The organism is Collinsella sp. i06-0019-1H4, assembly GCF_042849575.1.
Taxonomy (GTDB): Bacteria; Actinomycetota; Coriobacteriia; order Coriobacteriales; family Coriobacteriaceae; genus Collinsella.
Map to the genome: position 1 here is coordinate 461,372 of NZ_BAABYB010000001.1, position 57,671 is coordinate 519,042.

Consider the following 57,671-nt stretch of genomic DNA (forward strand, 5'->3'; position numbering starts at 1 on the left):
TTGCGGGCATCCATGGCTATGCGTCCGCGTGAACGAGCAGGCAGCGGAGCGTACCGGAGCAACCTTCGTAGGGGCGTTTGCCGGCGCCGTAGCCGACAGCTTCGATGCGGTAGCGTGAGGGCAGTTGGTCGGACGTACGCAGCGCGGTGACGATGGCGGCGCCCGTCGGCGTCACGAGCTCGCCGGCGACCGGTGCGGGCGTGAGGGCGATATTGCCTGCCTGGCATAGGTTGACGACGGCGGGCACCGGGATGGGCATAAGGCCGTGGGCACAGTGGATGGTGCCGTGACCCTCGGAGAGCGACTCGACGACAATATCCTCGATGCCCAGGTCATCGAGGCAGATGGCGACAGAGCAGATGTCAACGATGGAATCGATGGCGCCTACTTCGTGGAACATGACGGTCTCGGGCGTTTTGCCGTGGGCCTTGGCCTCGGCGGCGGCGAGCGCGGTAAAGATGGCGAGCGCGCGACGCTTGGTGCCATCACTCATCTGCGAGCCATCGATGATGGCGGTGACGTCCGCCAAAGAACGGTGATGGTGGTGGTGGGCGTGATGGTGACCCTCGTGGTCGTGGTCGTGGTCGTGGTCGTGGTCGTGGTCACGCGCGTGCCCATGGCGGTGCTCGTGCTCACCATGGGCATGATGGTGGTGCTCATGCTCGTGTGTGTGCTCGGCAGCTGCTTCGTTGCCGTAGAGCCAGGCCATGTCGTGGTCGTGGTTCTCGAGCTCCTCTGCCAGCTGAACGTCAAAGTCGCAGGCGTCGATGCCATGCTTGTTTACGCGGGTGACGGCAATCTCAAAGCCGCCGACCGGCAGCGTGGCGAGCTGTTCGCGCAGGTGCTCCTCGCTGGCGCCCAGGTCGAGCAGGGCTGCGACGGTCATGTCGCCGCTGATGCCCGAGGTGCCGTCGATGATAAGCGTGTGCTGATGGTTGGACATAGAATGCTCCTTAACGGGCGCAGGGCGTGCCGGCGCTCAAATGATTGATAAGACTTGCCTGGTAGGCGGCGCCGAAGCCATTGTCGATGTTGACGACTGAAACGCCGCTGGCGCAGGAGTTGAGCATGGCGAGCAGTGCGGCCACGCCGCCAAAGCTCGCGCCATAGCCCACACTGGTGGGGACGGCGATGACCGGACAGCTCACAAGACCGCCGATAACGCTCGCCAGGGCGCCTTCCATGCCGGCGATGGCGATGACCACCTGCGCCTGGGCAAGTTCCTCAGCATGAGCGAGCAGGCGGTGCAGGCCGGCGACACCCACGTCGTAGAGGCGATCGACCTCGTTGCCGTAGAACTCGGCCGTCAGTGCCGCCTCTTCGGCGACGGGCAGGTCGCTCGTACCGGCGCAGGCGACGACGATGTGTCCGTTGCCGGTGGGGGAGGGCTTGCCACCCACCAGGGCGAGCTGGGCGTCCGGGACATATCCCAGGTCGATGTCGTTGCCGAGGAACTCAGCGGTGCGCGCGGCTTTTTCGGCATCCAAGCGTGTGACTAGGATGCGCTCCTGGCCGGCATCGCGCAGCGCCTCGATAATGGCGGCAATTTGCTCGGCGGTTTTACCGGCACCGTAGACAACCTCGCCGGCTCCCTGGCGCACCCCGCGCGAAAGATCGAGCTGCGCAAAGCCCAAATCGGCAGTCGGAGCCGTCTGGATGCGCGTAAGGGCGTCGGCGGGGGTGACTGATCCGCCGGCAACATCGCTCAGCAGCTGCTCTAGATCTCGCTTATCCATATATGTTCCCTTCGACGGCGCAAAGTCTAGCACTCAAAGGGTATGTTTCCGAACACTAAGACAAAATTGTTCGGAAACTATAGGACAGACTGATTCTATTGTTAGAAGGATCGACTAGTCGCGCAGGATGATATCCATGGCGAGTGTCAGGTTGCGTTCGTCGATGGCAAACGGGGCGGCTTCGCGCGTCTTGGGCTTGGCGCAAAACGCGATGCCCGTGCCCGCGGCCTGAATCATGGGGATGTCATTGGCGCCGTCGCCGATCGCGACGGTGTGGGCCATGTCGACACCGCACTCAACCGCCCAATCCAGCAGCTGAATGAGCTTGGATTCCTTGGTCACAATGTCTGCCGCCAGCTTACCCGTGAGCTTGCCGTCCACGACTTCCAGACGGTTGGCCAGGCAAAAATCGATGCCCGCGGCGGCCACGATCTTGTCGGCGACCTCGTGGAAGCCGCCGCTCACCACGCCGACCTTCCAGCCCTTGCTGTGCGCCGAGCGCACAAGCTCCAGCGCGCCGGGAGTAAACGTCACGCGCTCAAAGGTGCGCTCGAACACGCTCTCATCCAAGCCGGCAAGCAGCCCCACGCGCTCCTCGAGCGCCTGCTTAAAGTCAAGCTCGCCGCGCATGGCGCGTTCGGTGATCTGTGCAACTTGCTCTCCCACGCCGGCTTCCTCGCCCAACAGGTCGATGACTTCCTGGTTGATGAGCGTGGAGTCGATATCCATAACGATGAGGCGTGCAGTCATGGCGGGCCTTTCCGAGTGCAGTTGTATTGGGGCACATTGTCGCACGCGGCGCGCCTGGGCGACGGTCAGGCCGCGTCAATTGTTTCGTCTCCGTCAAGTCTTTGGGCAGGAGCTACTTTTCCGCGGCACATCGACGCGGGTGCGATAAGATAGAACGCCATGTCTGGCTGCGCGGTTTACGCAGGCTGGGCAAATCTGTACGACGCCGCCCGGAACGACACGGGGCGGCACAGATCCATAAAGGAGGATCACTGGTATGAGCCAGACCCGTCCCATCGATGAGCATTCCATGCACACCCGTACCTGCGGCGAGCTTCGCTTCGAGAACGTGGGCGAAGAGGTCACCCTCACCGGTTGGGTGAGCCGTCGCCGCGACCACGGCGGCCTTATTTTCTGCGACCTTCGCGACCGCGAGGGCATCACGCAGCTCACCTTCGACCCCGAGCACTCCGACGGCGATGCCTTTAAGATCGCCGAGACCATGCGCCCCGAGTGGCCCATCAAGATCCACGGCGTCGTGCGCGCCCGTGGCGAGGAGACCACCAACACTAAGCTCGCGACCGGCGAGATCGAGGTCCTGACCGACCACGCCGAGGTGCTCAACACGTCCGTCACCCCGCCGTTCCAGATCGAGGACGGCATCGAGACCAGCGAGGACACCCGCCTGCGCTATCGCTATTTGGACCTTCGCCGTCCCGAGATGATGGCCAACCTCAAGCTGCGCTCCGACTTTACCTTTGCCATTCGCGAGGCGCTGCACAACCGTGAGTTCATGGAGGTCGAGACGCCCTCCCTGTTCAAGTCCACGCCCGAGGGCGCCCGCGACTTCATCGTTCCCAGCCGTATTCAGCCGGGTAACTTCTACGCCCTGCCGCAGTCCCCGCAGCTCCTGAAGCAGCTGCTCATGGTCGGTGGCGTCGAGCGCTACTACCAGGTTGCCAAGTGCTTCCGCGACGAGGACCTGCGTGCCGACCGTCAGCCCGAGTTCACCCAGGTCGATATCGAGATGTCCTTCGTGGACCAGAACGACGTCATGAGCGCGCTCGAGGAAGTTCTGTCCGATGCCTTCGGCCGCATGGGTGTCGAGATGCCCACGCCGCTGCGTCGCATGGACTACTGGGAGGCCATGGACACCTATGGCTCCGACAAGCCCGATACCCGCTATGGTATGCACCTGGTCGACCTGACCGACATCTTTGCCAACTCCAAGTTCAAGGTCTTTGCGACTGCCGCGAACGAGGAGGGCTCTGTCGTCAAGGCCATCAACGCCAAGGGCGCCGGCGCCTGGGCACGTGCCAAGATCGATAAGCTCGCCGGCGTGGCCTCCACGTTTGGCGCCAAGGGCCTGGCCTGGATCGCCTTCCGCGAGGACGGCTCCATCAACAGCCCCATCGTCAAGTTCTTCTCGGACGAGGAGATGGCGGCTCTGCGCGAGCGCATGGACGTCGAGCCTGGCGACCTCGTGATGTTCGCCGCCGGCCCGCGCCTGCTCTCTGACGAGATCCTGGGCGGTATGCGTTCCCACATGGCCAACGCGCTCGAGATCAAGCGTGAGGGCCACGACTTCCTGTGGGTCGTCAACTTCCCGCTGTTCCACTGGGATGAGGACCGCAAGGCCTACGCTGCCGAGCATCAGCCCTTCACGCTGCCGACCGAGACCGACATCGCCAAGATCGAGGCCGACCCGCTGGCGGCCGGTTCCTGCACCTACGACTTTGTCATGGACGGCTTTGAGGCCGGCGGCGGCGGTATGCGTATCCACAACGCCGAGATGCAGATGTCTATGCTCAGGCTCCTGGGCTTCACCGAGGAGCGAGCCGAGTCGCAGTTCGGCTTCCTCATGGAGGCGCTCAAGTTTGGTGCACCCCCGATGGGTGGTTTTGCTCTGGGCCTGGACCGCGTGTGCATGCTGCTCACCGGTTCCGACTCCATCCGCGACGTCATGGCGTTCCCCAAGACGGCCAGCGGCTCCGACCTTATGTCGGGTGCTCCGAGTGCCGTTTCCGGCGCCCAGCTCAAGGACGTCAGCCTGCGCCTGATGTAGGCGAGCGGCTACCTATTGCCAGCAACGAGGGAAGGACGTGTGCCTTCCCTCGTTTTTTGTGAGACGGGGGTGCGCCGGTAACGTACAATAACTACCACGTGGCTGGGTTTGCCGGCCGAATGTGCGATGCCGCGGGAGGGGACATGGTCGAGTTTACAAAGACGATTAAAGATCCGTTGGGACTGCATGCCCGCCCGGTTGCGCTGCTTTACGACATCATTGCCAAGCATCGTAGCAACGTATCGGTCAGTATCGGCGATCGCCATACCGACGGCCGCGATGTAATGGGGCTCATGGCTCTCTACGGCGAGTGCGGCGAGGACATCATCTTCCGCGTTTCGGGCGTAGACGAGGCTTCCTGCGTCACGTCGATCAGAAACCTCTCGCTCTAAGCATGACAGGGCGCGGCAAAGGACAGCTCTTTGCCGCGCCTTTTTGTTTCGTATAGGAAACTTTTTCGGAATCTAAATGGGGACCCTTTCCAAAAAGTTAACCACGTGCTAGTTTACTAAAGCGAACATAGATGTGGTTAACTTTTACCGCGTCGATGTTGAGGACGAACTGACGTTAGGAGCACACTCATGTCTTGCGGACCGCAGATGCCGGCCATGCCGCTTTCGATGGTAAAAGCGGGCGAAACCGTGCGCGTGTCTCGCGTAAAGGGCAATGAGGACATGAAGCACCACCTCAAGGACCTTGGCTTTGTCGAGGGCAACGAGGTTCACGTGGTGAGCTCGAGTGGCGCCAATATCATCGTCACCGTGCTCGGTGCGCGCTTTGGCATCGATTCCAAGGTCGCCATGCACATCATGACTGTCGGTTAGTTCGCAGCATTCCATAAAAGCTGAAAGGGGGAAAAGAATATGAAGACGTTGGGTGACGTTAAGGTGGGCGAGAGCTCTACCATCGTCAAGCTTCACGGCGAGGGCGCGCTTCGCCGTCACCTTATGGACCTGGGCCTCATCAAGGGCACTTCGTTCAAGGTCGTTAAGGTTGCACCGCTCGGAGATCCGGTCGAGATCAACGTGCGCGGCTACGAGCTCTCCATCCGCAAGGAGGAGGCTGCCGTCGTCGAGGTCCAGTAAGGGCTCGCGGCGTATATTTCTGCAGATAAAGTTAGGTTTTTCTAACTCAATAATGCAGTGTTGAAGCACATTATCCAGCCCGCGCGGAGAAAGCAGCGCGGGCACACAAGGAAGAAGGATTGAATGGCGGATTCTCAGATCCATGTCGCGCTGGCGGGTAACCCCAACTGCGGCAAGACCACGCTTTTCAACCTGATCACCGGCGCCAACGGCTACGTTGGCAACTGGCCCGGCGTCACGGTTGAGAAAAAGGAAGCCAAGCTCCTGAGTGACAAGAACGTCACGATTACGGACCTCCCCGGCATCTACTCGCTTTCCCCCTACAGCCCCGAGGAGCAGTGCTCGCGCGACTACCTCATGAGCGGCGAGCCCGATGTGGTCGTCCAGGTTGTCGACGCCACCAACCTGGAGCGTAACCTGTACCTGGCACTTCAGGTCGTCGAGACCGGCCTGCCCGTGGTCGTCGCCCTCAACATGGCCGATTTGGTCGAGAAGAACGGCGATAAGATCGACACGGACAAGCTTTCCAAGAAGCTCGGCTGCCCGGTCATGATGATCTCGGCCCTTAAAAACAAGGGTATCAAAGAGCTGTTCGAGCAGGTCAAGAAGTCCGCTGCTTCCAAGGGCCAGGTGCCGGAGCACAAGTTCGATTCTTCTATCGAGGACGTTCTGACCCACATCGAGAACAACCTGCCGGCGAGCGTTTCCGCCAACAAGCGTCGCTACTACGCCGTCAAGCTGTTTGAGCGCGATGCGGACGCCTGCAAGCTCATCAACCTCACCAAGGAGAAGGCCGATCGCGTTGAGCAGCTGGTCGCCCAGTGCGAGCAGGATTGCGACGACGATGCCGAGTCCATCATCACCGGCGAGCGCTACGGCGTGATCGCCCACATCATTGACGAGTGCCTCACCAAGGCTCCGGCCAAGATGAGTACCTCCGAGAAGATCGACCGCGTGGTTACCAACCGTATCCTGGGTCTGCCGATCTTTGTGGTCATCATGTTCTGCGTGTACTACATCGCCGTTTCCACCCTGGGCGGCACGGTGACCGACTTCACCAACGACCAGCTCTTCGGTACCGACGGTTGGTACGTGCTCGGTCAGGGTCGCGACGCCTACGATGCGGCCGTCGAGGCCGTGGGTGAGGACGCTGCCGATTCGATCGACCCGGCGCAGTACGGCCCCTATGTCCCGGGTCTCACCACCGTGGTGCACGACGCCCTTGTGGCCGGTGGCACCGAGGACGGTGGTCTGGTCGATTCGCTCGTCTGTGACGGCATCGTCGGCGGCCTGGGCGCCATCTTTGGCTTTGTGCCGCAGATGTTCCTGCTCTTTATCATGCTGTCTTTCCTGGAGGACTGCGGCTACATGGCCCGCGTCGCCTTCATCATGGACCGCGTGTTCCGTCGCTTTGGCCTGTCCGGTAAGTCCTTTATCCCCATGCTCGTGTCCTCGGGCTGCGGCGTCCCCGGCGTCATGGCTACCAAGACAATCGAGAACGAGAAGGACCGCCGCATGACGGTCATGACCACCACGTTCATTCCCTGTGGCGCCAAGCTGCCGATCATCGCCCTGCTCATGGGCTCCATCATCGGCGATTCTTCCACCACCGCCGCATGGATCAGCCCGCTCTTCTACTTCCTGGGCGTCTTTGCCGTCATCGCCTCGGGCCTCATGCTCAAGAAGACCAAGCTCTTCGCCGGTCGTCCGACGCCGTTCGTTATGGAGCTTCCCGCCTACCACTTCCCGGCGATCCGCTCTTGGGCTCTGCACGTGTGGGAGCGCTGCTGGGCCTTTATCAAGAAGGCCGGCACGGTCATCTTCGCGTCCACCGTCGTTGTTTGGTTCCTCTCCAACTTTGGTAGCTATAACGGTTCCTTTGGCTTCCTGCCTGCGATGGACGGCATCCCCGAGGAGTTCATGGACTACTCCGTGCTCGCCATGCTCGGCAACCTGGTTGCTTGGATCTTCGCCCCGCTCGGCTTTAGCACCTGGCAGGCCACCGCGCTGACTGTCTCGGGCCTTGTCGCTAAGGAGAACGTCGTCGCCACCGCCGGCTCGCTGCTGTCGGTTGCCGACGCCGCCGAGACCGATCCGAGCCTGTGGACCGCGTTTGCCGGTATGTTCCCGACCATGGGCGCTTGCGTGGCCTTTGGCGCATTCAACCTGCTGTGCGCCCCGTGCTTTGCCGCCATGGGCACTATCCGCAATCAGATGGACTCCGGCAAGTGGACCGCGATTGCCATCGGCTACGAGTGCGCCTTCGCTTGGGTGATCGGCCTGTTCATCAACCAGTTCTACAACCTGCTTGTCCTTGGCCAGTTTGGTATCTGGACGGTTGTGGCCATTGTGCTGCTTGTTGCGATGCTCTTCCAGATCTTCCGTCCCATGCCCAAGCACGTTTGGACCGACGAGGACGAGACCAACGCTGCTTCCGCCGCAGTTTCTGCCTAGTTCTGAATAAGGATTAGCCCCTTTCCATGAGCCCGGGTGTCCCAGCGACACTCGGGCTTTTTGGTGAGGGAGATGTGGCGTTTCCGCAGATGAAACCGACCAAAATAACCCTGTTCCTGTTTGGTAGGTGGAAGATGGGGTAAAGTAAGTGGCGGTTAACTAGAGGAGGCTTACTATGGCACCTATCGATATTGTTGTGCTGGCTGTTATCGGCATTGCGTTTGTCGCAGTGTGCGTGCGCATCTACCGCAAGGGTACCTGCGCCGACTGCGCTCAGGGTGGCGTTTGCACGGGACATTGCTCCAACAAAAAGACCTGCGCCGCACTTAAAGGCGTGGATAAAATCGCCGAAGACCTGGGCCGCGGTATCAAATAAGGTTCGGCTTCAAGCGCCTCGCGAGCATCCGTTCGCGGGGCGCTTTGTGCATTTGAGAGAGAGCACGGTGAGTCGAAGAGTATTTTTTGGGTATCGTTAACTATGTGGTCAACGGCCCGCTCACGGTCGTCCATGCCGCCGTCGACGCCAAGCTCGCGTCGAAGGCATGACCACCTACCTGGGCCTCTAACTCCATCCCGCCCATCAGTTGCGGTGAAATACGGACTGTTTTGGCTGTCAAAGGCCTTATCTACTCCGTATTCCACCGCAACTTTTTGTGGGGTGGGCTAGAGACGCTGCATGCGGTACCCGACACCCATGTGCGTCTGAATCATCTTGGGATGAGAGGGGTCTGCCTCGATCTTCTTGCGCAGGGTGCGCATGAACACGCGCAGGCTCGCCAGATCGCTGTCCCAGCTCGTGCCCCATATCTCGCGGGTGATGAAGGTGTGGGTGAGCACCTTGTCGACGTTTTTCGCCAGAAGGACGAGCAATTTGTACTCGGTTGGGGTGAGCGAGAGCTCGCGTCCGTCTTTCGTCGCGTATCCCGCGGCGTAGTCGATATGCAGCGGACCGTTGTCGAACGTGCTCGCTTCTGTCGACTCGCTCGACGCCATCGAGGAGCGCCTCAAATTCGCGCGGACGCGCGCGAGCAACTCATCCACAGAAAAGGGCTTGGTGAGGTAGTCGTCTGCCCCTGCGTCAAGTGCTGCAATCTTGTCGGAATCTTCGGTGCGCGCCGAAATGACGATAATGGGGACTGCCGACCAGCTTCGGATCTTCGTGATGACCTCGATACCGTCAATGTCGGGAAGGCCGAGGTCGAGCATGATGAGGCTGGGGCCGTGCGACACCGCATCCATGATGGCGGCCTGGCCGTTGCAAACCTTGCTCACGACATAGCCGTGGAGGTCAAGCGCGGTCGAAACGAGGTTTTGAACGGTCAGGTCATCTTCGACCAGGAGGATGCGTGGCTTAGCGGCATTATTCATGAATCTCGATCTCCTCAGCGGGCAGGGTAAAACGGAAGACGGCCCCATGGGGGTGGTTGTCGCGAACTTCGATGACGCCGCCATGTGCCTCCACGATGGAGCGGCAGAGCGACAGCCCAAGGCCGATGCTTCGACGCGAATCCACGGGCCGCGTATTGCCTGAGGTAAAGAAGCGCTCAAAGATATGAGGCTTGTCGCAGTCTGCCACACCCGGCCCATCGTCTGCGACGTCCACCACGACGAACGCACCCTCGCGACGTGCGCTGATGGTGACAGTCGAGTCCTCGGGCGTGTATTTGAAGGCGTTCATGATGAGATTCGTAAGCACCTGCATGATGAGATGGACGTCGATGCGTACCAGCAGGATGTCGTCAGTGTGCTCGATGGTGACGGTACGTCCATGCGATGCTTGGGCGACATGGCTGAGGGCGGCCTCGATGACCTCGTCGATGAGCTCGGATGTGAAGTTGAGGCAAATGGTGCCATCCTCGACGCGTGTGATGGCGAGGAGGTTCTCCACGGTATCGATAAGCCAGAGGGAGTCGTCGTAGATGGCATCGGCAAGATCGCAGCGTTGTTCGAGGCTGAGCTTCTCGTCGCTCTTCCGAAGGATTGCCGCAGATCCGGATATAGCCGTGAGGGGTGTCCTCAAATCGTGGCCGATGGAGCGCAAAAGGTTGGCGCGCAGCTGCTCGTTTTTCGCCAAGACCGCAGCCTCTTCGCGCTCTTGCGCCGCCCGGTCGCTTTCGAGCGCCAAGGCGCATTCGCCTACGATAGATAGGACGATCGAATGCTCGAAGGCTTCGATCTCGCGCCCCTCCAGGTCGATGCCGATGACACCGAATACCTTGTCGCCGGTGCGAACCGCGAGGTAGAGGCAGCGCGCTTCGGGCAGGGTCCGCGTGCTTGCGCCCGCGCGTTTGTTGTTGGTGTAGGTCCAGGTTGCAACAGCGCGCTCGTAGTCGGTGAACAGCGACGCGGATCGGTTTTCGGTGCCAGCGGACTCATAGAGCGTCTTGCCGAGCGTGCCGTGTTCGGCGGTGTAGAAGACCACGTCGAGTTTTAGCAGTTTGATGAGTTGGTTCATGGCGACGCGGGCGCACTCCTCCGCGCTATGGGCTTGCTGCAAGAGCTGGTTCGTTTCGAGGAGTACGCGCGTTTTGAATGCGTTCTCGGCGGAGGTACGGGCGTTGTCGGCGATGCGCGCAGTTAACTCGCCGGCGACCATAGCGGTAGCGAACATGATGCCGAACGTGACCAGATAGCTTCGGTCGTAGCTGGCGAGCGAAAACAGAGGCGTGACGAAGCAGAAGTTGTAAAGCACTACAGAGAGCACGCTCGATACGATCGTGCAGATACGCCCCGTCGTGGTGACGGCGGTCAGCAGGGCCGTGAGGATATAGAGGGATATGATGCAGGAATCGGCAAATCCCAGATGGCGAAAAGCCGTGCCGATCGCCGTGGCGACAAGAGAGAAGGCCAGCGTGCGAAGCGCGTCTCGGCTGCTGGGCGGCTGCAGGGCGCGCGCACGGCGGCGTCCTTTGGGCCGGGAGGGCGGAGTCGACTGGTCTGGAATGATGTAAATGTCGAGGTTCGGGGCGAATGCTATGAGCTGTTCTACGAGAGATTTGCGGCCAAAGAGGGCCTGACGGACGCTGCTGCGCTCGCCCGTGCGCCCCATGACGATCTTCGAAATACCCGACAGGCGTGCGAACTCGGAGATCTGAAACGCGATGTCGTCGCCATAGACGGTTTCCATCTGTGCTCCGAGCTGCTCGGCTAGGGCGATATTGGCTGCAAGCTTGGCGCGCTCATCATCGCTCATGGCTTGCGTGCGCGGGCTCTCTACGAACAGGGCGACGAGCTCGCTGCGAAACGCTTTCGCCATGCGTGCGGCGGCACGGACGATGCGGGGATTGGTCGGCGCCGGGGAGACACAGACCAAGATACGCTCCCTGGTGTAGTAGTCACGGTTTCCCAGCACGCGTGCGGCGTCTGTGAGGTGGCCGGTGCGATCGGCGCAGCGGCGCAGCGCGATTTCTCGGAGTGCGGTGAGGTTCTCGACGGTAAAAAAATGCTGTTGCGCTCGGTCGGCTTGTGCGGGACGGTAGACGAGACCGGCGCGAAGGCGCTCAAGTAGGTCTTCGGGCTCTATGTCGACGAGCTCGACCTGGTCGGCATCATCGAAGATACGGTCGGGGATTCGTTCGCTCACGACAACGCCGGTGATGGATGCAACCATGTCGTTTAGGCTCTCGATATGCTGAACGTTCACGGTCGTATAGACGTCGATGCCCGCATGTAGAAGTTCCTCGACGTCTTGATAGCGTTTGTCGTGGCGAGACCCCGGCGCATTTGTATGGGCGAGCTCGTCGACAAGGATGAGCTGAGGGGCGCGTTCGATAGCCGCATCTAGATCGAACTCGCTGAGCGCAATGCCGTTGTGCTCGATGAGTTTACAGGGCACGTTCTCAAGCCCTTGTGCAAGATGGGCAGTTGCCGGACGTTCGTGCGGCTCGATGTATCCCGCGACGACGTCGACACCTCGCCGCTTGGCGGCGTGGGCGGCTTGAAGCATCGCATAGGTTTTGCCTGTGCCAGCAGCGTAGCCAAAGAAAATCTTGAGGTGTCCCCGGCTGGTTCGAGTGTCATCGGCGACCTCGTCTTTCTCAATTGCCTTGAGGATGAGGTCTGGATTGACGCGAGTGTCCGATGCGTCGCGCTGCATAGCGTAGCCTTTCTGAAGCGTTGTCCATGCGTGCATACGCGGTGAAGACACCACTGTATGCTCGCGAGGTCGAGTATAGGCGCACTGCAGCTGCAATAGTGCTTTCTACCTGCATCTTTACGGCATCTTAAGGACGTGAGCCCCGGCCCTCACGCCTCTTTAATCCCTAGAAGCGTTTACTGTCCCCAGACGCTTGCGAGGGCAGGCGTCCGAGACATCGGACCGCGTGTGAAAGGGGCGGTAAATGGACATCCTCATTCCCATCATCGGAGTCGTCTGCATTGGACTTCTTATCTATTACATCTACATTCTGATGAGGAGTGATTCGTAAACTATGGACGCTGCGATTCAGTACATCTTGTACTTTGCCGTACTCGTCGTCCTGGCCGTTCCGCTCGGTCGGTTCATGGCCCATATCATGGATGGTGAGCATACGTTCCTGTCGCCTGTGATTGCTCCTGTGGAGCGTGGCGTCTATCGTCTGCTTCGCATCGACGCGGCAGAACAGATGGGGTGTAGGCGCTATCTGGCGAGCGTGCTGGTCTTTTCGGGGATCGGCCTCGTGACTCTTGTGGCACTCCAGGCGCTTCAGTCCTTCTTGCCAGGCAATCCCCAGCACCTGCCGGGTGTGTCATGGGACCTGTCGTTCAATACGGCTGCTTCCTTCATAACCAACACCAACTGGCAGTCCTACTCCGGTGAGACCACCCTGTCTTACCTTGTGCAGTTCATGGGTCTCACTGTGCAGAACTTCGTTTCCGCTGGCACCGGTATCGCGGTCATGTTCGCGCTGATCCGCGGCTTCCGTCAGGTCAAGGAGCAGGGTCTGGGTTCCTTCTGGGTCGACCTCACCCGCACCGTCCTGTATGTGCTCATCCCGCTGAACCTCGTGTTCGGCATCTGCCTGGCTGCCGGTGGCGTCATCTCCAACTTCCAGCCGGCTCAGAAGGCTGAGCTCGTAGAACCCGTCGCTGTTCAGCCTAATGCAGACGGCGGCTGGAGCGTCATCGACGGCGCCCAGATTGAGGGCGACACGGTCAAGGTCGACGGCAAGGTTGTCGAGGGCGCGCGCGTGGTCACCGAGCAGTTCCTGCCCCAGGGTCCCGCGGCTCCTCAGGTCGCCATCAAGCAGTCCGGCACCAACGGCGGCGGCTTCTTCGGCGTGAACTCCGCCCATCCGTATGAGAACCCCAGTGCCTTCACCAACATCATCGAGATGACCAGCCTGCTGCTGATCCCGGCCGCCTGTTGCTTCGCCTTCGGTATCGGCGTCAAGAACACCAAGCAGGGCAAGGCCATCTTTGCCGCCATGTTCATCCTGCTGGTGATCTTCACCGGCATCATCGCCGTCAACGAGCATGCGGGCACCCCGCAGCTGGCCGATGGCGGAGCGGTCAATATCGAGATGACCGACGGCCAGGCCGGCGGCAACATGGAGGGCAAGGAGAGCCGCTTCGGTATCGCCTCCTCTTCCACCTGGTCCGCTTTCACGACGGCTGCTTCCAACGGCTCGGTTAACTCCATGCACGACTCCTACACCCCGCTCGGCGGGTTTGTCCAGATGCTCCAGATGGCTCTGGGCGAGGTCGTCTTCGGCGGCGTGGGCTGCGGCCTGTACGGCATGATCGGCTTCGCCATCCTCACAGTGTTCATCGCCGGCCTCATGGTCGGACGCACACCCGAGTTCCTGGGCAAGAAGATCGAGCCGGGCGAGATGCGCTGGGCAGTTGTCCTGTGCCTGGCAACTCCGTTTGCCATTCTGGTGTGCTCGGCCATCGCCTGCATGGTGCCCGGTCTTGCCGACCAGCTCAACAATGGTGGCGCGCACGGCTTCTCCGAGGTGCTGTATGCCTTCACCTCATGCGGCGGCAACAACGGCTCGGCGTTTGCAGGCATGAACTGCAACATTCCCTGGATCAACGTCATGCTCGGCCTCGAGATGCTGTTCGCACGCTTCATGCCCATCATCGGTACGCTGACTATCGCCGGCTCGCTGGCCAAGAAGGGTAAGGTCGCCGAGAGCGCCGGTACCCTGTCTACCACCAACGGCATGTTCGTATTCCTGCTCGTGTTCATCGTTCTGCTGATCGGTGCCCTGAGCTTCTTCCCGGCCCTGGCGCTTGGCCCCGTTGCCGAGTTCTTCCAGATGATTGCGTAAAGGAGGGCGCAGATTTATGGCTATGCAAAAAGACATGATGGGCCGCGCGGTCCGCGACTCGTTTGCCAAGCTGGATCCTCGCGTCCAGATTCAAAACCCGGTCATGTTCCTGGTGTGGCTTTCCGCCGTCATGACCTCCGTCCTGGCCGTCGCTTCCATCTTCGGTGTGCAGGACGCGGGTGTGCCCACCTACTATGTGGTCGCCATCGCGGTCATCCTGTGGCTCACCGACCTGTTCTCGAACTTCGCCGAGGCGCTTGCCGAGGGCCGCGGTAAGGCTCAGGCCGATTCCCTGCGTGCGGCCAAGAAGGATGTCGAGGCCCATCGCATCGAGTCCGTTGAGGACAAGGAGCACTTCACCGTCGTTCCCGGCACCGAGCTCACGCGCGGCGACCTGGTGATCGTACGCGCCGGCGAGCAGATTCCCGGCGACGGCGACGTCATCGAGGGCGCTGCTTCCGTTGACGAGTCCGCCATCACCGGCGAGTCCGCCCCCGTGGTCCGCGAGGCCGGCGGCGACCGCTCTGCCGTTACCGGCGGTACCACGGTGCTGTCCGACTGGATCATCGTCAAGATCTCCAGTGAGCCCGGCCAGAGCTTCCTGGACAAGATGATCGCGATGGTCGAGGGTGCCGCGCGCAAGAAGACCCCTAACGAGATCGCTCTGGAGATCTTCCTGGTGGCCCTCTCCATCGTCTTTATCCTGGTCACGCTGGCCCTGTATTGTTACTCCTGCTTCTCGGTCGGTCTTAACGACATGGACAACCCCACGGCCGTGACCACGCTCGTGGCGCTGCTCGTGTGCCTGGCTCCCACTACCATCGGCGCCCTTCTTTCCGCCATCGGCATCGCCGGCATGAGCCGTCTGAACGAGGCCAACGTGCTGGCCATGTCCGGCCGCGCCATCGAGGCCGCCGGCGACGTCGACATCCTCATGCTCGACAAGACCGGCACCATCACCCTGGGTAACCGCCAAGCCGCCGAGTTCATCCCGGTCGACGGCATCGATCCCGCGGAGCTGGCCGATGCCGCCCAGCTTTCCTCGCTGGCCGACGAGACCCCCGAGGGCCGCTCCATCGTCGTCCTCGCCAAGGAGCAGTTCGGTCTGCGCGGCCGCACACTCGAGGATAAGGGTATGGAGTTCATCCCGTTCACCGCGGCAACACGTATGTCCGGCGTGAACTACGAGGGCAATGAGATCCGCAAGGGCGCTGCCGATTCCGTGCGCACCTATGTGGAGGCAGCCGGCGGCGTGTTCTCAAAGGAGTGCGACGAGGCCGTCGAACGCATCGCCAAGGCCGGCGGCACCCCGCTGGTCGTGACCAAGAACTGCCGCGTGCTGGGCGTTGTGTACCTCAAGGACATCATCAAGTCCGGCGTTAAGGAGAAGTTCGCCGACCTGCGCAAGATGGGCATCAAGACCATCATGGTGACGGGCGACAACCCGCTCACCGCCGCGGCAATCGCCGCCGAGGCCGGTGTTGATGACTTCCTGGCCGAGGCCACCCCTGAAGGCAAGCTCGAGAAGATCCGCGAGTTCCAGCGTGAGGGCCACCTGGTCGCCATGACCGGCGACGGCACCAACGACGCGCCCGCTCTGGCCCAGGCCGACGTCGCCGTGGCCATGAACACGGGCACCCAGGCTGCCAAGGAGGCCGGCAACATGGTCGACCTCGACTCCAGCCCCACCAAGCTCATCGAGGTCGTGCGTATCGGCAAGCAGCTGCTCATGACCCGCGGTTCGCTCACGACCTTCTCGGTGGCCAACGACATGGCGAAGTACTTCGCCATCATCCCGGCGCTGTTCTCTCCGATTTATCCGGGACTGGGCGCGCTCAACATCCTCGGTCTGGCAAGCCCGCTGTCCGCGGTTCTTTCGGCCATCATCTATAACGCGCTCGTTATCGTCGCGCTAATTCCGGCGGCCCTCAAGGGCGTCAAGTACCGCGAGGTTCCGTCCGGCCAGCTGTTGACCCACAACCTGCTCGTGTGGGGTCTGGGCGGCATCGTTGCCCCGTTCGTATTCATCAAGCTCATCGACATGCTGCTCGCGTTCTGCGGCATTATGTAAGTGGAGGTTTGTATGTTCAAAGGTGTTGCATCGCGCGCACTGGGCGTGTTCGCGCTGTTTACCGTTGTCTGCGGCCTGGGCTATACGCTCGTCGTGACCGGCATCGCCCAGGTTGCGTTCCCGTATCAGGCGAACGGTTCACTCATTACGGTCGACGGCAAGGTTGTGGGTTCCGAGCTCATCGGCCAGAACTTCGATGACGAAGCCCACATGTGGGGTCGTATCCAGAACGTGTCAATCGTCGAAGGCGAAGGCGGCGAGCTCATGGCGTATGGTGCCCCGTCCAACCTGTCCCCGGCGAGTGAGGAGTATCGGCAGCTGATAGATGCGCGCGCGAAGAAGATCCGCGCCGCCAACCCCGATGCCGATATGGACGCTGTACCCGTCGACTTGGTGACGTGTTCGGGGTCCGGCCTCGACCCGGAGATCTCTCCGGATGCCGCCGAGTACCAGGTCCCGCGCCTTGCCAAGGCCACGGGCAAAAGTGAGGACGAGGTGCGCGACATCATCGCCGCGTGCACCAAGGGCCGTTTCCTCGGCATGTTCGGCGAGCCCACGGTCAATGTGCTCAAGGTGAACCTTATGCTGGACGGCGCGCTGTAAGTGAGGGAGTGGCGGATGAGGGCATGACTGACTATCTGAGCCCTCAATTCCACCCCGCCCATCAGTTGCGGTGAAATAGTCCCTGTTTGGCGCGCCAAGAGCCTTATTCAGGAACTATTCCACCGCAACTTTTTGTGAGGGTCGGGATTGAAGGTGGGGAGTGCGAGCGAGTGCGAATGCGGCGGATACTGATACGATAGGTGTGTCAGTAACTGCCGCCGAGCGGCTCAAACGAAAGGAAGCCTGCATGGAGTCTTCTGCCTACCCGATGCTCTTTAGCCCGATCAAGGTCGGTACGACCGAGGTCAAGAACCGCGTCTTTATGCCGCCGGTGTCTACCAACCTGGCCGATCACGGCTATGTGACCGACGATTTGGTCGATCATTACCGCGCCCGTGCCAAAGGCGGCGTGGGCCTGATCATCACCGAGGTCGTGACGGTCGAGCCCACCTATACCTATCTGCCGGGTGACATGTGCTGCTACGACGACACGTTTATCCCCGGCTGGGAAAAGCTCGCCGCCGCCGTCCACGAGTACGGCTGCAAGATCATGCCGCAGCTCTTCCACCCCGCCTACATGGCCTTTAACATTCCGGGCACGCCGCGCCTAATCGCTCCGTCCTTTGTGGGCCCGTCCTATGCCCGCGAGGCGCCGCGCCCCATCACGGTCGATGAGATCCACGAGCTCACGCATCAGTTCGGTGACGCTGCCGTGCGCATGCAGAAGGCCGGCGTCGATGGCGTCGAGGTCCATGCGGCGCACGCCCACGGCATGCTCGGCGGCTTTTTGACCCCGCTCTATAACAAGCGTACCGATGAGTACGGCGGCTCGCTCGACGCCCGCATGCGCTTCTTGCTCGAGGTCATCGCCGAGATTCGCGAGCGCTGCGGCAAGGACTTTATCATCGACGTCCGCATTTCGGGCGATGAATACACCGATGGCGGCCTGACCCTCAACGACATGATCTATGTCTCGCGTCGTCTGGAGAAGGCCGGCGTCGACATGATTCACGTGTCGGGCGGCACCACCATCAAGCGCGGCTCCGCGATTCCCGCCGCCGGTACCCAGCAGGCCTCGCATGCCGCCTGCTCGCGCGAGATCAAAAAGCACGTCAACATTCCCGTTGCCACGGTCGGCCGCATTAACGAGGCCTGGATTGCCGAGGAGCTGATCGAGGACGGTGCCGCCGACATCTGCATGATGGGCCGCGCCAACCTGTGCGATGCCGAGTTCTGCAACAAGGCCGCTGCCGGCAACGCCGACGACATCCGCCCCTGCATCGGCTGCCTGCGCTGCCTGAACGGCATTATGTTTGGCAAGCGCATCTCCTGCACCGTCAACCCGGACGTGGAGCGTGACGAGGCTGGCTACGAGCCTGCCGCCGAGGCCAAGAACGTGCTCGTTGTGGGCGCTGGTCCTGCGGGCATGGAGGCAGCCTACATTGCCGCCAAGCGCGGCCACAACGTGGTGCTCGTGGACAAGCAGGATGAGCCGGGCGGCGAAATGCGCATCGCAGCCGTTCCGCCGGCAAAGCAGGAACTCACCCGCGTGATCAAGTATCAGTACCGTCGCCTGGCCGAGGCCGGCGTCACGTGCGTCTTTGGTACCGAGCTCTCGGCCGAGGACATTCAGCGTGATTACGCGGGTTACGAGGTTGTCCTGGCTTATGGTGCCGAGCCCATCGCTCCGGCCTTCATGCAGGGCTTTAAGCAGGTTATGACGGCCGACGACCTGCTGGGTGGCAAGGCTTTCCCGGGCAAGAAGATCGTCATCGTGGGAGGCGGCACCGTCGGTTGCGAGACGGCCGATTACCTGGCCCCGTTGGTCAACGACCTGTCGCCGGCCAATCGCGACGTCACCGTCATCGAGATGACTAAGACGCTCGCCGCCAACGAGGGCGGTGCCGGCCGCGCGGTGCTCATCACGCGCATGCTCTCCAAGGGCGTCCACGTGCTGACCGAGGCCAAGGTGACCGAGATCACCGAGGACACCATCAGCTACGAGAAGGACGGCGAGGTCCACACCATCACCGGTGCCGATACGCTGGTGCTTGCCATGGGCTATCGTCCCAATACCAAGCTGGCCGACGACCTGGCTGCAGCCGGTGTTGCCACCCACGTGCTGGGCGATGCCAACAAGTGCGGCAACATCCGCGACGCCATCGGCGATGGCTACAAGGTTGCCTGCGAGCTCTAGCCAATCCCTTAGTGCATGGGGCCAGGTTACTTTGCACTAAGCTGATGCATGTAAACCTGACCCCATTGACGAGGTTGCCGCCATCCCAGGGCGGCTTCATGGAGTAGCGTCCGTACGCATCGAATTTCTTCTCTCATAGATGTGCGGCACAAAGAGCCCCGAGTTCATACGAGCTCGGGGCTCTTTTCGTTTGGATTGCAGACGTATTGACAGACGAAAACAGTCTGCGTCCGGTATTGAGCCATACGAAAGCGAAATTATGCGTCTTAATTCCGTACGCAAATCAAGACGAAAACCGTTTGCGTCTTCTATAAATCAGTACGCAAACGGTTTTCGTCTTATAATACGGTTATGAATGGTACGAAACGAGGGGGTTGTGCATATGGTTGTTAGAGAGAGCCCTACAGTCGAATACAAGGAAAGCGTTACGCCGACGTTTCTTAAAACGGTGAGCGCCTATGCAAACTACGGGACGGGCAAGATTGAGTTTGGCGTTGATGACGAGGGTGTGACTGTCGGCCTTGCGGATCCGGTTGCAGAATGCCTGCGCATCGAGAACATGATTAACGACAGTCTTGATCCCGCACCCCGTTATTCGCTTGAGCCCGATGAGAAACACGGGATCGTAATCCTTACGGTTTATGAGGGGCAGGACAAACCCTATCGAAGCAAGGGAAAGGCCTACAGACGAAACGATTCGGCAACGGTGGAGGTCGACCGGTTTGAGTATGGCAGGCTGACGCTCGAAGGCAGCAACGTAACGTTCGACGCGCTCACGTCGGCTCGCCAGGACTTGAGCTTTCATACGCTCGAGCATAAGTGTGTTGAACACCTCGGCATTTCCGAGCTAACGTCGGATATCTTGCGTACGCTCCGCTTGCTCGGCAAGGATGGCTATACCAATGCCGCGGCGATTTTAGCGGATAAGAATGATTTTCCGGGCATCGACTGCGTCCGTTTTGGCGATACCGAGGATGTGATCTTGGATCGCGAGGCGGCGACAAATGTATCCGCAATTGAGCAGGTGGACAGGGCGGTAGCTATGTTTGCACGCTACTACCGTTATGAGCGTATCGAAGGGATGGAGCGCGTCCAAACCGATCGAATTCCTCTTGAGGCATTCCGCGAAGCTGTTGCAAACGCTTTGGTGCATCGGACGTGGGACGTTCGAGCGAACGTTCAAATTGCCCTGTACGATGATCGCGTCGTTGTGACCTCCCCCGGATCGCTGCCCGCCGGTTTGACGACGGAACAATACCTGTATGGGCAGATATCCGTGCTCAGAAACCCCATCGTTGCAGAGGCCTTCTTAAAGCTGGATTACATCGAGAAATTTGGTACGGGAATTGCGCGCATTAGACGTGCCTATCGCGATTCGATCAATCAACCAATTTTTGATGTTCGCGGCGGCATGGTGGCCGTCACATTGCCCGTTACCGATGCCCTTGAAGGGTCCGAGGAAGAGGTCCAGGTTCTCAAGGCCTTGTCGGGCGGTCGAATTATGTCGCGAAGCGAGATTGAAAAACAGACGGGGCTGAGCCGCATGCGGACGTTGGCGGCACTCGAATCTCTGCTTGAACGGAATGCAATCGTAAGGCAGGGAACCGGGCGGGCCACGAAATACGAGCGCTCATAGTCAAAAAGAGCCATGGTACAAGACGGACCCCAAGCCAGCGTTGGCTTGGGGTCCGTTATATCCCGGATGGTAACGGGCCGATTATTGTCAAGTTATAGCAAAGTATAGCGACGTACAGCAAAGTATAGTGAGATATAGCAAGCCGTATAGCGCGCCTTGATTATCAACCGTCCGTATTTCACAGCAACTTATAACAGGCTCGGGGTGCCAATTTGGGGTGCAGTAGTGCTGCGCCACGAAAAGGGCCTATCTACTACGTTTAAGCCGCAGGGGTCAACCATACTCGGCTTTTTCGAAAATCGACAAGCTGTCTACCTGCGGTTTTGTTTTCACGGTTTTCGGTATGGCCGAGGCTATCCGTGTTAATGTAGTAGATGGGCCACTTTTGTGGCAAGGGGGCCGATCTGCGGGCCAGGGTAGCTAAAAGAGCCCCGACCCAAAAAGACTGATTGGGAGCTGGGGCGTGTCGATGCGATAGTATTACGTGGTGAAATTCGACAAACCGTGGGCTTCATCCGAGGGCTTTATGGAACAACACCAGCATTATCAGAGCCTGCAAGACCAGGCATACAACGCATTGCGCTCCAAGATCATCTATGCCGAGCTCAGGCCCGGCACGCGCCTTTCGGCGATTGGTCTGGAAAAGGAGACGGGAATCGGGCGCACGCCCATTCGCGAGTCCTTTGTGCGCCTGCGCGAGCAAGAGCTGGTGGAAACGCGTCCCAAGAGCGGCACCTACGTCTCTAAGATCAGCATGGAACACGCCGAGAATGCCTGTTTCTTGCGCGAGAAGCTCGAGAGAAGCGTGCTTATTAAATGCTGTTCGGCCGCCTCGCCCGAGCAAAAGCATCGGCTCGAGCAGATTCTTGCCGAGTCCGAGTCGCTCGACCATAGCGAAACGCGTCGTTTTTTTGACCTGGACAACCTGTTCCATGAGACGTGTTTCGTGATTGCCGGTCGTCACATGCTGTGGGATTGGATGAAGAGCGTCAACACGCATTTTGAGCGATACAACTGGTTGCGTATGGTGTCGCAGGACCTGGATTGGGAGCCGATTCGCCGGCAGCATCGCCGGATTCTCGAGGCCATTAAGAGGGGCGATACCGACACGGCGAGCTATCTGGCAGAGACGCACTTGCATCTGATGCCCGAGGAGCAGGGCCCGGTTATCGCCTTGCATCCCGACTACTTTGAGCTGCCTAAAGACTCGTCAGTCTAGTCCATCATCGCATCTGCTCGAGGCGCAAAAACGATGCCGCTCACCTACAGCGTTTTGCAACCGAGAATGTTAAAAAATGCCTAAAATGGCTCAGACTGCCGAAAATGGGGAAACGGGGTGCGCTATGGCGCAGATGAGAATCACGGACATTGCCGCCGAGGCGGGCGTGAGTCCGGCCACGGTCTCGCGCTATCTCAACAACCGCCCCGGGCAAATGACCGAGGAAACCCGTGCTCGCATCGCGGCGGTTATCGAGCGCACCGGCTATCGCCCGCGTGCCGCCGCGCGCAATCTACGCAGCTCGCGCACCAACCTCATCGGCGTGATCCTGGCCGACATCGCCAACCCGTTCTCCAGCGCCATGCTCGAAGGGCTTTCCGTCAGCGCCGCCGCGCGCGGCTGCTCGCTCATGACGGCCATTAGCGGCAACGACCCCGCTAAGGAAGCGGAGTCGCTTACCAGGCTTATCGATGCCGGCGTGGACGGCCTGGTCGTCAACACCTGCGGAGGCAATGACGAGGCGATCGCCGCGGCAGCGGGACGTCTGCCTGTTGTGCTGCTCGACCGCGACGTTGCCGACGGCGGTGTCGATCTGGTGACATCTAACAACCGTGAGCTGGTCGCTGGCTTGGTAGACGAGCTCGCCGCCGCTGCCAGCGAGCGCCTGTGCCTGCTCACCGAGGCAAGCGACGACAGCCCCGTGCGTCGAGAGCGCGCCGAGGCCTTTACCGACGAGCTGTCGCGCCGCGGACTTGCGGGCGAGGTTGTCACCCTGGCCGACGGTGGCGCCACGGGCATCGGCCGCTTGGACGAGACCATGCGTGACTATGCCGGTAAAAAGCTCGGCCTCATTGCCGTCAACGGCCTGGTCTTCCTGCGCCTGACCGAGGCTCTGGCGCAGCTTGGTCCCTCGTTACCGGCTGGTCTTAAGATTGCGACGTTTGACGACTACCCCTGGAACCATGTGCTCTTTGGTGGCGTGACCACGGCCGCGCAGGACACCCTCACCATTGCCGAGCGCGTGGTCGAGCGCCTGTCCGAGCGCATCGACGTTGTCACCACCACGGTGGGCGAGGCCGCAAAGCTGGCGCCCAAACGCATCGAGGTTCTCGGTCACATTGAACACCGCGCCTCGACCTCGCGCTAACCGCTCGTTCGCAACTGCCTGTTCGCACACGTTTTTTGAGCGCTTGATACGCTTTAACCCTGCGGAAACATTTTTCTGCGATAGTATCTGCGATATAGACCAGTCGAAACCCGCCCGAAAGAAAGGGGAGCGACATGAACCAGCAGAACATCGATTACGTACTCCGCTCCGTAGAACAGCGTGACATCCGCTTTGTGCGTCTGTGGTTTGTCGACATTCTCGGCCGCCTCAAGAACTTTGCCATCAGCCCCGAGGACCTCGAGGTCGCATTTGAGGAGGGCATTGGCTTTGACGGCTCGGCCATCGAGGGCTTTGCCACGCCCGAGGAAGCCGACATGCTGGCGTTCCCTGATGCCTCGACCTTCCAGATTTTGCCGTGGCGTCCGAGCCACAACGGCGTCGCCCGTGTGTTCTGCGACGTGTGCACTCCCGATCGCGAGCCCTTCGCCGGCGACCCGCGCGCTGCGCTGCGCCGCATGTTCCATAAGGCCGAGAAGGCCGGCTATCTGCTCAACGTTGGTGCCGAGCTGGAGTACTACTATTTCCCCGACGAGCGCACGCCCGAGCCGCTCGACAACGTGGGCTACTTCGATCTTTCGGTGAGCGACGCCGCGCGCGACCTGCGCCGCAACACGGTCCTTACGCTCGAGAAGATGTCCGTGCCCGTGGAGTACACCTTCCACGCCGCCGGTCGCTCGCAGCACGGCATGAGCCTGCGCCACGCCGAGGCCCTGAGCATGTCCGACGCCATTACCACGGCCAAGCTCATCATTAAACAGCAAGCTTACGAGAGCGGTTGCCACGCCTCCTTTATGCCCAAGCCGTTGGCGGGCGAGGATGGCAGCGCCATGTTTTTGCATCAGTCGCTGTTCGACCACGACGGCAACAACGTCTTTTGGGGCGAGGACGACGAGAAGTACCACCTCTCCGATATCGCCAAGCACTACATGGCCGGTATCTTGGCGCACGCGCGCGAGATCAGCGCCATCACCAACCCCACCGTCAACTCGTACAAGCGCATCACCACGGGCGGCGACTCCGTGCCGCAGTACGCCACGTGGGGCCTGCGCAACCGCGCAAGCATGGTTCGCATCCCGGTCTACAAGCCCGGCAAGCAGCTGTCCACGCGCATTGAGCTTCGTAGCCCCGATCCCATGGCCAACCCGTATCTGGTCAACGCCGTCACGCTGGCGGCTGGTCTCGACGGCATCGAGCGCAAGCTGGAGCTCCCGCTCGAGGCCACGGCCGAGACGCTCAAGCTCAACGACCGCCAGATGCTCGAGGCCGGTTATACGCCGCTGCCGCGCTCGCTTAAAGAGGCACTCGACGTCTTTGAGGACTCGCAGTTTATGAAGGATGCCCTCGGCGAGCACATCCATAGCTTCTTCCTCAAAAAGAAGCGCGACGAGTGGCATAAGTTTGAGTCCACGATCACCGAATGGGAGATCAAGCACTACCTGGCGAACTCCTAATCGCGCTGGCTTGTCCCAGTACGATTGAGCTCATTTCTTTGGAGGCCGATATGTCCGAAAAGAGTGCCCTGTTCATGGCGCGCACGACGCGCTTCCACGAGTTTGCCCGCAGCTTGACGACCACCATGGGTGTCGAGGTGAGTCTGGCCACCCCCGATTCGCCAACTGCGGCGCACGACTTTGACCTGCTGATCCTCGATTCCGATGGCATCCGCAGCGACCGCATCGATCAGATTGCCAAGTGGCTTGACGATCGCGGCGGTGTCCCCATGCTGGTGATTGTCGACGACGAGGCACTCGGCACCTTGCGCCTGCCCAATCACGCGCATGCCGACTTTGTATGCCCTACGGCGACGCCCAACGAGCTCAAGGCTCGCGCGCAGCGTCTGATGGGCGAGGAGGAGACCGTCACCGCCGACGATGTGCTCAACATCGATAACCTCGAGATCAACCTGGCCACCTACCAGGTGACGCTCGATAACGAGCCCATCGACCTTACGCTGATGGAGTACTCGTTGTTGAGCTTTTTGGCAACACACCCCAACCGTGCCTACAGCCGCGAGGTGTTGCTGCACCGCGTGTGGGGCTTTGAGTACTGCGGCGGCACGCGCACCGTCGACGTGCACATCCGACGCATCCGCTCCAAGGTGGGCCCGCAGATCGCGGCGCACATCACCACCGTCCGCGGCGTGGGCTATCTGTTTAAGGACTAGATTTCCACCACAAAGGGGACAGGCACCTTTGTGGTGGTTTTGACGCAGGTGCGGGTTCCTTTCGAGTTTGCAGCAGAACTTAAGCCTTCCTAAAAGATTGCGTTCTCGTACACGTACGCCCGCATATTGGGGTACAACTCAACGTGAACAATGATGGCCCGCCACGGTGTTTGGCGGGCCTTTGGTTATTTGACGAAAGGATCGCAGCTATGAGCGAGAACGATTCCCAGCGTCCCCAGGATGTTGGCAATGCCGGCGAGACTCAGCAGCAGCCGCGCGTGCAGGTGGAGTCGACGCCTGCCGACGGCAACAACATTCCCTACGTGCAGGCCTACGATACGCAGACCGGCAAGCCGCTGGGCGGCCAACAGGTCGTGAACAAGCACACAGTGGTCAAGACTAAGACCAAAAAGCTGCCGATCTTTATTACGGCGCTTGCCGGTTGTGCCTGCGGCGCCCTGCTGGTCATTGCGCTCATTATGAGCGGCACGCTCAACATTGGCGGCGGAAAGAATGCCGTGACGGCGGGTGCTTCGGGTTCATCGACGCAAAAGATTACGATTGATTCCGAGGACACCACGCTGGCCGAGGCCGTTTCTGCCAAGGCGTTGCCCTCCGTGGTTTCCATTACCGCCACTTCGAGCGGCAGCCAGAATGGCTCGCTTTCGCAGTCTGCCGACGAGTCGGACAGCTCGGGCAGCGTCGGTTCGGGCGTGGTGCTCGATACCGAGGGCCACATCCTCACCAACAACCACGTGGTCGATGGCTATGACCAGTACGTGGTGACCATGGATGACGGCACCACCTACGAGGCCGAGTTCGTGGGCAACGACGCTTCGAGCGACCTGGCCGTCATCAAGCTCAAGGACGCAGACGCCTCCAAGCTCACGCCGATTGAGATCGGTGATTCCTCCAAGCTCAACGTGGGCGAGTGGGTCATGGCGATCGGCTCGCCGTTCGGCAACGAGCAGTCTGTCTCCACCGGTATCGTCTCGGCGCTCTACCGCTCCACGGCCATGAGCTCTACCAACGGTAACACCATCTATGCCAACATGATCCAGACCGATGCCGCCATCAACCCGGGCAACTCCGGCGGCGCGCTCGTCAACGACAACGGCGAGCTGGTAGGCATCAACTCGCTCATCGAGAGCTACTCAGGTTCCAGCTCGGGTGTTGGCTTTGCTATTCCCGTTAACTACGCCAAGAACATTGCCGACCAGATCATCGACGGCAAGACGCCGGTGCATCCGTACATGGGCGCCACGCTTTCGAGCGTCAATGCGCTTAACGCCCGCACCAACAAGCTGAGCACCGATAGCGGCGCGTACGTGGCGAGCGTCGTCGAGGACGGTCCCGCCGCCAAGGCTGGCATCCAAGAGGGCGATGTCATCACCAAGCTGGGCGACGATGAGATTTCGAGCGCCGATGGTCTGATCATCGCGCTGCGCAGCCACGAGGTGGGCGAGAAGGTCGAGATCACGCTCATGCGCGGCAAGGAAGAGAAGAAGGTCACGGTCGAGCTGGGCTCCGACGAGGAGCTGCAGAACCAGCAGCAGAACGACAGCGCGACCGACACCGGCAACGGTGGTATTACCGATGAACAGCTGCGCCAGTACCTGGAGGAGCTGCTGGGCCAGCAGGGCCAGGGCCAGGGTCAAGGCTACGGCCAGGGTTACTAACGAGCCGTATCGCACATACCGATGCCAGAGGGGCTGTTCCGCCAACGCGGGACAACCCCTCTTTTCGTAGTGATCCATTGGGGATGGAGGAAAACGGATCATTTAGAACTGGCAAGGGCATGGTTTGATCGCGCGATCCACCCCAGTCTGGCGGCTGCCGATTCGGTGCGGTTCGAAAGGGCTATTCGGCGCCATGGTGACCGGTGGTACTCTTGTATCCGTTTGAAATCGAGCGAAGGAGTGCCGCTATGGAGCAATCGAGCCTGTTTGGTGACGGTATGGACATCGATACCGAAACGCCCGCGAGCGCGGATGCCGCCGCACCGACCGACGCCCGTGCTCAGGCGGCAGCGCGCGCGGCCGAGCTGCGCCACGAGCTCGATTACCACGCCTATCGCTACTACATGCTCGATGCGCCCGAGATCACGGACGCCGCCTTTGACAAAATGCTCGTTGAGCTGCAGGAAATCGAGGCGACCTACCCCGACCTGGTGACGCCCGACAGCTATACCCAGCGCGTGGGCGGCTACGTGAGCGAGCAGTTTACGCCGGTCACGCACATGGCGCGCATGTATTCCATGGACGATGCCATGGATCTGGACGAACTTGACGCGTGGCTCCAGCGCGCCGAGGATGCGCTCGGTGCCGGCAGCGTTACCTATACCTGCGAGCTTAAGATCGACGGTCTGGGCGTGGCGCTTACCTACCAAAACGGCACCTTTGTGCGCGCCGCCACGCGCGGCGACGGCACCACGGGCGAGGACGTATCGCTCAACGTGCGCACCATCAAGGATGTGCCCATGCATCTGTCCGAGCCGGCGCTCGCCCACATGGCCGCCGATCGCGAGCGCACCATCGAAGTACGCGGCGAGGTCTATATGCCCAAGGGCAGCTTTGTTCGTCTGAACGACGAGGCCGATGCCGAGGGTCGCGACCCCTTCGCCAACCCGCGCAACGCCGCCGCCGGCAGCCTGCGCCAAAAGGATCCCAAGGTCACGGCACGCCGTGACCTGGCCACCTTTATCTATGCCATTGCCGATACCGACCCGTTGCACGTCCACAGCCAGCGCGAGTTTCTGGACTGGCTGCGTAGCGCCGGCTTTAGCGTCAACCCCAACGTGGCTCGTTGCGCCACGCCGGCCGAGGTCCACGAGTTCTGTGCCCAGGCGCTCGAGCATCGCGGTGACCTGGACTACGATATCGACGGCGTGGTCGTAAAGGTCGACAGCTTTCAACAGCAGCTCGACCTGGGCTTTACCGCCCGCGCGCCGCGCTGGGCCATTGCCTTTAAGTTCCCGCCCGAGGAAAAGCAGACCGTCCTGCGCGAGATACGCATCCAGGTGGGTCGCACCGGTGTGCTCACGCCGGTCGCCGAGTTCGATCCGGTGACGGTTGCCGGCTCCACCATCGCGCGCGCCACGCTGCACAATATCGACGAGATTCACCGCAAAAACGTGCGCGAGGGCGACACTATCATCGTGCACAAGGCAGGCGACGTGATCCCCGAGGTCGTGGGCCCGGTGCTCGATAAGCGCCCGGCCGACAGCGTTGACTGGCAGATGCCCGAGGTCTGCCCCGTGTGCGGCAGCCCTGTGGTCCACGAGGATGGCGAGGTCGCTTACCGCTGCGTCTCCATCGACTGCCCCGCGCAGCTCAAGGAGCGTCTGCTCCACTGGGTGAGCCGCGGCTGCATGGACGTCGACGGCCTAGGCGACGAGATCGTCGACAAGATGATCGCCGCCGGGCTGATCCACGATGTCGCGGACTTCTACCAGCTCACAGTCGACGACATCGCCGGCCTGGACACGGGGCGCACTTATGCCGGCTCCAACAGCAAAAAGGGCGTCAAGAAGGGCGACCCCATTCCGGTAGGCCTCAAGACGGCCGAGAAAATCATCGCCGAGCTCAACAAGTCCAAGAGCCAGCCGCTCGGTCGCGTGCTGTTTGCCCTGGGCATCCGCCACGTGGGCAAGAGTGTGGGCGAGGTCATCGCCGAGCGATTCCTGTCGATTGACAAGCTCATCTTGGCGAGCGAAGAGGACATCGCCGAGTGCGAGGGCATCGGTCCCAAGATTGCGGCGAGCGTCAAGCAGTTCCTGGCCGTGCCCGAGAACCTTGCCGTGCTGGAGCGCCTGCGTCAGGCGGGCCTGTCGCTCGAGGTCGACCTGGGCGCCGCGCACGCGCAAGCCGCAGCCGACGCTGGCGTGGCAGGCGAGCTTGCCGACGCACAGCCGCTTGCGGGTCTGACCTTCGTGCTCACCGGCACGCTCGTCAACCGCACGCGTGACGAGGCGGGCGCGGCGCTCAAGGTGCTCGGCGCCAAGGTTTCGGGCAGCGTGTCGAAGAAGACGAGCTATCTGGTCGCCGGCCCCAAAGCTGGCTCCAAGCTTACCAAGGCCGAGCAGCTGGGTGTGCCCGTGCTGGACGAGGATGCACTCGAGCAGATCTTGGCTACTGGTCAGGTGCCCCAGGCTTAGTGCATCAATAGTCAAATTGAAGAACCGCCCGGAAGCACGATGTCTTCCGGGCGGTTCTTACTTTGCTGGGGCAATCGGCACCGTGATCTGTGTCACGTAGGTTGTGGGGTCGTCGCTGATGATGCCGTCGATGGGGGCGATTTCGCGTCGCCTCGCTACGCTGCCAACTTGTCAAAAGCTCCGCGACGGTTGAGCACGGTAAATGCCACCACGCAAATGACCACTGACAGAATCGAGCCGCACGGCGAGGCGATGCCCATGGGGAACAGCGTGTCGGAATAGGCGTTCGACAGCAGCCACGCGCCCGGCACGCGAATGAGCGCCACGGCCAGCACGTTGTGCGCAAAGCCGATGTAGCTCTTACCGTATGCAGCGAAAAAGCCACTAAAGCAAATATGGATGCCGGCAAAGATCGCGTCGAAAATGTAGCTGCGCATGTAGCCGGTGCCGGCCGCGACCACCGCGGCGTCTTTGGCAAAAAAGCCGATAAACGCCGGCGCCACCAGCCACATCAGCACCGTGATCAGGCAGCCGTACACTACCGAGATCGTCATGGCGTCCTTGAGCACCTGACGCGCGCGGTCGCCCTTGCCCGCGCCGGCGTTTTGCGCCGTGAGTGCGCTGACGGTAGCGCCCATGGAACTCGGCACAATGAACAAAAAGCTGATCATCTTCTCGACCAGGCCCACGGCGGCGGCGTCGACGAGCCCTCGGTGGTTGGCGATGACGGTGATAAACATAAACGCCACCTGGATGCAGCCGTCCTGCACGGCCACAGGCACGCCGATCTTAAGAATGCTCCCGAGCACCTCGGGCTGGGGGCGCAGGTCGCTGCGCTTAACGTGGATGTTCGTGCGACGGCTCTTGAGCCACACGAGCGCGAGGGCAACGCTGGCCGTCTGGGCGGTTACTGTGCCGAGCGCCGCGCCCACGGGGCCGAGCCCCATGTGTCCGATAAAAAGAAAGTCGAGCGCGATGTTGATGATGCATGCCACGCCGATCACGTACATGGGCGAGCGCGAATCGCCCAGGCCGCGAAAGATGGCCGAGAGGATGTTGTACGCGGCGATAAAGGGAATGCCGACAAAGCAGATACGCAGGTAGGCGGCGGTTCCTTCGACCGCCTCGACCGGCGTGCCAATGAGTGCCACGATTTGCGGGCACAGCGCAAGCAGGACAGCGGCCAGCACCACCGAGACACCCATAAAGAGCGTGATGGTGTTGCCGATGGCGGTCTCGGCGCGATCGAAGCGGCGCGAGCCCACGGCGTGGCCGACGATGACCGTCGTTCCCATGGCCAGGCCCACGAGCGTCACGGTGATGATATAGAGCGTCTGCGCGCCATTGCCCACGGCGGTGATGCCGGCGGCGCCGCTAAACTGCCCCATCATGTACAGGTCGGCCATGCCGTAGAGCATCTGCAAAAAGTACGAGAGCATATAGGGCAGGGCAAAGACCGCGATGGTCTTGAGGACATTGCCGCGTGTGAGGTCGTGTTCCATGGGCGGGGCTTTCTGGCTTGGTTTGTTTACGTACCAGTGTAGTGAAAACCCTACAACGATTGTAGAGTCAAGGTTTGTGATGACGACGGGGCGAAAAAAGTCACGCTCCAAGCACGATGCTTTGGCCCTCCGTGCCCGCACCTCGCCTCAAACCATCACAACATTCGACGTTTTTTGCCAAAATCGGGAAAAGCATCGAATGTTGTGATGGTTTTTCTGCCACTCGGCCGGGTGGAATCGCTTTCTTTCGCGCGAAGGTGTGCGGATCCGTGGGCAGGGGAATAAGGTTGGTTATCCGACTCCTTTGGAGGGCTCATGGACCTGCCGATCGTCCTGTCCCATAAGACTGCCTGGCTGTACCACAACGTGGCGCGCCCGTCCGAGCCGCTCTCGCGAGCAAGCAGCCTATACGATGAGGACTCGATTGCTAACGAGGCGGAGCCGACCGCGAGCTTGCCCAAATTGGGACTCGATGCCAAGGGGCTGAGGGCTTCAACGGCAGTCGGAATCGTTACCGACTATCTGGTTTCGCTTGGTATTCCACGAGAAGAGCTCGATTATATCGACACGCTCGTTAACTTCGATTTTGAGCGCTCGACGCCGGCTGGATTTAGGTGCCACGTGTTTGGGGCGCCGGTACCTCCAGGCCATCTTGTCGAGGTGGCAGAGGGCCTTCTGGTGGTTGATGAGGTCATGTGCTTTGTCCAAGCGGGTTCGTGGATGAGCGAGCCCGAGCAGCTGGAATATGGCTACGAAATCTGCGCCCGATACCATTTGAATCATCTGTCGACAGGCGATTATATCGAGATGGGGCAGAGGTATACCGTTGCCGACTTGATTGCTTATTGCAATGAGAACCGATCTCGTCAGGGGGCTGTACGCGCGGCCTCCGTGCTCAAGCGCGTGCGCGATGGCGCGCGTTCGCCCATGGAGACGGCCACCGCAATCATGGTCGTAGCAAAACGTTCCCAGGGAGGGCTGGGATACGCCAAGATCGAGCTCAACCATCGGGTCGATGTTCCCAACGAGTTCAAGTATCTCGCAAAGGCCGGGTATTTCGAGATCGACGTATATGCGCCTGCGAGTGGTACGGGGATTGAATACAACGGCTCGGGCCATCTTGATAAACAACACAGCGCGTCGGATGCGGAGCGTATGACCGTGCTGAGCGCGCTGGGCTTTAGGATGATCGTCCTCACCGGGACTCAGTTTGCCCACCAGCTGCAATTGCACCGGGCGATGAACGCCATTGCACTCGCTATGGGTCTCAAGTGCGACCGAAGCGAAGCGTTCCAAAAGCGGCAGAACGACCTGCGAGAATTCGTGATTCGGCACTGGGGCGGCGACCTTTAGGGGCGCTTTGGTCCTTCTGCGGGGTGCTGCGGGCAGGCAAACCATCACAACATTCGACGTTTTTTGCCGAAAACGGGAAAAGCATCGAATGTTGTGATGGTCTGTGCTGAGGATGGGCTTGGGAAGCTGGTTTTGCTCGAAGTGACCTGTCCTGTCGTACGGGTGTCGGCATGATTCTCTCGTGGGGTATTATGTTTTCCGAAGAATAAAACGCCGCGTGAGGGGAGGGCTGCGTGGACGGGCACGTGCAGCATGACGGCTTTGGTCGCGATATCAACTACCTGCGCATTGCCGTTACCGACAAGTGCAATTTCCGCTGCATTTACTGCATGCCGGCCGATGGCGTGGCACCCCGCGCGCACGACGAGCTGCTCAGCGCCGAGGAAATCGCCCGCTTTGTGCGCTTGGTGGCGGGGGAGGGCATTCGCCGCGTGCGCCTGACGGGTGGCGAGCCGCTGGTCAGCCGCCGTATCATTCCGCTCATTCGCGACATCCGCGCGAGTCCGCAGATCGAGGACATCTCGCTTACCACCAACGGTGCCCTGCTGCCCAAGCTGGCGCCGCAGCTCAAAGACGCCGGGCTTGATCGCGTCAACATTTCACTCGACACGCTCGACCCTACGCTCTTTGGAAAGATCACGCGCCTGGGTCGGCTCGAGCAGACCATGGCTGGCATCGACGCGGCGCTGGTTTGGGGCTTTGAGCCCGTTAAGGTCAACTGCGTTGTCGTGCGCCGGCTCAACCAGGATGTGGCGGCCCTCGCGCGGCTCACGCTCGACCGCCCCATCCACCTGCGCTTTATCGAATACATGCCCATCGGCGACGAGCGCACGAGCTCGCATTGCGCTGTGGACCCGCATGCGCCCGCGCTCAATCCCGAGCTGTGGGACGCGAGCGATACCGTGCCGAGCGACGAGCTTCGGGCGCGCGTCAACGCCGGGGCCGCCGCGGTGGGTCTGGGCGAGCTCGAACCGCTCGACATCAACGACGCTCCTGCCGGCGCGGGCCCTGCACGCTATTGGCACTTTCCGGGTGCGGCGGGAACGGTTGGCTTCATTAGCGCCATGTCCAACCATTTTTGCGCGAACTGCAACCGTCTGCGCCTGACGGCCGATGGCAACGTGCGCCCGTGCCTGTTCAGCGATGCCGAGTATTCGGTGCGCGACGCCCTGCGCCGTGGTGATGATATGCAGGTACTTTCGATTTGGCGCGATGCCGTGGCCCACAAACCGCAGGAACACGCGATAATTGGGGGCACGCAACGATTTATGTCCCAAATCGGAGGATGATCATATGGCCAAGAGCAGGTACGCCGATGCCACCAAGGCCGCTCGCAGGGCCGCGATGTCTGCCCACAAAGCCACGGCTGCGGCGAATACTGGCAACGCCGACGCGTCCGCGCAGCCGTCTGCCGGCGCTGCTGCCCAGCCCGCCCGCGACGCCCGCCGCGACGAGCTGACGCACGTGAATGCCAAGGGCGAGGTTCGTATGGTCGACGTGTCCGACAAGGCCGAGACCCATCGCATCGCCATCGCCGAGGGCACCATCCTCATGCACCCCGAGACGCAGGCCATGGTACTGCAGGACCGCGCCAAAAAGGGCGACGTGCTTGCCTGCGCGCGTGTGGCGGGCATTATGGCCATCAAACGCACGAGCGATATCATCCCCATGTGCCATCCGCTGCTCATTACCAAGAGCAAGTGCGACATTGCGCCCATCGCTTCGGCGGGGACGCCGGCCGAGGACGTGCCCGAGGGCTGGGCGCCGGCGCGCGCGGACGGACAGGTTGGCTTTCACGTGCTGGTCACGGCGGGCGTGACGGGCAAGACGGGTATCGAGATGGAGGCCCTGACCGGCGCGAGTGCCGCGTGCCTGACCATCTATGACATGTGCAAGGCCGTCGACCGCGGCATGGAGATCGTCGACGTGCGCCTGCTGCACAAGGAAGGCGGCCGCTCGGGCGTGTGGGATCGTGCCGAACGCCAGGCTGCTGCCGTTGAGTCCGTGGCCGCTGCCGGTGCCGCGCCCGCGAGCGCACCCGTCGCCGTCGCGCCCGCAGCTCCCACTCCGGCCGTCCCCGCGATCGCGTTTATCGGCTACCAGAACTCGGGCAAGACCACGCTCGTCGAGAAGGTCATTGCCGAGCTCACCCGCCGCGGCCTGCGCGTGGGTTCGCTCAAGCATCATGGGCATCACGGCTTTGACATCGATGTACCCGCTAAGGACACCTGGCGCCATCACCAGGCTGGCTCCAAGCATGTGGGGCTCATCTGCGCCACGCGCTGGGCGGAGTACGCCGACACGCGCGAGGAGGACGAGATGCCCGCGCGCGAGTTGCTGTCGCGTTACAACGATGTCGACGTGGTGATCATCGAGGGCTACAAGACCGAGGGCTTCGACAACATCGTCGTCGCGCGCTCCGGTGTCGACCGTCTGCGCGGCAAGAGCTCGCTCGACCTGGTCGACGGTCACACGCTGGCCCTTGCCTGCAACGAGGCCCTGGCACGCCAGGCATTCGACGCCGGCTTTGCGACCCGGGCCATCAACATTAACGACGCCCGAGCCATCTGCGATCTGATCCAAGATCATCTCGGTAGATCTTAGGGACATGCCTTACAATCTACCAAGTAGTTCATGACGGGCGAAAAACGGAGAGAAGGGGCTTGATGCGTCCTTAATGTTTCATGCGGATAGATTGATTTGACAGACGGTGGCGAATGCCCGCCGTCCGCATTCGTATGAAACAAGGAGTCTCCATGCTCGTCTCTCTTTTCTCAAAGCCTCAATCGTCGCTGTCCGCGCAGGCCAAGCGCCTGGTAGCGATGCGCTTTCTCATCTACACCGGGTTTCAGACCAGCTACTTTATCGGCGTCATCGGAACGCTTACCTATGCGGACGGCGCTTCGGTCGTCGCGACATCGCTGGCCGTCCTGTTTATGAACGTTTTCGTGATCCTGGGATCCTTTGTGGGTGGCGCGGCGCTTGACGCCTGGGGTTCGCGCCGCCATTTCTTGCTGAGCATCGTCGGCGCGCTCGCAACTGGCACGGCAATCATCGCCTTTGGTAGCGCGACCGGTATCGTCCTGCTCGGCGCGGTGTTCCTGGGCTTTACGATGGGATTCGCCCAGCCCATCGCCACGTCCTATCCGGCCTACCTCACCGACGATCCTGTCGAGCTCAAAGACATCAACTCCGCCATCGCCATGTTTTCAAACGTGAGTATCATCGTTGGCCCCACGCTGGGCGGCTTTGTCGCGGCGGCTGCGTCGTCGCGCGCGGTGTTTGTGCTCATGATGCTCTTTACCGTGCTGGCGCTCATCGCCGGCTGGGGCTTTAGGCCGCAGACCAGCCATGTCGCCGGGCATGCGGATGCCGATTCGGCAGAGGAAGGGGAGCGTGCGGGGCAAAGCTCCAACCCCAGCGCATCCACTCGCGCCACCTTCGCGACTAGCATCAAGACGGTCTTCACCAACAGCGTCCTCGCGCTACTTTTCTGCATCATTTTTCTTTCGAACTTTGGCTACGGAGCCTTCGATCCGCTCGAGTCGTTTTTCTATCGCGATGTCCTACGCGTCGGCGTTGAGTGGATGGGCTGGCTCTCGTCGGCCTCGGGCGTGGGCGCGGTGCTGGGTGCCGTGCTCGCGCTCCGCTTGCCGCCGCACTTGGTAAACCTAAAAACGCTGCTCGTGGCACTTATGTCCGTGGGCCTGGGAAGTCTGCTCTATGTGGGGACGCCGTACGTGGGCGTGGCCCTCGTCGGCCAGATCGCCCTGGGCATAGCTTGGGGTGTCGTCAACCCGCTCCACAACACCATTGTGCAAACGACGGCACCGCTTGAGCAGCTCGGCCGCGTGAACTCGGTTATGGGCTTTGGCAACATGTTCGCCGGCGTGGCCCCGCTGGCGATTGCCCCGTGGCTGGCGGCGACGTTTGGCGTGCAGCAGACGCTCATCGGAGCAGGCATGGTCGTGACGGCAGTCCCCGCGGCGTTGCTGCTGTTTGGGCGCTGCCATTTTGATCGTGCCGTAAAGCAGTAAAGACCATCACAACATTCGATGAAAATCGCGATTTTGCCGAAAAACGTCGAATGTTGTGATGGTTTGGCCCGCAAACGTCACTTCCACCACAAAGGGGCCAGGCACCTTTGTGGTGGATTTTGCTTTGACGGGCCACGCCTGTGCCTTGGTATACCATGTACGCCGTTCACGAATACACCCCACACCGCCGCACAACCCAGAAAGGCCCCTATGGACACCACCTTCAGCCACATCAAAGCCGTGTTCTGCGATATCGACGGCACGCTGCTCACGAGCCAGCACACGGTGTCCCCGCGCACCGTGGCGGCGATCCGCGCCCTGCGCGAGCGCGGCGTGCTCTTTGGCCTGTGCACCGGGCGCGACGCCCACGCGACCGAGGCCATGTACGAGCTCTGGGGCATCGAAGGCCTGGTAGACGTGATGGTGGGCTGCGGTGGCGCCGAGGTCATCGACCGCGCGCACGACATCAACGAGCTGAGCTATCCGCTGCCGGGTGAGACCATCGCGCGTATCTGCGAGCACATGGCGGACCTTCCGGCAACGCCCGTCTGCCCCCGAGACGGCGTGTTCTACGTGCCCGAGAGCAACGCGTGCGTCGAGCACCTGTCGCGCGTCGATGGCGTGCCCTATCAGGTGGTCGATTTTGCCGAGTTTTTACGCGAGCCGCAGCCCAAGGTGATGTTTACCATGGCGCCCGAGGTAATGCCGCGGGTGATTGAGCGAGCGTCGACGTTTGCCGATAACACCGTTAAGGCGGCGGCTCTGCAAACCACGCAGCGGCTCTACGAGTTCATGGATCCGCGCGTGTCCAAGACGCGCGGCCTTGTGCGTGTGGCGGAGCTCAACGGCATGGAGCTCCAGAACATCTGCGTGTTTGGCGATGCCGATAACGACACCTGCATGGTTGCCGACGCCGGCGTGGGCGTGGCCATGGCAAACGGCAGCGATGCCACCCGCTCCGCCGCCGATTTTGTAACCGCGAGCAACGACGAAGACGGCATCGCGATCTTTATCGAGGAACATCTGCTGTAGCGCCGGGGGAGAGCCACCACAAAGGGAATAGGCACCTTTGTGGCGGCCTCAGGCGATTTGGGCGAAATGATGCCTAAAATCTGCGCGAAAATTTAAATATAGTTGTCTGAACATCACGCTTCTAACTACCGACGGGTTAAAGATATTCTCATCAGTTTGGTAGGATATTCCTTCCGGTTAATGACCTACCGCCCACGGTCGATTTTCGACCGTTCACAGGATGTTTGCTCTTGAGCAAAATGTTGTGCAAATAAATCTAATGCCATTAAAAAATAATAGGCAACTAAATTACCAGCAGAAACAAAATATAGATAGCGAATAAACGAAGGTAAATCTGAGCAAATGTCAAGAGAATTGAGAACTCGCTACAAAAATGTCGGTTTTGTTGCTCAGATGTTTAAACAATCGTTATAATTGCATTACTAAACGAGCGCAATTACAGATTGCGCAGATACGTTTGATGGTGAAAGAGCAAGATCGCGGTCTCTTGGGGAGGAGACATCGATGAAAGCGAATTCAGACAAATCTAAGCAGAGTAAAAAAGCGACGCGCCGTGTACTGGCAGGCGTTTTGTGCGGAGCCTCCGTTTTGAGCCTGGTACTGTCGCTCGTCATGCCCCCGATCTCGCAGGCCATTGCCAACGATGCCCAGGCAGCTCCTACCGAGGAAACTGTGATGGGGGGGGGGTTCCTCAAGCGAATCTACTGTTGTAGACAACACCACTAACGGGGATGCCGAGAACCAGAATAGTGATGATGCCGAGAATGGCGAGACCGATCCTTCAAATGGCCTTGAGCAGAATCAGGTTGAGGATCAGCCTGAGGACGAGCTACTGGGTGAAGACGGCAAGTCGTCGGATGACAATGCTGCAATGGCGGTCGCGGAAGGCGAGCAGGCCGAAGCGGCATCCGGTGAGATAGATAGTGCGGAAAAGCTGAAAACTGAGCTGGAGAAGGCGAGCGACGCTGCCAACTTTAAGCTTACGAAAGATATTGTTACCAGCGAGACAATTCAGCTCAATAAAAGCGGCAGTATTATCACGTTGGATCTAAATGGCTGCAAGATTAAGCATGAGAGTCCCAATCAGCCTCTCTTCAATATCACCGCTGGAGCAACGTTGACCGTCAAGGACAGCCAGCAAGCTGCCCCGACAGAGACCATGGTTAATGGAGTAAATAACGGCAATCTCGCTTCAATGGAATACGACGGTTCCAGCATCCCGACCAAGCTTACCTACTACGTAACCGAATCGGTCGCAAAGGGAACCGGTACAACCGAGACCCTTAAAGGGTATAAGGCTGATATCAAGGGCGCCATCGTGGCGTGCGGTAACGCCGACGCTACTGGTTTAAAGCTCGTCAACCTTTATAATGGCGGCAACTTCAATTTTGAAAGTGGCGTACTCACACAAAAGAAGGATGACCGTATCGGCAACCTCATCTATGCCGAGAACGGCTCTACCGTCAACATGAGCGGTGGATACGTTTGTGGTGCCTCTACGGGAACTTCGGGTGCCGGCGCGGGCATTATGGTGTCCAACGCGAATGGCGGCGCTTCGACCCTCAATTTGACCGGTGGCGTAATTGCAGGCAACTATGCCTCCAATGGCGGCGGCGTGTACGCTAACGGATCCACAATTAATATGACCGGCGGCACGATTTCCGGTAACGGTACGTTCAAAGATCGATCAGGCTACGGCGCCGGTGTTTGTGCCGTTGGTTCAACAGTAGTCATTTCAGGTGGTTACATTACCAACAACAACTATCAGTTCTACAGCGACAATGAAGGCTCTACGAAGCATATCGGCAACGGATGTCACGGCGGTGGTGGTATTGCTGCCTTCAATAACGGCAGTCTCACAATTAACGGTGGCTACATCACCGGTAACTATTCTGCCGAGGCCGGTGGCGGTATTTATGCTGGCGCTTGGAATCAGGCCCTCTCCTTGTTTTCGTTCTCTGGTGGAAGCATCGCCAGCAATGTGGCGCAAAACTCTGAGGGCGGCGGCATCCGTATCGCTGCGCCTACAGTTGGCGAATTTAATGTGATCGGCAAGAAAGCCTACATAACTAACAATACGACTAATACCCCCAATGACTGGGGCGGCGGCGGCGTGTTTGTCCAGGGAGGCAACAGTGCCGAAGGCGTTAATTCGGCGTGTCTCAAGATATCCAACGCCCTGATTACCAAAAACTCGGCCAAGGGCTATGGTGGTGGCTTCGCGGCCTGCCCGAGCGGCAAGACGGCGATTACAGATGCCAATGGTATTGCGATTTTCGGAAACACCGATGCAAACGGTGAGAATCTATCAGGCGGCACCAATGGTAAGAATGAAGACCAGCCTTCAAGTGTTGATGGCGGTGAGATTACTGATGACTTCAAGAGGCGTGGCCATGAGGACCTCTTCCTTATCCGCAAGTCGGATAACGCTGACTATATCGCAGCCGTAACGGGCCAGATGCTCGGCGGTGGTGCTGCAAATTGGTCGGGCACGATTGACGGTCAGCTTGCGACCATCGGTAAGTATGACGGAGCCCAAGCCAAGTACATGATTGGCCTAAAGTCCAAACCGTCCGCTGAAGATCAAAATGCTGCTATAGGGCTGGCTACGTTATATATCACGGGCAACAGCTCCAATATCCACGGTGGCGGAATCATGACCAACGGAGACGTTGTCGCCGGTTCCACTCGAGAGGTCAAGGTTTACCCCAAGATGAAGCTCAACGGCACCAAGGTGCTTGAGGGCGGCAAGCTTAAAGGAAATGATTTCGATTTCCAGCTTCTCAGGCAGAACAAGATTATTAACGAACTAGGCGAGATCTCATATACGATTCCGAGCTTTGACTCCAATGGTGATCTTCAGCTCAATCGCTGCTCGGTGGTCGATACGGTGAAAAACGATGAGAACGGAAATCTCACCTTTGATCTGGGTGAAGTTTATGCCGATGACGATCTTGTTTACTACTTGGTAGAGGTTCCGGGCACGGACAAGGACAAGGGCGTGACTTACGACAAAACGATCTACAAAATTGATCCTGAGGTTGTGAAGGATGAGGGCAAGTCGCACAACGTGCTTGACATTAAATACACGTATTACAAAGTCAAGAGCGTTTCGGTAACAAAGGTAAAAAATGACGGCGCTGGCGCAAGAACGCCAGAAACAGAACCAGCAGCCGTCACAGAAGCTGAAGGCGAAAACGCTGTTATCGTTGCGCTTACTAGTGGTGCAGCTTTCACCAACAAGTACACTCCGTACACCTCCAAGGGCTCTTGGACTCCCAAGGTGACTAAGGTTGTTAGGGGTGGCGAGATGAAGGAGTTCACGCTCGAGCTTGCGGATAACGATAAGTTCGATAATGCCGAGACGGTTACGACTGACCCCAAGGGCGAGATTACCCCCACTGCCGACGGTGGCAAGTCCCAGACCCGGAGCTTCAAGCCGATCGAGTACGAACTCAATCAACTCGACAAGCTCGCGTCCGACTCCACGGGCCGTGGCGCTTCCAAGACCTTCACGTACTATGTGCGCGAGAAAACTGACGGTTCGCTGTTCTCGCACTATAAATATGACAAGTCTGTCTATCGATTTGACGTCACGATGACGGACAATACAAACGGCAAAATCGAGCCCACGAATGTGGCCTGCACCAAGATCGTTGACGCCGACGGTAATCCCATCGATGGCACCAAGCCCGAGTCCACCCCAACCTTCACCAATATCTACTCCACCTCTTTGCCCCTTTCTGGTATGTCGGGCGTCACTCTGACGTACCTTGCCGGCGCGGCGGTGCTTTGCGCTGCTGCGGCCTGGATGCACATTCGTCGCAAGGCGAATGCGAAGGGAGGCGAGCGTCGTGAATAAGAAAGTTTGCTCCTTCCCGATCTTGTTTGCGCTGCTTGCCCTCCTGATCGGCGCCTGCGCGGTCGTGTTCCCCGCTTCCGCGCAGGCCGCGCCGACCTCGACCGGTTCCATCACGGTGAGCGGTACCGTGGCGCGCAGCTACGACGCCTACCAGATCTTTAGCGCCAACGTCGTCGACGGCGACAGCGACGCCAAGATCGCCACCGACCTCGCCTGGGCAAGCGACGCCGTGCGTGACGCCGCGCTGCTTGTGCTGCACAGCGCCGGCATGCCCAATTCCCAGACCACCGCGCAGGAAGCTGCTGAGTGGCTCAACACCGATTCCCACCTCACGAGCGCGCTGAGCGCACAGCTCGCTCGTTCCCTCCAGAGCTCTGGCGCCGTGTCCGTGGCCCTTAACGCGGGCACGACGGCCGGGCTACCCTGCGGCTACTGGCTCATCGTCGCCAATGACGACGCCATCTCCCAAAACGAGGCCGGCACCGCGCCGGTCATGGTCCTGGTCGGCGGCAGCGCCGTCACCGTCAAGCCCAAGGCCGCGACGCCCAGGGTGGCCAAGCACGTGCTGGAGGACAGCACCGCCGCCTGGCAGAAGGCCGCCGACGCCACGGTCGCAGACGACCTGTACTGGCGCCTCTCGGCCACGGTCCCGGCGGGGCTCACTGCCTACGACACCTATACGGTGCGGTTCGTCGACACCATGAGCGCGGGGCTCGACCCCTCCAAGGTGGCCGCGAGCATGCATGTGTACGTGGCGGCGGGTGCGGACGGCGGCTTCGACGCTGTCTCGACCGGCAAGGACGGCCGCGTCGGCACCGAGCCCGCGAAGGGCTGGACCGACATCACGGCCCAGTGCGCCACCAAGGTAGCGGCCGACGGCAAGACCTTCACCGTGCGCACCGGCGACCTGATCGCCGCGCTCGGCGGGGCCGACGCCTTTACCGCGGGCGCCCGCGTGGTCGCCGTGTACAATGCGCCGCTCAACAGCGCGTGCAACCACGGCATCACGAAGGGCAACCCCAACGAGGTTTACCTGCGCTACCCGCGCTCTCCTCTTGCCGACCAGTCCGGCGACGCCGGCTTCACCCGCACGCCGAGCGACGACGCGTGCGCCTACACCTGGGATCTCGCGCTTACCAAGCGCGGCAGCGACGGCGACAAGCCGCTGCCCGGGGCGGTGCTGAGCATCACCGACGACCGCGGTCGCACGCTGGCGGCCGACGGCACGTGGGATGCGGAAGGTAAGGCCACCGTCACCACGGGCGAGGACGGCCGCGTGACCGTCTCGGGCGTGGACTCGGGCAAGCTGGAGGTCCGCGAGCTCAAGGCGCCCAAGGGCTACACCGCCCCTGAGGGCACGCGCTCCGTGACGGTCAAGACCGAGGGCCTGGACGTCGACCAGGTGGCCGCCGCCAAGCCCAAACTCACCATCACGGCCGAGTCGCCCCTGCGCGCCGACAGCGCGGACGGGTCGACGGGCAGCCTGGAGGCGTCGCTCATTAATACGCCCACCAAGGATTCCCCTCGAGGCTTTATGCCCTCGACAGGAGATATGGCAATGTTCGCCGCGGCCGCCGTGGCGGTCGCCGGAGCCGTGCTGATTCTGGCCGCGCTCCTGGTCAAGGGGGGAAGTGGCAACCATAAAGAGTAGCTGTCGCTCCCACCGAGAGCGGGGCGAGACATAACGAAGCAGATGCTAAGGCACAGACAGACAGATTTAGATCAAACGGACTTCAAGCAGAAAGCAGAGGAAAAGAAGATGAGCATGAGCAAGAACATCGCACGCCTGGCAGTAACCGCCGGCCTCACAGCAGCGCTGAGCTTCGGCGGAGTTATGGCGCCGGTGACCATGGCGTTTGCCGAGGGAACGGGGTCGACCGTCACGTTCGAGGACGCCGATTACACTGCGTCCACGACCTATAAGGGTATCCAGATCTTCAAGGCAAAGGTCACGACGACCGGTGGGAATACGACGGTGAGTAGCATCGAATGGGCCAGCTCCGAAGCCCAAACTGCTGTCGTAAACGCCATCAAGACAAAGGATACATCCTACGATAGCGAGAACGCACAGGATGCTGCCGATTGGCTTAGCATCAAATCTGAAGTTACCGGGACCGATTCGAAGGTTGCTAGCGACAACGTTCTCAGTCTAATCGCCGATGGCCTGAAGAGCAGCACCGCCTGGAAGGTGACGAGCGAGGGCAGTGCATCCCTTTCCGGACTCGGCGCCGGCTACTGGCTCTTCCTCACCGCTACTCCCGGTAAGCCTGCTGACAAGTCGACCGATGTGTTCACCTCTCCCGTCTACGCCGTGATCGACGGCGTGAACGCGAAGACCGTTATGCCAAAGAAGGGCGTGCCCACTGTCGAGAAGAAGGTCCTCGACGATGCCGACGCCGCCGATGCCGCCGACATCAAGGGCTCCAACAAATGGAATGATGTCGCCGATTCCCAGATCGGCCAGGAAGTTAACTACAAGCTTACCGGCACGATCGCCAGCAACTACGCTACCTTTGGCACGTATGCTTACAAGTTCACCGACGGGCTTTCCAATGGCCTTGACTATGTCAAAGGCTCGGTTAAGGTGTACGCGCTGAACGGCGAGACTTACAGCGAGATTAAGTCGAGCAATTATACCGTGACGGATGCTGATGCTAGCAACAACAACACGCTGACGGTCGAGTTTAAGACCGGAGACGGCAAGAAGGGCCTCAAGGACGTCAGTGACGTGAACGCCGACACCAAGATCGTTGTCCTTTACAAGGCCAAGCTCAACGGCAACGCCGTGATCGGCAACGCAACCGACGGCAACAAGGGCGGTAACCCCAACACCGTCAAGCTCGAGTACTCCAACAACCCGTATGCCGAGGGCACGGGCGAGACGATCGAGGATACCGTCGCCGACTTCGCGTTCAAGCTCAACCTCAACAAGGTCGACCAGGGCACCGAGAGGGGCCTTGCGGGCGCCGTCTTCACCATCCAGTCCGATGATGCGAACACTCAAGGCCAGTATATCGCCTCGAAGGACGACCCCACCGCGGGCGTCGTCGCGGGCCAGCTCGTGACCGTTGCCGGCACCACCAGCCTTCCCGGTTACGTGAAGTTCACGTCTGGCGATAATGGCCAGATTGCCGTGAAAGGTCTCGATGAAGGCTCCTACAAGGTGACCGAGGTCCAGGCTCCCAATGAGAAGTACACCAAGGCCAACCCCTTCACTTTCACCATCACCGCGACGTATGATGACGCGAGCATGAAGGTGACGGGCCTCACGGCGGCGGTTTCCAAGGCCGACGAGGGCCGCACCGACATCGCCTTCGGTAAGCTCGACGGCAATGACGGAGACAATAAGCTGACCGGTACGGATGGCACCGGCACCAACGCCGCCACCGGTGAGATCACCATCAACGTCGGCAACACCAAGTCCGTCGGCCTCCCGCTGACCGGCCTCAACGGCGTGACCTTCACTTGGATCGCTGGTGGCGCGGTGCTGTGCATCGGCGTGGCGCATCTCATCCGCAGCCGTAAGCAGGCTGAGGAGTCCGAGCAGGAGTAACGCTCGCTCACCCATCCCTTTGGCAGGTGGGATGTGATGGCCATGAGACTTGCGGACACTTTTCTCGTCCATCGACGTTCTTGCTTTGCCATTCTCTTTTCGGGGCAGACTCCGCACTGGAGTCTGCCCCGTTCTTTTTGGTAACACAGCCAGGCTCCATTGCCCGATGGATCAAGCATATGAATATCGAACAGATGTTTGCAATTATTGCGTTTACCAGCTGTGGGTGCATACACTCGCAGTAAAATGGCCTTGCGACGCATCCCGTACGCGGGCGGCCGACGACTCGATCGGAGGTCCCCAAATGCTGAAATTCCTTAACGCGCTCGCCGCCCTCGCGGCAGTGGGCACGTTCGTCATCGCGTTTCTTGACTCGCATGAGGTTCGGTTTAAGGTCCGTAGGCGCACGCGCGGTGCGGACGGTGGACGGCATTTGCGCCGAAAGCGCAAATAAGAATGCCCGGGGGTCGGATCCCGGGCATTTAACAAAAACTGAAAACTAGGCCGCCCGCGCTCTCGTACACTTACGCGGGATGCGTCGTTTCCTATTGACATTGTATCCCGAATCGCTCAGCCGATTCGGGACATTTTGAAAACGCAAATGTAGGCTTAGGCACGAACGGTATCTCTTTAATTCCGATAATTATGTATAATTCCAATAAGAACTGGAATCGAACGAAAACAATGGAAATGAACGAAGCGCTAATCTACTTACAAGAAGCACTAGGCCTCTCCGCCAAGACCGAAACTTGGCCTGGATCCGCACGCTTGCCGCTGCATCTGCGGGCGATTGAGGTCCGCGCTGTTGACGCAAACGGTTTTTCGTTTTTGCTTGCAAGTTTGCCTACTGGTGTCGGGCTTCCCGAGGCTAAGAGGGTCTATAGTCAGCTAGCCTTGCGTGCGGAGACTCCTGTTGTCGTTTCGTTTCCTGATGCCGATGCACGTCAGCGCAAAGCATTGGTCGCACAAGGGATTCCCTTTGTCTGCCCCGGTAGACAGGCTTTTCTTCCATTTATGGGCACAGCTTGCACGGAGAGGGGCGGTGCCCGGTTTCGCAATCACGCGACCAAGATGTCACCCAACGCACAGGCTGCCGCAATCTGGGGAGCAGCCCAGGAGCCATATCGCCCCCATGACCTTTGTCGTGCGCTTGGGATCTCGGCAAGCCGCGCGAGTGAGGCCATAACCGAGCTTGTTGACAGGGGACTCGCGAGGCGCGAGCGTCGCGAGCGACGTGTCGTCGTGTTCCCTGTTGCCGTTGATCTTTTGCTCAGCGAGCACATGGCAGAGCTCTCCTCGCCTGTCTCGAAGGTCTTTTTTGCAAGGAAGACGCCGCAGATCGACTATCTTGTTGACGCCGGGGAGACGGCGCTCGCCGCGCGTTCGATGCTCGCTGCACCGGGCATGGAACAAAAGGCCGTCTTAAGAAGTGCATGGCGTCAACTGAGCGACCTCGAAGTCGCAGACGGGGAGTTGCCGGATAACGAAACGGCGATGATTCAAGTGTGGCGCTATGCACCCGTGTTTGCCGGCTCCTCCCGTGTCGACGACATTTCGCTTGCGCTATCTTTGGCGGCAATCGACGATGAGCGAATTCAGCTCGAAGTCGATCGCATGTTTGGAAAGGAATATCCATGGCAAGAAGCGCTGTAGAGGGTCTCCAAGAATTTCAGCAGCATATGCAAGAAGCTGCAGGATCGTATGCTCTTATCGGCGGCACGGCATGCGACATTTTGCTCGCGGAGGCGGGGCTTTCATTCAGGGCGACTCACGATTTTGATGTGGTAATTGTCGCCGATGACCGGTTGCCTCAGACGGCAGAAGCCATATGGACTTTGGTGCGTGATGGCGGCTACCGCTGCGGCTGGGGCGAAGGCAAAGGCTCATGTTTTTATCGGTTTACAGAGCCCAAGAGGCCGGGTTACCCCCATATGATCGAACTCTTCGCGAAGTGCCCCGACTTTCTAAAGGGTCGTGAGGGGATTGATGTGGCGCCAATTCACGTTGATGAAAACATAAGCAGTCTTTCGGCAATTTTGTTGGACGATGCTTACTACAGCTTGTTCCTTCAGGGAATTCGGACCGTAGACGGCGTTTCGGTCCTGGGTACGGAATACATTGTCCCGTTCAAAGCGAAGGCGTATCTCGACCTAAAAGCCAGAAGGGAAGCGGGGGAGAACGTTGATTCGAAGAAGGTAAAAAAGCATAAACGCGATGCGCTGAGGCTTGCTCAGCTGCTTGGCGAGTCGGAAGGTGTAGACCTGGGCGAAGAACTGAAGGACGATATGCTTGCGTTTGTTAAAGATTGCGAGGTGGGCGACGTCAATCTGAAACAGATCGGGGTTGCGGGCGTAACGATGGCGCAGTTGCTCGAGACGATGAAAGCAACATATGGCTTGATTGGTTGAGTGGGGTTACGTGGCCCGAACGGTGCAGTCTAGCTGCGTTGCCAGCCGCGGAAGCTCGCTAATCGGCTATTATTTGTTTAGACAACTTGAGTTGTAGAGGAGTGACCGGCGATGGTGCAGGGCGCCAAACATATGAAGAGCAATAACGCCGCGGACAACGGCGGCTCAAGCCCTCAGCCCAAATCTCAACCAAAGCCCAAGCGCCGCCGCAAGCGACTGCCGCGCTGGGCCGACCGGCTCATCACCATCGTCATCATCCTTATCGGCGTGGGCCTTATGACCTGGCCGTGGATCTTGGACCGGCTCGAGGCCTCGGGCGTGTTTAACCAGATCAGCACGGTGTCCAGCACCGTGGACGCGCTGTCTGCCGAGGAGCGCGAGCGCATCCTGCTCCAGGCGCGCTCCTTTAACGAGCAGCTGGCGGGCGAGGCCACCGAGCTCCCCGCCGACCAGATCGAGCCCTACGCTCAGCAGCTCATCTTTGACCGCGACCCCATGATGAGCTGGGTCGAGATCCCCTCCATCGACGTGAGCATGCCCATCTACCACGGCACGAGCGAAGAAGTCCTCATGGCGGGCGTCGGCCACCTGGAGGGCACGAGCCTGCCGGTGGGCGGCACCTCGACGCATTGCGTGCTCACCGCGCACTCGGGCATGCGCAACCTGAGCATGTTCGACGACATCCACTCGCTGGAGCCCGGCGACCTGGTGCTGCTGCACACCATGAACAAGACGCTCGCCTACAAGATGGTGGACTCCGAGGTGGTGCTGCCCGAGGAGATGGAGTCACTGACCATCGAGCCCGGCGCCGACAAGGTGACGCTCGTCACCTGCACCCCTTACGGCGTGAATGACCATCGCCTGCTGGTGCATTGCGTGCGCACCAAGTACAACAAGAAGGACGTCGACAAGCAAAAGTCGCTGGCCGGCCGCCACTGGGGCAAGCGCGAGTTTGCCGTGCTCATCGTGGTCGTAGCCATTGTGCTGTTGCTGCTGGATATCGTGATCCACGCGGTTCGCAAGCGCCGCAAGACCAAGGCCTCGGCATAAGGCATTCTTCAGAACCACCACAAAGGGGACAGGCACTTTTGTGGTGCTCGTGGCTTTCAAACCATCACAACATTCGATGAAAATCTCGATTTTGGCGAAAAGCGTCGAATGTTGTGATGGTTTTCGTTGTGGACGAGATGGTTTTCGCTATGGACGGTGCGGTTTCGCTGCAGAACCGCCAGCCCGCCGCCTGCCAACCGCCGCCCTCGTTACGTTTTCGCTGCATTTGGGTAAAGCGCCTGCTCCAAGCGGCGTTGCCTTGTATACTAGAGCGGTTTATCTGTTATGCGGAAGGGAGCGCCTATGGCACTCAGCGAGAAAGACGTGCGCGGCATCGCCGAGTACGCAAAAATCGCACTGACCGATGACGAGCTCACCCAGATGACGTCCTACATGAACGACGCCGTCCAGATGCTCGAGCCCGTCTTGCAATATGACTTGCCCGACGTGGAGCCCACGTTCCATCCCATCGGAAGCCTGTCCAACGTGATGGGCGACGACCTGCGCGAGCCCGAGCGCGATCTGCCGCTCGACGTCGCGCTCGAAAACGCCGGCAGCGCGCGCGACCGCTACTTCCGCGTGCCGTCCATTTTGGGAGAGGGGGAGAGCGAGTAATGGCGCAGAGCTTCGATTCCCTTACCGCCGCCCAGATCGCCGCGGGCGTTGCCGCCGGCGACTTTACCGCTACCGAGGTGGCCCAGGCCTCCCTTGCCGCCATCGAGGCGCGCGAGGGCGGGGTCCAGGCATTCCTGCAGGTGGCGCCCGAGCTTGCGCTCGAGGCCGCCGCGCGCGTGGATGCCGACCGTGCCGCAGGCAAGCCGCTGCCCCCGCTCGCGGGCGTGCCGCTGGCCATTAAGGACAACATGAACCTCGTGGGCACGCGCACCACCTGCGCTTCCCGCATGCTCGGGGACTACCAGAGCGTCTACACCGCCACCTGCGTCCAGCGCATGCTCGACGCCGGCTGCCTGCCCATGGGCAAGGCCAACATGGACGAGTTCGCCTTTGGCAGCTCCACCGAGAGCTCGGCGTTCCACCGCACCAACAACCCTTGGGATACCGAGCGCGTGCCCGGCGGCTCCTCGGGCGGCTCCGCTGCCGCCGTCGCCGCGGGCGAGGTCGCGCTCTCGCTGGGCTCGGACACCGGCGGCTCCATTCGCCAGCCGGCGTCGCTGTGCGGCGTGGTGGGCTTTAAGCCCACGTATGGCGCCGTGAGCCGTTACGGCGTGGTTGCCTTTGGCTCGTCGCTCGACCAGGTGGGCCCCTTTGGCCGCACGGTCGAGGATGTCGCGCTGGCCATGAACGCGCTTACCGGCGCGGGCCATGATCCGTACGACTGCACCAGCCAGGATTGCGCCGTCGACTTTACCGAGCATCTCAACGACAGCATCGAGGGCAAGCGCGTGGGCATTATCCCTGCGTTTATGGAGGCCGAGGGCCTGACGCCCGAGGTTAAAGCCGCTGTTCAGCGCGCCGCCCAGGAGCTGCAGAACCAGGGTGCCGAGCTCGTGGAGGTCGACCTGCCGCACCTGGACGCCGCCATCGCCGCCTACTACGTCATCGGCCCGGCCGAGGCGTTCTCCAACCTGGCTCGCTTCGACGGCATTCGCTACGGCTATCAGGAGGAGGGCTGCGCCAACCTGTCCGACCAGAGTTCGCTTTCGCGCGCCCACGGCTTTGGTGCCGAGGCCAAGCGCCGCCAGATGCTCGGTGCCTACCTGCTGAGCTCGGGCGTGTACGACAAGTACTACTACGCTGCGCAGAAGGCCCGCACGCTCATCACGCAGGACTATGACGCCGCGTATGCCAAGGTGGACACCATCCTCATGCCCGCCTCGCCGCGCACGGCCTTTAAGTTTGGCGAGATCAGCGACCCCACGCAGATGTACCTCTCCGACCTGTACACCATCTCGCTCAACATCTGCGGCAACGGTGGCATCTCGGTGCCGCTGGGCCTGGGCGAGGATACTCAGCTGCCCGTTTCTGCCCAGCTGGTTGGTCCGGCCTTCAAGGACCGTCAGCTGCTCACGTTTGCCCGCGCCCTGGAGCGCGGCTTTGCCGATGCCGCCACGGGTGCGCCCGCGCTTTCCGTCGCGCCCGATTTCGCCGGGAAGGGAGGCGAGCTGTAATGAAGGAGCTTTCCGAGGTCCTGCAGGATTGGGAGGCCGTGATCGGCCTAGAGATCCATACAGAGCTCACCGCACTCGATACCAAGATGTTCTGCAACTGCAAGCTCAGCCACGATGACGAGCCTAACGCCAACGTGTGCCCGGTGTGCCTGGGCCTGCCCGGCGCGCTGCCAGTGCCCAACAAGCGCGCCATCGAGAGCATCGTCAAGGCCGGTCTCGCTACCAACTGCGAGATCCAGCGCCACTCGATGTTCTACCGAAAGCACTACTTCTATCCCGATATGGCCAAGAACTTCCAGACCACGCAGGGTCCGGTCGCCTTTGCCATGTACGGCCACCTGGACCTGGACGTGACCGGTCGCGGTGCCGCCGAGCGCCCCGACTGCGCGTTTGGCGAGGCCGAGGCCCAGAGCCTGGCGAGCGCCTCGGCCAACGCCGAGGGTCTGTCCACGTCCATGACGTCGACCATGCGCGAGGGCAACCAGCGCGCCGGCCATCTGGCCAGCTATGACGCGTCCAGCCTGCAGATGCCCGAGCGTCGCGAGGACGGTTCCTACACGGTGCCCATCCGCATCCTGCGCATCCATATGGAGGAGGACGCCGCCAAGATGGTCCACGTGGGCGGTGCCGAGGGCCGCATTACCGCCGCGGCCGAGTCGCTCGTCGACTACAACCGCTGCGGCACGCCGCTCATCGAGCTCGTCACCGAACCCGACCTGCGCACGCCCGAGGAAGCGCGCCTGTTTATGGAGAAGCTCCGTCGCATTTTTGTGACGCTGGGCATTTCCGATTGCTCCATGGAGAAGGGCTCCATGCGCTGCGACGGCAACGTGTCGCTGCGTCGCCGCGGCGAGACCAAGCTGGGCACCAAGACCGAGCTCAAGAACCTCAACTCGTTTAAGAGCCTGCACGATGGCCTTGCCTACGAGATCTGCCGCCAGGCCGAGGTGCTCGAGGAGGGCGGCATCATCTATCAGGAGACCCGCCACTGGGAGCCCAGTCGCAAGCGAACCGTGGTCATGCGTGTGAAGGAGACGGCCGACGACTATCGTCTGTTCCCCGATCCCGACTTGGCGCCGTTCGATCTGGACGACGAGTTTATCGATCGCTGCCGTGGCGAGATTCCCGAGCTGCCCGATGCCAAGCGCGCCCGTTTTGAGGCCGACTTTGGCATTAAGGCGGCAGACGCCGAGCAGATTGCCGGCGACCCCGAGTTTGCCGAGTTCTTTGAGGCCGCCGCTGCCGGCATGGCTGGCAAGGAGGCCCAGACGGTCGCAAACTTGCTGGTGAACGAGATGATCGCCTACCTTAAGGGCGCGGGTGTGTCGCTCGCCGAGTCCGGCATCGCGCCGGCTCAGGTGGCAGCCCTTGCCAAGCTGCTGGCGACCGATGCCATCAGCTCCAATCAGGCGCACGAGGTCTTTGAGGCCATGGCCCAGACCGGCGACGACCCCAATAAGATCGTCGACGAGCGCGGTATGCGTCAGGTGAGCGATGCCGGCGCGCTGCAGCCGATCGTGGACGAGGTGCTGGCAAACTGTGCCGATCAGGCACAGCAGTATCGTGATGGCAACCAGAAGGTCATCGGCTTTTTGGTGGGCCAGTGCATGAAGGCGAGCCGCGGCAAGGGCAACCCGAAGCTCTTCAACGAGTTGCTGAGAACGTCGCTCTCGTAGCTGCGAGGCCGGGGAAGCCCCGAGTCGCCGGGGTATTTCCTCCAAATTTCAAACAGTCCTATGCAAGACGAAGGCCACATTTAGTGGCCTTCTTTGCATGCGGAACTCATTTGGAGCAAACACCCCGGCGACTCGGGGCTTCCCCGGCCAGACGACTCGGCCGTTCGGGTCAGACGGGCTGAATTGAATAGAGTGAATGGGCGCGCCGTTGGCGCGCCCATTTTTGTAAATGTGACAAAAGGACAGTCCCTTTGTCACATTGCGTGTGGAACTCATGGGGCTGTCCCTTTGCCGTCTTTTTATTGATGTTGGGAGCGCCAGGTGGTGGGGGTGGTGCCGGTGTGTTGCTTGAAGGCTTGGGCGAAGGCGGCCTGCTGAGGGTAGCCTAGACGCTCTGCGACCTGCGCTATCGTGAGCGAGCTATCGGCCAAAAGGTCCTGTGCTCGCTCCATACGGCGTCTGCGAATGTAGGCACCCAGGGACTCGCCGGTTTGGGCCTTAAAGGTGGCGCATAGCTTGGAGCGGCTTGTGTAGAGCCTCTCGGCTACCTCGTTGATACCCACACGTCTGCCTTTGTCGAGCGCGCGCTCAATCATTGCCGTTGCTTCTTCGGCAATGGTTATGCTGGCGCGTGTGTCTGCCGCCCGCCGCGCCTGCTTGTGGGCCGCGCGCGAACAGGCGAGCTCCGCGACCATGGTCTCCACGATGCCTTGCATATAGACGTGTCCGCCTACGGTGCGGGCGCGGTCCTCGTTAATCCGGCGCAGCGTGTGGCAGATGGCAGACGTCGCCTCCTCGTGCCACGACTCGGCAAACGCCTCAAAGACTCCCGCGAACTCAGTGGGATACCGATGCTCCAGCTCGTCAAAATACCCGGGCAAAAAGAGCACCGAGCGCGAGTGATAAAGCTGCCCTGCAAACAGCGGACTTAGTTCCTCGCCGCAGCTATCTTGGATAAAGCTGCACACCGCGCTGTTCGGCCACGGTCCATGCAAGGGTTTAAGGTTCGCAGGCGTTATGCCAGCCTCGGGCATGCATATAAGTGTGGGCGCGCTGACCTCGCTCACGCAGGCGTACGGTTCGGGTGTGTATTCGGCCAGGTACATATCGTGCATCGGGGTAATGAAATGCTCCATAACGATGCAGGCGGGGGAGAGAGGCATGATCCATGCGCGTCCGTGCGCCCGATCGTTTGCCACCTCGCCGGTAAAGACGGCGCCCTTGCCGGTAAGCTCCAGGCCAAACTGCTCAAACTGCGGTGCGTAGAGCTCGGTTATGTCGGTCGCTGCCCGCCGTATTTGCAAAAGCGTCCCTTTCCTTTGCAGAAACGTCCACGCCTGGCTCGATTGTGAGCCATGGCTAACACATCAATGATAAGTTCATTACGGTTAACTCTCAAGCCGTTAGAAAGGAATCTCATGGCAAAGGGATCAAAAAAGGAAGGCGGCGGTATCGGCGAGCTGCTTGCATATGCCGGCGACCGTAAATTCCTAACATATTTGGGCATGGCCCTCTCGGCGCTCTCGCAGCTGCTGAGCTTTGGCCCGTACGTGTGCATTTGGCTTGTCGCGCGCGATCTGATCGCCGTGGCACCTAACTGGAGCGAAGCCTGCGATATCGCGATGTATGGTTGGTGGGCCGTCGGTTTTGCCCTGGTGAGCATCGTGATTTATTTCGTGGGGCTCATGTGCACACACCTATCCGCGTTTCGTTGCGCGTCCAATATCCGCAAGGCTACGAGCGAGCATCTGCTTAAGCTGCCGCTCGGCTACTTTGACACGCACGCCACCGGTGAGCTGCGCCGTATCGTAGACGGATGCGCCGCCTCAACCGAGACACTGCTCGCGCACATGCTGCCCGATATCGCCGGCGCCACCGCCATGGTCGCAGGTCTGCTCGTGCTGCTTTTCGCCCTCGATTGGCGCTTGGGCGCGGCATGCCTTATCTCGGTCGTCGTTTCGCTTGGCGCCATGGCCGCCATGATGGGCGGCAAGGGCGGCGAGTTTATGAAGGCCTACATGGGCGCGCTGGTCAAGATGAACAAGACCGGCACCGAATACGTACGCGGTATCCCCGTGGTCAAGGTATTCCAGCAGACGGTCTACTCCTTTAAGGCCTTCCACGATGCGATCGCCGAATACGCCGACATGGCGCAAAGCTATGAGGGCACGTTCTGCCGAGGTCCACAGGTGCTCAACCTTACCGCGCTCAATGGTCTTGTGGCATTCCTTTTGCCCGTGGCGTTGCTGTTGGTGCCGGGCGAGACGGACTTTGCACGCTTTATGACCAACTTCACGTTTTACGCGATCTTTTCGGCCGTGGTGCCGACGGCCATGACCAAGCTTATGTTTGTGGGCGAGGCGTCTCAGATGAGTGCCGATTCGCTGACGCGTATCCGAAGCGTTATGGATTCCAAGCAGCTCTCCGTGCCTGCCCAGCCCAAGCATCCTGTTGGTAGCGATGTGCGCTTTGAGGACGTGAGCTTTACCTACGAGGGTGCCGAAGCGCCTGCCGTCGATCATGTGAGCTTTAGCGTTCCCGCAGGTAGCACCCTTGCGTTGGTTGGTCCCTCGGGCGGCGGTAAGTCAACCTGCGCAAGCCTGATCCCGCGTTTTTGGGATGTTTCCGCGGGTCGCGTGCTCGTAGGCGGCGTAGACGTTCGCGACATGGATCCCCACGAGCTTATGGACCAGGTTGCCTTCGTGTTTCAGACCAACCAGCTGTTCCGACAAACACTTGCCGACAACGTGCGCGCCTCCAAGCCCACGGCCACTGACGACGAAGTGCGCGCGGCCCTCTCCGCGGCCCAGTGCGACGATATCGTGGCCAAGCTTCCACAGGGCATCAATACCATGCTCGGCCCCGGCGGAGCATATCTTTCGGGCGGCGAGGTCCAGCGCGTGGCACTCGCCCGCGCGATCCTTAAAGACGCGCCTATCGTGGTGCTCGATGAGGCCACGGCGTTTGCCGACCCCGAGAACGAGGCGCTCATCCAGCGCGCCTTTAGCAAGCTGGCGGCGGGTCGCACGGTCATTATGATCGCGCACCGGCTTTCGACCGTGGTGGGGGCCGACAAGATCGTGGTGCTCAACCAAGGTAGCGTGCAGGAGGCCGGCACCCATGCCGAGCTGCTGTCCCAAAAGGGTCTATACGCCAAGATGTGGGCTGAATACGAACAGGCCGCGAGCTGGAAAATCACTGCAGCGACCGCGGATGCCGCCGTCACGAAGGGAGGCGAGGCCTAAATGTTCGCCTCATTCCAAAAGAAGTATTTCCTATCCGATAAAGGCGTCGCCGGCGTAAAACGCGGCATTTTCTGGACCACGCTCACCAATCTCATTACCATGGCCGGCATGGGCTTATTGTTCCTGGTCATGGCCGGTTTTGTCGAGCATCTTGCCAGCGGGGCCGATCTGCCGGGCGCACTGCCCATTGTGGGTGGTCTTGTTATCTTTTTTGCGCTGCTCTTTGCCTCTAATTGGCAGCAGTACTATTACACGTACTGCATCTTTTACGAGGAGTGCGGCAAACAGCGCATGGAGATCGCCGAGCGCTTGCGCAAACTGCCGCTGTCGTTTTTTGGTCGTCGTGATCTGGCCGATTTGACCGAGACCATCATGGGCGACGTTCAGACCATGGAGCATGCTTACAGTCATGTGCTGGGAGAGCTCTGGGGCGCCATCATCGCAAGCGCCATCGTGTTCATATCATCGCTGTTCTTTTGCTGGCAGCTGGCGATAGCGGCGTTCTGGAGCGTGCCCGTGGCCTTTGCCGTGCTGTATCTAACGCGCGGCCCCATGGCCCCGGTGTTCGACCGCGTGCGTGCCGAGAAGGTCAAGGTCACCGAGGCCATCCAGGAGACACTCGACTGTGTGCGCGAGATTCGCGCTACCAACCAGGAGGCCCATTATCTCGAGGGACTCAATGCCGTCATCGACGCCGAGGAGCGCGAGACCACCACAGGCGAGCTCGCTAGCGGGCTTTTGGTCAATTCCGCTTTTGCCATCCTGCGCCTGGGGATTGCCACTACGTTGGTCACGGGCGCCGCGATGGTCGCCTCCGGCCAGGTCGACTTTTTGGTGATGTTTGCCTTCCTGCTTATGGTGAGCCGCATCTATGCGCCCTTTGATCAGGCGCTGATGCTGATGACCGAGCTGTTTGCCGCCGAGTCGTCGGCCAAGCGCATGCGCTCCATCATGGAGGAGCCCATAGCGCGGGGCAGCGAGAAGTTTGAGCCCGTGGGCCATGACGTGGTGTTCGATCACGTGGCATTTAGCTATGGTGCGGGCGAGGACGGCCGTGCCGGCGAGAAGGTCTTGACCGACGTGAGCTTTACCGCCAAGGAGGGCGAGGTCACGGCGCTGGTCGGTCCTTCGGGCTCCGGTAAGTCCACGGTGAGCCGCCTGGCCGCGCGCTTTTGGGATGCCACCGCGGGCAAGGTTACCGTGGGCGGTGTGGATGTTGCAAGCGTCGATCCCGAGGTGCTGCTGCGCGACTACGCCATTGTGTTCCAAGATGTGCTGCTCTTTGACGATACGGTGATGGGAAACATTCGTCTTGGCCGTCGCGATGCCACCGATGAGGAAGTGCTTGCCGCCGCGCGTGCCACCAACTGCGACGAGTTCGTAAGCCGCATGCCGCAGGGATATGACACTATGATTGGCGAGAACGGCTCCAAGCTCTCCGGTGGTGAGCGCCAGCGTATCTCCATCGCCCGTGCGCTGCTCAAAGACGCGCCGATCGTGTTGCTGGACGAAGCGACGGCGAGCTTGGATGTGGAGAACGAGACCGTGGTGCAGCAGGCGCTCTCCCGCCTGCTTGCAGGCAAGACGGTTATCGTGATTGCCCACCGTATGCGCACGGTGGAAAATGCCGACAAGATCGTTGTGCTCAAGGATGGCGTGGTAGCCGAGCAGGGCGCTCCGGCGCAACTCAAGGCGGCAGGTGGAGAATTCGCCCGCATGGTGGCGCTGCAAAAGGAAGCAGCTACCTGGCAGTTGTAAGAAGGGGCAAAGGGACAGTCCCTTTGTCACATTGACAATCGGTTACTCCGCATCGTTAATTTTCAAAAGGTTAGCCATGGCTGACCTAGATAGTTAGATAGAATTAAGGTATTTCAAAAGCGTGCTCGAGCAAACTTGTTTACTCGGGTGCTGAGGCACCGTGCCGCGTCCAATGCGGCAAAAGGGAGAAGCAACATGAAGAAGTCGACGTTTAACACCCTGCTTGTCGGTGGCGGTTTTCTGCTCGGTACGGCCGGCATCAAGCTGCTCACCAGCGCTCCGGTAAAGAATGCCTGCGTGCAGGGTATCGCGTGCGGCATGCGCATCAAGAACGGCTACCAGGACATGGTCGAGCAGGCCAAGGCTAATGTCGACGACATGGTTGCCGAGGCTGCTTACATCACCCAGAGCGAGGCCGCTGCTGACGAGGCAGCCGAGTAACGCTCCCAGGCACAAACTATGAGATTCTCGATTATTAGCGAGATCCCCGGCAGGACCCGTCTTCAATTGGCGGGTCCTGTGCCAGAGA

General features: G+C 60.5%; 43 protein-coding genes (2 of these 43 running past the window's edge). 35 read left to right on the plus strand and 8 right to left on the minus strand.

All coding sequences use genetic code 11. The features are described 5' to 3' along the window. The 4 genes from ACGHEN_RS01920 to serB form a co-directional block, all read right to left on the minus strand. Window positions 1-14: the start of a TetR/AcrR family transcriptional regulator gene (locus ACGHEN_RS01920; protein WP_390396953.1), read on the minus strand. 526 nt of this gene lie to the left of the window's left edge; 14 of the gene's 540 nt are visible here — the first part of the coding sequence; it begins with the start codon at window positions 12-14; the stop codon falls past the left edge of the window. 2 nt (window positions 15-16) lie between these two features. Continuing rightward, window positions 17-943, minus strand: coding sequence for a LarC family nickel insertion protein (locus tag ACGHEN_RS01925; RefSeq protein WP_390396956.1), 927 nt, complete (start codon window positions 941-943; stop codon window positions 17-19). A gap of 10 nt (window positions 944-953) precedes the next feature. Further along, window positions 954-1,736, minus strand: a complete 783-nt coding sequence (larB, locus tag ACGHEN_RS01930) for a nickel pincer cofactor biosynthesis protein LarB (protein ID WP_217749831.1) — start codon at window positions 1,734-1,736, stop codon at window positions 954-956. Window positions 1,737-1,850: 114 nt separating this feature from the next. Then, window positions 1,851-2,486 (minus strand): phosphoserine phosphatase SerB, encoded by a 636-nt coding sequence (serB, locus tag ACGHEN_RS01935; protein ID WP_217749830.1) that lies wholly within the window; start codon window positions 2,484-2,486, stop codon window positions 1,851-1,853. A 256-nt stretch (window positions 2,487-2,742) separates the two neighbouring features. Between serB and aspS the strand changes: the two genes are divergently transcribed. From aspS to ACGHEN_RS01965, 6 genes are all read left to right on the plus strand, one after another. Then, a complete protein-coding gene (gene aspS, locus ACGHEN_RS01940; protein WP_238057551.1) occupies window positions 2,743-4,530 on the plus strand; it encodes an aspartate--tRNA ligase in 1,788 nt (595 codons plus the stop codon). A 143-nt stretch (window positions 4,531-4,673) separates the two neighbouring features. Beyond that, complete coding sequence (locus ACGHEN_RS01945; RefSeq protein ID WP_158559602.1) at window positions 4,674-4,922, plus strand: HPr family phosphocarrier protein; 249 nt, start codon at window positions 4,674-4,676, stop codon at window positions 4,920-4,922. Between the two features lie 189 nt (window positions 4,923-5,111). After that, on the plus strand, window positions 5,112-5,354 hold the full coding sequence (locus ACGHEN_RS01950; RefSeq protein ID WP_233547374.1) for a FeoA family protein: 243 nt from the start codon (window positions 5,112-5,114) through the stop codon (window positions 5,352-5,354). Between the two features lie 39 nt (window positions 5,355-5,393). Continuing rightward, complete coding sequence (locus tag ACGHEN_RS01955) at window positions 5,394-5,615, plus strand: FeoA family protein (protein ID WP_006234774.1); 222 nt, start codon at window positions 5,394-5,396, stop codon at window positions 5,613-5,615. Window positions 5,616-5,738: 123 nt separating this feature from the next. Continuing rightward, complete coding sequence (locus tag ACGHEN_RS01960) at window positions 5,739-8,069, plus strand: ferrous iron transporter B (RefSeq protein ID WP_390396962.1); 2,331 nt, start codon at window positions 5,739-5,741, stop codon at window positions 8,067-8,069. A gap of 175 nt (window positions 8,070-8,244) precedes the next feature. After that, the gene (locus ACGHEN_RS01965; protein ID WP_035136858.1) at window positions 8,245-8,445 is read left to right on the plus strand and encodes a hypothetical protein; all 201 of its coding nucleotides are present in this window, start codon (window positions 8,245-8,247) and stop codon (window positions 8,443-8,445) included. A 287-nt stretch (window positions 8,446-8,732) separates the two neighbouring features. Here ACGHEN_RS01965 and ACGHEN_RS01970 read toward each other — a convergent pair whose 3' ends face one another. After that, window positions 8,733-9,437: a response regulator gene (locus ACGHEN_RS01970; RefSeq protein ID WP_117583373.1), complete on the minus strand. Its 705-nt coding sequence runs from the start codon at window positions 9,435-9,437 to the stop codon at window positions 8,733-8,735. Beyond that, window positions 9,430-12,165, minus strand: a complete 2,736-nt coding sequence (locus tag ACGHEN_RS01975; RefSeq protein WP_390396965.1) for an ATP-binding protein — start codon at window positions 12,163-12,165, stop codon at window positions 9,430-9,432. The genes ACGHEN_RS01970 and ACGHEN_RS01975 overlap by 8 nt, the downstream gene beginning before the upstream one ends. 334 nt (window positions 12,166-12,499) lie before the next feature. Between ACGHEN_RS01975 and kdpA the strand changes: the two genes are divergently transcribed. The 11 genes from kdpA to ligA all read left to right on the plus strand — a co-directional run bounded on the left by kdpA (window position 12,500) and on the right by ligA (window position 29,537). Continuing rightward, complete coding sequence (gene kdpA / locus ACGHEN_RS01980) at window positions 12,500-14,323, plus strand: potassium-transporting ATPase subunit KdpA (RefSeq protein ID WP_390396968.1); 1,824 nt, start codon at window positions 12,500-12,502, stop codon at window positions 14,321-14,323. Window positions 14,324-14,339: 16 nt separating this feature from the next. After that, on the plus strand, window positions 14,340-16,394 hold the full coding sequence (gene kdpB / locus ACGHEN_RS01985) for a potassium-transporting ATPase subunit KdpB (protein WP_390396970.1): 2,055 nt from the start codon (window positions 14,340-14,342) through the stop codon (window positions 16,392-16,394). A 12-nt stretch (window positions 16,395-16,406) separates the two neighbouring features. Next, window positions 16,407-16,997: a potassium-transporting ATPase subunit KdpC gene (gene kdpC / locus ACGHEN_RS01990; protein WP_390396973.1), complete on the plus strand. Its 591-nt coding sequence runs from the start codon at window positions 16,407-16,409 to the stop codon at window positions 16,995-16,997. A 247-nt stretch (window positions 16,998-17,244) separates the two neighbouring features. Next, entirely contained in the window at window positions 17,245-19,194 is a 1,950-nt protein-coding gene (locus ACGHEN_RS01995) for an FAD-dependent oxidoreductase (RefSeq protein WP_390396976.1), read from the plus strand. A gap of 382 nt (window positions 19,195-19,576) precedes the next feature. Further along, a complete protein-coding gene (locus ACGHEN_RS02000) occupies window positions 19,577-20,830 on the plus strand; it encodes an ATP-binding protein (protein WP_390396979.1) in 1,254 nt (417 codons plus the stop codon). Between the two features lie 487 nt (window positions 20,831-21,317). Beyond that, window positions 21,318-22,049: a GntR family transcriptional regulator gene (locus ACGHEN_RS02005; protein WP_390396981.1), complete on the plus strand. Its 732-nt coding sequence runs from the start codon at window positions 21,318-21,320 to the stop codon at window positions 22,047-22,049. A gap of 124 nt (window positions 22,050-22,173) precedes the next feature. Beyond that, window positions 22,174-23,196: a LacI family DNA-binding transcriptional regulator gene (locus tag ACGHEN_RS02010; protein ID WP_390396984.1), complete on the plus strand. Its 1,023-nt coding sequence runs from the start codon at window positions 22,174-22,176 to the stop codon at window positions 23,194-23,196. 134 nt (window positions 23,197-23,330) lie between these two features. Continuing rightward, complete coding sequence (locus ACGHEN_RS02015; RefSeq protein ID WP_390396987.1) at window positions 23,331-24,668, plus strand: glutamine synthetase family protein; 1,338 nt, start codon at window positions 23,331-23,333, stop codon at window positions 24,666-24,668. 50 nt (window positions 24,669-24,718) lie between these two features. Continuing rightward, window positions 24,719-25,381: a DNA-binding response regulator gene (locus ACGHEN_RS02020; RefSeq protein ID WP_390396990.1), complete on the plus strand. Its 663-nt coding sequence runs from the start codon at window positions 24,719-24,721 to the stop codon at window positions 25,379-25,381. 209 nt (window positions 25,382-25,590) lie between these two features. After that, window positions 25,591-27,060 (plus strand): S1C family serine protease, encoded by a 1,470-nt coding sequence (locus ACGHEN_RS02025; RefSeq protein ID WP_390396993.1) that lies wholly within the window; start codon window positions 25,591-25,593, stop codon window positions 27,058-27,060. Window positions 27,061-27,308: 248 nt separating this feature from the next. Beyond that, window positions 27,309-29,537, plus strand: a complete 2,229-nt coding sequence (gene ligA / locus ACGHEN_RS02030; protein ID WP_390396996.1) for an NAD-dependent DNA ligase LigA — start codon at window positions 27,309-27,311, stop codon at window positions 29,535-29,537. 155 nt (window positions 29,538-29,692) lie between these two features. Here ligA and ACGHEN_RS02035 read toward each other — a convergent pair whose 3' ends face one another. Beyond that, complete coding sequence (locus ACGHEN_RS02035; protein ID WP_390396999.1) at window positions 29,693-31,039, minus strand: MATE family efflux transporter; 1,347 nt, start codon at window positions 31,037-31,039, stop codon at window positions 29,693-29,695. 315 nt (window positions 31,040-31,354) lie between these two features. Between ACGHEN_RS02035 and ACGHEN_RS02040 the strand changes: the two genes are divergently transcribed. The 14 genes from ACGHEN_RS02040 to gatB all read left to right on the plus strand — a co-directional run bounded on the left by ACGHEN_RS02040 (window position 31,355) and on the right by gatB (window position 52,139). Next, window positions 31,355-32,392: a hypothetical protein gene (locus tag ACGHEN_RS02040; RefSeq protein WP_390397001.1), complete on the plus strand. Its 1,038-nt coding sequence runs from the start codon at window positions 31,355-31,357 to the stop codon at window positions 32,390-32,392. Window positions 32,393-32,625: 233 nt separating this feature from the next. Beyond that, a complete protein-coding gene (gene moaA / locus ACGHEN_RS02045; protein WP_390397004.1) occupies window positions 32,626-33,681 on the plus strand; it encodes a GTP 3',8-cyclase MoaA in 1,056 nt (351 codons plus the stop codon). 4 nt (window positions 33,682-33,685) lie between these two features. After that, window positions 33,686-34,996 carry a molybdopterin-guanine dinucleotide biosynthesis protein B gene (gene mobB / locus ACGHEN_RS02050; RefSeq protein ID WP_390397007.1) on the plus strand — a complete coding sequence of 437 codons (1,311 nt, stop codon included), beginning with the start codon at window positions 33,686-33,688 and terminating at the stop codon, window positions 34,994-34,996. Between the two features lie 152 nt (window positions 34,997-35,148). After that, window positions 35,149-36,429 (plus strand): MFS transporter, encoded by a 1,281-nt coding sequence (locus ACGHEN_RS02055; RefSeq protein ID WP_390397010.1) that lies wholly within the window; start codon window positions 35,149-35,151, stop codon window positions 36,427-36,429. Window positions 36,430-36,639: 210 nt separating this feature from the next. After that, the gene (locus ACGHEN_RS02060; RefSeq protein WP_390397013.1) at window positions 36,640-37,461 is read left to right on the plus strand and encodes an HAD family hydrolase; all 822 of its coding nucleotides are present in this window, start codon (window positions 36,640-36,642) and stop codon (window positions 37,459-37,461) included. A gap of 871 nt (window positions 37,462-38,332) precedes the next feature. Further along, window positions 38,333-41,323, plus strand: a complete 2,991-nt coding sequence (locus tag ACGHEN_RS02065; protein ID WP_390397016.1) for a Spy0128 family protein — start codon at window positions 38,333-38,335, stop codon at window positions 41,321-41,323. Next, window positions 41,316-42,974, plus strand: coding sequence for a SpaA isopeptide-forming pilin-related protein (locus tag ACGHEN_RS02070; protein ID WP_390397019.1), 1,659 nt, complete (start codon window positions 41,316-41,318; stop codon window positions 42,972-42,974). The genes ACGHEN_RS02065 and ACGHEN_RS02070 overlap by 8 nt, the downstream gene beginning before the upstream one ends. Before the next feature lie 114 nt (window positions 42,975-43,088). Continuing rightward, on the plus strand, window positions 43,089-44,876 hold the full coding sequence (locus tag ACGHEN_RS02075; protein WP_225093227.1) for an isopeptide-forming domain-containing fimbrial protein: 1,788 nt from the start codon (window positions 43,089-43,091) through the stop codon (window positions 44,874-44,876). Between the two features lie 684 nt (window positions 44,877-45,560). Then, on the plus strand, window positions 45,561-46,529 hold the full coding sequence (locus tag ACGHEN_RS02080) for a MarR family transcriptional regulator (protein ID WP_390397022.1): 969 nt from the start codon (window positions 45,561-45,563) through the stop codon (window positions 46,527-46,529). Further along, complete coding sequence (locus tag ACGHEN_RS02085) at window positions 46,511-47,284, plus strand: hypothetical protein (RefSeq protein WP_390397024.1); 774 nt, start codon at window positions 46,511-46,513, stop codon at window positions 47,282-47,284. The genes ACGHEN_RS02080 and ACGHEN_RS02085 overlap by 19 nt, the downstream gene beginning before the upstream one ends. A 132-nt stretch (window positions 47,285-47,416) precedes the next feature. Then, window positions 47,417-48,334 (plus strand): class C sortase, encoded by a 918-nt coding sequence (locus tag ACGHEN_RS02090; protein WP_390397027.1) that lies wholly within the window; start codon window positions 47,417-47,419, stop codon window positions 48,332-48,334. 303 nt (window positions 48,335-48,637) lie between these two features. Next, a complete protein-coding gene (gene gatC, locus ACGHEN_RS02095) occupies window positions 48,638-48,949 on the plus strand; it encodes an Asp-tRNA(Asn)/Glu-tRNA(Gln) amidotransferase subunit GatC (protein ID WP_055250987.1) in 312 nt (103 codons plus the stop codon). After that, a complete protein-coding gene (gene gatA / locus ACGHEN_RS02100) occupies window positions 48,949-50,463 on the plus strand; it encodes an Asp-tRNA(Asn)/Glu-tRNA(Gln) amidotransferase subunit GatA (protein ID WP_373574619.1) in 1,515 nt (504 codons plus the stop codon). Before gatC ends, gatA begins: the two co-directional genes overlap by 1 nt. Further along, window positions 50,463-52,139: an Asp-tRNA(Asn)/Glu-tRNA(Gln) amidotransferase subunit GatB gene (gene gatB, locus ACGHEN_RS02105; RefSeq protein ID WP_271736870.1), complete on the plus strand. Its 1,677-nt coding sequence runs from the start codon at window positions 50,463-50,465 to the stop codon at window positions 52,137-52,139. The genes gatA and gatB overlap by 1 nt, the downstream gene beginning before the upstream one ends. A gap of 299 nt (window positions 52,140-52,438) precedes the next feature. On the opposite strand, the gene ACGHEN_RS02110 is transcribed toward gatB, so the two are convergent. Then, the gene (locus ACGHEN_RS02110) at window positions 52,439-53,443 is read right to left on the minus strand and encodes an AraC family transcriptional regulator (RefSeq protein ID WP_118270464.1); all 1,005 of its coding nucleotides are present in this window, start codon (window positions 53,441-53,443) and stop codon (window positions 52,439-52,441) included. Between the two features lie 114 nt (window positions 53,444-53,557). On the opposite strand from ACGHEN_RS02110, the gene ACGHEN_RS02115 reads away from it, so the two are divergent. From ACGHEN_RS02115 to ACGHEN_RS02130, 4 genes are all read left to right on the plus strand, one after another. Continuing rightward, complete coding sequence (locus tag ACGHEN_RS02115) at window positions 53,558-55,384, plus strand: ABC transporter ATP-binding protein (protein WP_390397033.1); 1,827 nt, start codon at window positions 53,558-53,560, stop codon at window positions 55,382-55,384. Continuing rightward, window positions 55,385-57,142, plus strand: coding sequence for an ABC transporter ATP-binding protein (locus ACGHEN_RS02120; RefSeq protein ID WP_390397036.1), 1,758 nt, complete (start codon window positions 55,385-55,387; stop codon window positions 57,140-57,142). 195 nt (window positions 57,143-57,337) lie between these two features. Beyond that, window positions 57,338-57,583: a DUF6110 family protein gene (locus ACGHEN_RS02125; protein WP_055250999.1), complete on the plus strand. Its 246-nt coding sequence runs from the start codon at window positions 57,338-57,340 to the stop codon at window positions 57,581-57,583. 78 nt (window positions 57,584-57,661) lie between these two features. Beyond that, window positions 57,662-57,671: the beginning of a heavy metal translocating P-type ATPase gene (locus ACGHEN_RS02130; protein WP_390397039.1), read on the plus strand. 2,006 nt of this gene lie beyond the right edge of the window; only the first 10 of its 2,016 coding nucleotides appear in the window; the start codon lies at window positions 57,662-57,664; its stop codon lies beyond the right edge, outside the window.

What these genes read in the sequence shown, in the direction of transcription:
- ACGHEN_RS01925 (WP_390396956.1), bottom strand. Translation starts at nt 943, where the DNA reads ATGTCCAACCATCAGCACACGCTTATCATCGACGGCACCTCGGGCATC.
- larB (WP_217749831.1), bottom strand. Translation starts at nt 1,736, where the DNA reads ATGGATAAGCGAGATCTAGAGCAGCTGCTGAGCGATGTTGCCGGCGGA.
- serB (WP_217749830.1), bottom strand. Translation starts at nt 2,486, where the DNA reads ATGACTGCACGCCTCATCGTTATGGATATCGACTCCACGCTCATCAAC.
- aspS (WP_238057551.1), top strand. Translation starts at nt 2,743, where the DNA reads ATGAGCCAGACCCGTCCCATCGATGAGCATTCCATGCACACCCGTACC.
- ACGHEN_RS01945 (WP_158559602.1), top strand. Translation starts at nt 4,674, where the DNA reads ATGGTCGAGTTTACAAAGACGATTAAAGATCCGTTGGGACTGCATGCC.
- ACGHEN_RS01950 (WP_233547374.1), top strand. Translation starts at nt 5,112, where the DNA reads ATGTCTTGCGGACCGCAGATGCCGGCCATGCCGCTTTCGATGGTAAAA.
- ACGHEN_RS01955 (WP_006234774.1), top strand. Translation starts at nt 5,394, where the DNA reads ATGAAGACGTTGGGTGACGTTAAGGTGGGCGAGAGCTCTACCATCGTC.
- ACGHEN_RS01960 (WP_390396962.1), top strand. Translation starts at nt 5,739, where the DNA reads ATGGCGGATTCTCAGATCCATGTCGCGCTGGCGGGTAACCCCAACTGC.
- ACGHEN_RS01965 (WP_035136858.1), top strand. Translation starts at nt 8,245, where the DNA reads ATGGCACCTATCGATATTGTTGTGCTGGCTGTTATCGGCATTGCGTTT.
- ACGHEN_RS01970 (WP_117583373.1), bottom strand. Translation starts at nt 9,437, where the DNA reads ATGAATAATGCCGCTAAGCCACGCATCCTCCTGGTCGAAGATGACCTG.
- ACGHEN_RS01975 (WP_390396965.1), bottom strand. Translation starts at nt 12,165, where the DNA reads ATGCAGCGCGACGCATCGGACACTCGCGTCAATCCAGACCTCATCCTC.
- kdpA (WP_390396968.1), top strand. Translation starts at nt 12,500, where the DNA reads ATGGACGCTGCGATTCAGTACATCTTGTACTTTGCCGTACTCGTCGTC.
- kdpB (WP_390396970.1), top strand. Translation starts at nt 14,340, where the DNA reads ATGGCTATGCAAAAAGACATGATGGGCCGCGCGGTCCGCGACTCGTTT.
- kdpC (WP_390396973.1), top strand. Translation starts at nt 16,407, where the DNA reads ATGTTCAAAGGTGTTGCATCGCGCGCACTGGGCGTGTTCGCGCTGTTT.
- ACGHEN_RS01995 (WP_390396976.1), top strand. Translation starts at nt 17,245, where the DNA reads ATGGAGTCTTCTGCCTACCCGATGCTCTTTAGCCCGATCAAGGTCGGT.
- ACGHEN_RS02000 (WP_390396979.1), top strand. Translation starts at nt 19,577, where the DNA reads ATGGTTGTTAGAGAGAGCCCTACAGTCGAATACAAGGAAAGCGTTACG.
- ACGHEN_RS02010 (WP_390396984.1), top strand. Translation starts at nt 22,174, where the DNA reads ATGGCGCAGATGAGAATCACGGACATTGCCGCCGAGGCGGGCGTGAGT.
- ACGHEN_RS02015 (WP_390396987.1), top strand. Translation starts at nt 23,331, where the DNA reads ATGAACCAGCAGAACATCGATTACGTACTCCGCTCCGTAGAACAGCGT.
- ACGHEN_RS02020 (WP_390396990.1), top strand. Translation starts at nt 24,719, where the DNA reads ATGTCCGAAAAGAGTGCCCTGTTCATGGCGCGCACGACGCGCTTCCAC.
- ACGHEN_RS02025 (WP_390396993.1), top strand. Translation starts at nt 25,591, where the DNA reads ATGAGCGAGAACGATTCCCAGCGTCCCCAGGATGTTGGCAATGCCGGC.
- ligA (WP_390396996.1), top strand. Translation starts at nt 27,309, where the DNA reads ATGGAGCAATCGAGCCTGTTTGGTGACGGTATGGACATCGATACCGAA.
- ACGHEN_RS02035 (WP_390396999.1), bottom strand. Translation starts at nt 31,039, where the DNA reads ATGGAACACGACCTCACACGCGGCAATGTCCTCAAGACCATCGCGGTC.
- ACGHEN_RS02040 (WP_390397001.1), top strand. Translation starts at nt 31,355, where the DNA reads ATGGACCTGCCGATCGTCCTGTCCCATAAGACTGCCTGGCTGTACCAC.
- mobB (WP_390397007.1), top strand. Translation starts at nt 33,686, where the DNA reads ATGGCCAAGAGCAGGTACGCCGATGCCACCAAGGCCGCTCGCAGGGCC.
- ACGHEN_RS02055 (WP_390397010.1), top strand. Translation starts at nt 35,149, where the DNA reads ATGCTCGTCTCTCTTTTCTCAAAGCCTCAATCGTCGCTGTCCGCGCAG.
- ACGHEN_RS02060 (WP_390397013.1), top strand. Translation starts at nt 36,640, where the DNA reads ATGGACACCACCTTCAGCCACATCAAAGCCGTGTTCTGCGATATCGAC.
- ACGHEN_RS02065 (WP_390397016.1), top strand. Translation starts at nt 38,333, where the DNA reads ATGGCGGTCGCGGAAGGCGAGCAGGCCGAAGCGGCATCCGGTGAGATA.
- ACGHEN_RS02075 (WP_225093227.1), top strand. Translation starts at nt 43,089, where the DNA reads ATGAGCAAGAACATCGCACGCCTGGCAGTAACCGCCGGCCTCACAGCA.
- ACGHEN_RS02080 (WP_390397022.1), top strand. Translation starts at nt 45,561, where the DNA reads ATGGAAATGAACGAAGCGCTAATCTACTTACAAGAAGCACTAGGCCTC.
- ACGHEN_RS02085 (WP_390397024.1), top strand. Translation starts at nt 46,511, where the DNA reads ATGGCAAGAAGCGCTGTAGAGGGTCTCCAAGAATTTCAGCAGCATATG.
- ACGHEN_RS02090 (WP_390397027.1), top strand. Translation starts at nt 47,417, where the DNA reads ATGAAGAGCAATAACGCCGCGGACAACGGCGGCTCAAGCCCTCAGCCC.
- gatC (WP_055250987.1), top strand. Translation starts at nt 48,638, where the DNA reads ATGGCACTCAGCGAGAAAGACGTGCGCGGCATCGCCGAGTACGCAAAA.
- gatA (WP_373574619.1), top strand. Translation starts at nt 48,949, where the DNA reads ATGGCGCAGAGCTTCGATTCCCTTACCGCCGCCCAGATCGCCGCGGGC.
- gatB (WP_271736870.1), top strand. Translation starts at nt 50,463, where the DNA reads ATGAAGGAGCTTTCCGAGGTCCTGCAGGATTGGGAGGCCGTGATCGGC.
- ACGHEN_RS02115 (WP_390397033.1), top strand. Translation starts at nt 53,558, where the DNA reads ATGGCAAAGGGATCAAAAAAGGAAGGCGGCGGTATCGGCGAGCTGCTT.
- ACGHEN_RS02120 (WP_390397036.1), top strand. Translation starts at nt 55,385, where the DNA reads ATGTTCGCCTCATTCCAAAAGAAGTATTTCCTATCCGATAAAGGCGTC.
- ACGHEN_RS02125 (WP_055250999.1), top strand. Translation starts at nt 57,338, where the DNA reads ATGAAGAAGTCGACGTTTAACACCCTGCTTGTCGGTGGCGGTTTTCTG.